This is a genomic window from Sphingomonas sp. OTU376, assembly GCF_038440415.1.
GTDB classification, from domain to species: domain Bacteria; phylum Pseudomonadota; class Alphaproteobacteria; order Sphingomonadales; family Sphingomonadaceae; genus Sphingomonas; species Sphingomonas kyeonggiensis_A.
This window is the reverse complement of the sequence record NZ_JASATQ010000014.1, coordinates 1-57671: the sequence shown is the minus strand read 5'-3', so window position 1 is coordinate 57671 and position 57671 is coordinate 1. Positions and strand designations below refer to the sequence as shown.

General features: G+C 64.0%; 53 protein-coding genes, 1 tRNA gene and 1 pseudogene (1 of these 55 running past the window's edge). 24 read left to right on the top strand and 31 right to left on the bottom strand.

From position 1 onward, the window contains the following. Nucleotides 1-799 carry the 3' portion of a tyrosine-type recombinase/integrase gene (locus AAHM44_RS08370; RefSeq protein ID WP_342249693.1) on the top strand. 362 nt of this gene lie to the left of the window's left edge, so 799 of the gene's 1161 nt are visible here — the last part of the coding sequence; its start codon lies beyond the left edge, outside the window; its stop codon occupies nt 797-799. Nucleotides 800-852: 53 nt separating this feature from the next. Here AAHM44_RS08370 and AAHM44_RS08365 read toward each other — a convergent pair whose 3' ends face one another. Continuing rightward, nucleotides 853-1068: a helix-turn-helix transcriptional regulator gene (locus AAHM44_RS08365; RefSeq protein WP_342249677.1), complete on the bottom strand. Its 216-nt coding sequence runs from the start codon at nt 1066-1068 to the stop codon at nt 853-855. After that, nucleotides 1055-1828 (bottom strand): hypothetical protein, encoded by a 774-nt coding sequence (locus AAHM44_RS08360; protein WP_342249676.1) that lies wholly within the window; start codon nt 1826-1828, stop codon nt 1055-1057. The genes AAHM44_RS08365 and AAHM44_RS08360 overlap by 14 nt, the downstream gene beginning before the upstream one ends. A 593-nt stretch (nt 1829-2421) precedes the next feature. On the opposite strand from AAHM44_RS08360, the gene AAHM44_RS08355 reads away from it, so the two are divergent. Continuing rightward, on the top strand, nt 2422-2976 hold the full coding sequence (locus AAHM44_RS08355) for an SDR family NAD(P)-dependent oxidoreductase (protein ID WP_342249675.1): 555 nt from the start codon (nt 2422-2424) through the stop codon (nt 2974-2976). Between the two features lie 58 nt (nt 2977-3034). Continuing rightward, nucleotides 3035-3886, top strand: a complete 852-nt coding sequence (locus tag AAHM44_RS08350) for an SDR family oxidoreductase (RefSeq protein ID WP_342249674.1) — start codon at nt 3035-3037, stop codon at nt 3884-3886. A gap of 419 nt (nt 3887-4305) precedes the next feature. On the opposite strand, the pseudogene AAHM44_RS08345 reads toward AAHM44_RS08350, so the two are convergent. Next, nucleotides 4306-4937, bottom strand: a pseudogene (locus tag AAHM44_RS08345) (tyrosine-type recombinase/integrase). Between the two features lie 599 nt (nt 4938-5536). Further along, nucleotides 5537-5776 (bottom strand): hypothetical protein, encoded by a 240-nt coding sequence (locus AAHM44_RS08340; RefSeq protein WP_342249673.1) that lies wholly within the window; start codon nt 5774-5776, stop codon nt 5537-5539. Between AAHM44_RS08340 and AAHM44_RS08335 the strand changes: the two genes are divergently transcribed. From AAHM44_RS08335 to AAHM44_RS08320, 4 genes are all read left to right on the top strand, one after another. Continuing rightward, a complete protein-coding gene (locus AAHM44_RS08335; protein ID WP_342249672.1) occupies nt 5763-6146 on the top strand; it encodes a hypothetical protein in 384 nt (127 codons plus the stop codon). The genes AAHM44_RS08340 and AAHM44_RS08335 overlap by 14 nt on opposite strands. Before the next feature lie 203 nt (nt 6147-6349). Next, nucleotides 6350-6910, top strand: coding sequence for a hypothetical protein (locus AAHM44_RS08330; protein WP_342249671.1), 561 nt, complete (start codon nt 6350-6352; stop codon nt 6908-6910). A 3-nt stretch (nt 6911-6913) separates the two neighbouring features. Further along, complete coding sequence (gene mauJ, locus AAHM44_RS08325) at nt 6914-8365, top strand: methylamine utilization protein MauJ (RefSeq protein WP_342249670.1); 1452 nt, start codon at nt 6914-6916, stop codon at nt 8363-8365. Then, nucleotides 8349-9059: an HNH endonuclease gene (locus tag AAHM44_RS08320; protein WP_342249669.1), complete on the top strand. Its 711-nt coding sequence runs from the start codon at nt 8349-8351 to the stop codon at nt 9057-9059. Before mauJ ends, AAHM44_RS08320 begins: the two co-directional genes overlap by 17 nt. A 22-nt stretch (nt 9060-9081) precedes the next feature. Here the strand turns inward: AAHM44_RS08320 and AAHM44_RS08315 are convergent, their stop codons facing one another. From AAHM44_RS08315 to AAHM44_RS08255, 13 genes are all read right to left on the bottom strand, one after another. Next, nucleotides 9082-9711: a hypothetical protein gene (locus tag AAHM44_RS08315; protein WP_342249668.1), complete on the bottom strand. Its 630-nt coding sequence runs from the start codon at nt 9709-9711 to the stop codon at nt 9082-9084. 41 nt (nt 9712-9752) lie between these two features. Then, entirely contained in the window at nt 9753-11654 is a 1902-nt protein-coding gene (locus tag AAHM44_RS08310; RefSeq protein WP_342249667.1) for a UvrD-helicase domain-containing protein, read from the bottom strand. Continuing rightward, on the bottom strand, nt 11651-13990 hold the full coding sequence (locus AAHM44_RS08305; RefSeq protein ID WP_342249666.1) for an AAA family ATPase: 2340 nt from the start codon (nt 13988-13990) through the stop codon (nt 11651-11653). Before AAHM44_RS08305 ends, AAHM44_RS08310 begins: the two co-directional genes overlap by 4 nt. A gap of 597 nt (nt 13991-14587) precedes the next feature. Continuing rightward, entirely contained in the window at nt 14588-15694 is a 1107-nt protein-coding gene (locus AAHM44_RS08300) for a PQQ-dependent sugar dehydrogenase (protein ID WP_342249665.1), read from the bottom strand. 476 nt (nt 15695-16170) lie between these two features. Next, nucleotides 16171-16536, bottom strand: a complete 366-nt coding sequence (locus AAHM44_RS08295) for a TrbC/VirB2 family protein (protein ID WP_342249664.1) — start codon at nt 16534-16536, stop codon at nt 16171-16173. Next, a complete protein-coding gene (gene virB11, locus AAHM44_RS08290) occupies nt 16533-17528 on the bottom strand; it encodes a P-type DNA transfer ATPase VirB11 (RefSeq protein WP_342249663.1) in 996 nt (331 codons plus the stop codon). The genes AAHM44_RS08295 and virB11 overlap by 4 nt, the downstream gene beginning before the upstream one ends. After that, on the bottom strand, nt 17525-18538 hold the full coding sequence (locus AAHM44_RS08285) for a TrbI/VirB10 family protein (protein ID WP_342249662.1): 1014 nt from the start codon (nt 18536-18538) through the stop codon (nt 17525-17527). Before AAHM44_RS08285 ends, virB11 begins: the two co-directional genes overlap by 4 nt. A 92-nt stretch (nt 18539-18630) precedes the next feature. Further along, complete coding sequence (locus AAHM44_RS08280) at nt 18631-19245, bottom strand: TrbG/VirB9 family P-type conjugative transfer protein (protein WP_342249661.1); 615 nt, start codon at nt 19243-19245, stop codon at nt 18631-18633. 71 nt (nt 19246-19316) lie between these two features. Next, complete coding sequence (locus tag AAHM44_RS08275; protein ID WP_342249660.1) at nt 19317-20105, bottom strand: virB8 family protein; 789 nt, start codon at nt 20103-20105, stop codon at nt 19317-19319. Then, nucleotides 20102-21331: a type IV secretion system protein gene (locus AAHM44_RS08270; RefSeq protein WP_342249659.1), complete on the bottom strand. Its 1230-nt coding sequence runs from the start codon at nt 21329-21331 to the stop codon at nt 20102-20104. The genes AAHM44_RS08275 and AAHM44_RS08270 overlap by 4 nt, the downstream gene beginning before the upstream one ends. Then, nucleotides 21328-23682: a VirB4 family type IV secretion/conjugal transfer ATPase gene (locus AAHM44_RS08265; RefSeq protein ID WP_342249658.1), complete on the bottom strand. Its 2355-nt coding sequence runs from the start codon at nt 23680-23682 to the stop codon at nt 21328-21330. Before AAHM44_RS08265 ends, AAHM44_RS08270 begins: the two co-directional genes overlap by 4 nt. Further along, the gene (locus AAHM44_RS08260; RefSeq protein ID WP_446745972.1) at nt 23661-23894 is read right to left on the bottom strand and encodes a type IV secretion system protein VirB3; all 234 of its coding nucleotides are present in this window, start codon (nt 23892-23894) and stop codon (nt 23661-23663) included. The genes AAHM44_RS08265 and AAHM44_RS08260 overlap by 22 nt, the downstream gene beginning before the upstream one ends. A gap of 52 nt (nt 23895-23946) precedes the next feature. Continuing rightward, entirely contained in the window at nt 23947-24273 is a 327-nt protein-coding gene (locus AAHM44_RS08255; protein WP_342249656.1) for a TrbC/VirB2 family protein, read from the bottom strand. Between the two features lie 767 nt (nt 24274-25040). Here AAHM44_RS08255 and AAHM44_RS08250 point away from each other — a divergent pair. The 6 genes from AAHM44_RS08250 (at nt 25041) to AAHM44_RS08225 (ending at nt 31570) form a co-directional block, all read left to right on the top strand. Beyond that, entirely contained in the window at nt 25041-26852 is a 1812-nt protein-coding gene (locus AAHM44_RS08250) for a hypothetical protein (protein ID WP_342249655.1), read from the top strand. A gap of 23 nt (nt 26853-26875) precedes the next feature. Beyond that, a complete protein-coding gene (locus tag AAHM44_RS08245) occupies nt 26876-29545 on the top strand; it encodes an RHS repeat domain-containing protein (RefSeq protein ID WP_342249654.1) in 2670 nt (889 codons plus the stop codon). 1 nt (nt 29546) lies between these two features. Beyond that, nucleotides 29547-29969 carry a hypothetical protein gene (locus AAHM44_RS08240; protein WP_342249653.1) on the top strand — a complete coding sequence of 141 codons (423 nt, stop codon included), beginning with the start codon at nt 29547-29549 and terminating at the stop codon, nt 29967-29969. Nucleotides 29970-30105: 136 nt separating this feature from the next. Then, on the top strand, nt 30106-30405 hold the full coding sequence (locus tag AAHM44_RS08235; RefSeq protein ID WP_342249652.1) for a hypothetical protein: 300 nt from the start codon (nt 30106-30108) through the stop codon (nt 30403-30405). Next, nucleotides 30405-31022 carry a baseplate assembly protein gene (locus tag AAHM44_RS08230; RefSeq protein ID WP_342249651.1) on the top strand — a complete coding sequence of 206 codons (618 nt, stop codon included), beginning with the start codon at nt 30405-30407 and terminating at the stop codon, nt 31020-31022. The genes AAHM44_RS08235 and AAHM44_RS08230 overlap by 1 nt, the downstream gene beginning before the upstream one ends. Continuing rightward, entirely contained in the window at nt 31022-31570 is a 549-nt protein-coding gene (locus tag AAHM44_RS08225) for a phage tail protein I (protein WP_342249650.1), read from the top strand. Before AAHM44_RS08230 ends, AAHM44_RS08225 begins: the two co-directional genes overlap by 1 nt. A gap of 411 nt (nt 31571-31981) precedes the next feature. Here the strand turns inward: AAHM44_RS08225 and AAHM44_RS08220 are convergent, their stop codons facing one another. The 5 genes from AAHM44_RS08220 to AAHM44_RS08200 all read right to left on the bottom strand — a co-directional run bounded on the left by AAHM44_RS08220 (nt 31982) and on the right by AAHM44_RS08200 (nt 35015). After that, the gene (locus AAHM44_RS08220; protein ID WP_342249649.1) at nt 31982-32260 is read right to left on the bottom strand and encodes a hypothetical protein; all 279 of its coding nucleotides are present in this window, start codon (nt 32258-32260) and stop codon (nt 31982-31984) included. A gap of 848 nt (nt 32261-33108) precedes the next feature. After that, nucleotides 33109-33185: transfer RNA gene (locus AAHM44_RS08215), tRNA-Arg, on the bottom strand. A gap of 45 nt (nt 33186-33230) precedes the next feature. Further along, the gene (nth, locus tag AAHM44_RS08210; RefSeq protein WP_269573486.1) at nt 33231-33896 is read right to left on the bottom strand and encodes an endonuclease III; all 666 of its coding nucleotides are present in this window, start codon (nt 33894-33896) and stop codon (nt 33231-33233) included. Further along, nucleotides 33893-34621, bottom strand: coding sequence for a 4-hydroxy-tetrahydrodipicolinate reductase (gene dapB / locus AAHM44_RS08205; RefSeq protein WP_269573487.1), 729 nt, complete (start codon nt 34619-34621; stop codon nt 33893-33895). Before dapB ends, nth begins: the two co-directional genes overlap by 4 nt. A gap of 40 nt (nt 34622-34661) precedes the next feature. Continuing rightward, a complete protein-coding gene (locus tag AAHM44_RS08200) occupies nt 34662-35015 on the bottom strand; it encodes a hypothetical protein (protein ID WP_342249648.1) in 354 nt (117 codons plus the stop codon). 113 nt (nt 35016-35128) lie between these two features. Here AAHM44_RS08200 and AAHM44_RS08195 point away from each other — a divergent pair, with 113 nt between their 5' ends. Further along, nucleotides 35129-35605, top strand: a complete 477-nt coding sequence (locus AAHM44_RS08195) for a hypothetical protein (RefSeq protein ID WP_342249647.1) — start codon at nt 35129-35131, stop codon at nt 35603-35605. Nucleotides 35606-35645: 40 nt separating this feature from the next. After that, on the top strand, nt 35646-36344 hold the full coding sequence (locus AAHM44_RS08190) for an NAD-dependent deacylase (RefSeq protein ID WP_269573490.1): 699 nt from the start codon (nt 35646-35648) through the stop codon (nt 36342-36344). Here the strand turns inward: AAHM44_RS08190 and AAHM44_RS08185 are convergent, their stop codons facing one another. From AAHM44_RS08185 to lepB, 4 genes are read right to left on the bottom strand one after another with little or no spacing between them, the layout of a single operon-like run. Continuing rightward, on the bottom strand, nt 36345-37316 hold the full coding sequence (locus AAHM44_RS08185; protein WP_342249646.1) for a nitrilase-related carbon-nitrogen hydrolase: 972 nt from the start codon (nt 37314-37316) through the stop codon (nt 36345-36347). Beyond that, the gene (era, locus tag AAHM44_RS08180; RefSeq protein WP_269573492.1) at nt 37313-38221 is read right to left on the bottom strand and encodes a GTPase Era; all 909 of its coding nucleotides are present in this window, start codon (nt 38219-38221) and stop codon (nt 37313-37315) included. The genes AAHM44_RS08185 and era overlap by 4 nt, the downstream gene beginning before the upstream one ends. A 36-nt stretch (nt 38222-38257) precedes the next feature. Beyond that, entirely contained in the window at nt 38258-38929 is a 672-nt protein-coding gene (gene rnc / locus AAHM44_RS08175) for a ribonuclease III (protein WP_269573493.1), read from the bottom strand. Then, entirely contained in the window at nt 38926-39783 is an 858-nt protein-coding gene (gene lepB, locus AAHM44_RS08170) for a signal peptidase I (RefSeq protein WP_342249645.1), read from the bottom strand. The genes rnc and lepB overlap by 4 nt, the downstream gene beginning before the upstream one ends. Nucleotides 39784-39888: 105 nt before the next feature. On the opposite strand from lepB, the gene pgi reads away from it, so the two are divergent. Continuing rightward, nucleotides 39889-41382: a glucose-6-phosphate isomerase gene (gene pgi / locus AAHM44_RS08165; protein ID WP_446745970.1), complete on the top strand. Its 1494-nt coding sequence runs from the start codon at nt 39889-39891 to the stop codon at nt 41380-41382. After that, entirely contained in the window at nt 41379-41681 is a 303-nt protein-coding gene (locus AAHM44_RS08160) for an alkylphosphonate utilization protein (RefSeq protein WP_269573496.1), read from the top strand. The genes pgi and AAHM44_RS08160 overlap by 4 nt, the downstream gene beginning before the upstream one ends. Nucleotides 41682-41684: 3 nt before the next feature. Here the strand turns inward: AAHM44_RS08160 and AAHM44_RS08155 are convergent, their stop codons facing one another. From AAHM44_RS08155 to pdxH, 3 genes are read right to left on the bottom strand one after another with little or no spacing between them, the layout of a single operon-like run. After that, on the bottom strand, nt 41685-42488 hold the full coding sequence (locus AAHM44_RS08155) for a PhzF family phenazine biosynthesis protein (protein WP_342249643.1): 804 nt from the start codon (nt 42486-42488) through the stop codon (nt 41685-41687). Further along, nucleotides 42485-43396 carry a cation diffusion facilitator family transporter gene (locus AAHM44_RS08150; protein ID WP_269573498.1) on the bottom strand — a complete coding sequence of 304 codons (912 nt, stop codon included), beginning with the start codon at nt 43394-43396 and terminating at the stop codon, nt 42485-42487. The genes AAHM44_RS08155 and AAHM44_RS08150 overlap by 4 nt, the downstream gene beginning before the upstream one ends. A gap of 10 nt (nt 43397-43406) precedes the next feature. Next, nucleotides 43407-44051 carry a pyridoxamine 5'-phosphate oxidase gene (gene pdxH / locus AAHM44_RS08145; RefSeq protein WP_446745971.1) on the bottom strand — a complete coding sequence of 215 codons (645 nt, stop codon included), beginning with the start codon at nt 44049-44051 and terminating at the stop codon, nt 43407-43409. A gap of 24 nt (nt 44052-44075) precedes the next feature. Here pdxH and ku point away from each other — a divergent pair, with 24 nt between their 5' ends. The 3 genes from ku (at nt 44076) to AAHM44_RS08130 (ending at nt 48957) form a co-directional block, all read left to right on the top strand. Continuing rightward, nucleotides 44076-44933: a non-homologous end joining protein Ku gene (gene ku, locus AAHM44_RS08140; RefSeq protein WP_342249641.1), complete on the top strand. Its 858-nt coding sequence runs from the start codon at nt 44076-44078 to the stop codon at nt 44931-44933. 97 nt (nt 44934-45030) lie between these two features. Continuing rightward, nucleotides 45031-47571: a DNA ligase D gene (ligD, locus tag AAHM44_RS08135; RefSeq protein WP_342249640.1), complete on the top strand. Its 2541-nt coding sequence runs from the start codon at nt 45031-45033 to the stop codon at nt 47569-47571. 108 nt (nt 47572-47679) lie between these two features. Beyond that, nucleotides 47680-48957: a hypothetical protein gene (locus AAHM44_RS08130; protein WP_342249639.1), complete on the top strand. Its 1278-nt coding sequence runs from the start codon at nt 47680-47682 to the stop codon at nt 48955-48957. A 31-nt stretch (nt 48958-48988) separates the two neighbouring features. On the opposite strand, the gene AAHM44_RS08125 is transcribed toward AAHM44_RS08130, so the two are convergent. Both AAHM44_RS08125 and AAHM44_RS08120 read right to left on the bottom strand, forming a co-directional pair. Then, nucleotides 48989-50146 carry an acyltransferase family protein gene (locus tag AAHM44_RS08125; RefSeq protein WP_342249638.1) on the bottom strand — a complete coding sequence of 386 codons (1158 nt, stop codon included), beginning with the start codon at nt 50144-50146 and terminating at the stop codon, nt 48989-48991. A gap of 70 nt (nt 50147-50216) precedes the next feature. Then, complete coding sequence (locus AAHM44_RS08120; protein WP_342249637.1) at nt 50217-50996, bottom strand: alpha/beta fold hydrolase; 780 nt, start codon at nt 50994-50996, stop codon at nt 50217-50219. Nucleotides 50997-51215: 219 nt separating this feature from the next. Here AAHM44_RS08120 and AAHM44_RS08115 point away from each other — a divergent pair, with 219 nt between their 5' ends. The 4 genes from AAHM44_RS08115 to AAHM44_RS08100 all read left to right on the top strand — a co-directional run bounded on the left by AAHM44_RS08115 (nt 51216) and on the right by AAHM44_RS08100 (nt 57550). After that, a complete protein-coding gene (locus tag AAHM44_RS08115; protein ID WP_342249636.1) occupies nt 51216-53387 on the top strand; it encodes a TonB-dependent siderophore receptor in 2172 nt (723 codons plus the stop codon). A 58-nt stretch (nt 53388-53445) separates the two neighbouring features. Continuing rightward, nucleotides 53446-54072 (top strand): DUF4198 domain-containing protein, encoded by a 627-nt coding sequence (locus AAHM44_RS08110; RefSeq protein WP_342249635.1) that lies wholly within the window; start codon nt 53446-53448, stop codon nt 54070-54072. Nucleotides 54073-54176: 104 nt separating this feature from the next. Continuing rightward, on the top strand, nt 54177-56660 hold the full coding sequence (locus tag AAHM44_RS08105; RefSeq protein WP_342249634.1) for a circularly permuted type 2 ATP-grasp protein: 2484 nt from the start codon (nt 54177-54179) through the stop codon (nt 56658-56660). Then, a complete protein-coding gene (locus AAHM44_RS08100; RefSeq protein ID WP_342249633.1) occupies nt 56660-57550 on the top strand; it encodes a transglutaminase family protein in 891 nt (296 codons plus the stop codon). The genes AAHM44_RS08105 and AAHM44_RS08100 overlap by 1 nt, the downstream gene beginning before the upstream one ends. Nucleotides 57551-57671 lie beyond the last annotated feature (121 nt).

Here is a 57671-nt window from a genome sequence, read left to right as displayed (position 1 = left end):
TTACTCACAGTCTCTGCGTGGCATGCGGGTCGACAAGGTCAGCGTGGACGACGTCCTCGGTGTATTGCGTCCTATCTGGCACAGCAAGGCGACTACTGCGCGTAATGTCCGCGTCTATATCGAGGCGGTGCTGGATGCTGCCAAGGCGCGCAAGCTGCGGGCGGGCGAAAATCCCGCAGCCTGGACAGGAAATCTGGAGCCGTTGCTGGGTGCGGTGCGTCGATCGTCAAGGGGCCATGCCGCAGTGCCATGGCGCGTGATGCCCGAATTCATGGCCAAGCTTAGAGAGAAGTCTTCGCTGGCAGGGATTGCCCTGGACTTCATCATCCTAACCGCTGCACGCACCTCGGAAGTTCTCAATGCGACCTGGTCAGAGATCGATCTAGAGTTGCGTACTTGGACGGTTCCCGCTGCGCGTATGAAGATGGGGGTCGAACATACGGTAGCGCTCAACGATTCCGCCTTGGCGCTATTGCGGCGGGTGCGACCGGAAGAGCCGAACGACGGCGCCTTTATTTTTGGCGGCGAAAAGCCGCTGTCCAATATGGCTGCGGCGATGCTCATGCGACGCCTTGGCCGGAGCGAGACCGTGCATGGCTTCAGATCGAGCTTCCGAGATTGGGCAGGCTCCAGCACCAGCTACCCGCGCGAGCTCGCCGAGGAGGCGCTGGCTCATGCGGTCGGGGATGCGACAGAGCGAGCCTATCGTCGGGAAGCAGCCATCGAGCGCCGACGGCCGCTCATGGCAGATTGGGATCGCTTCCTCGCCGGGGGGCTGGCGCCGATCTCGCATCTTTAGTTCCAACGTCAAGAAGAGCGGCTGTGCCTGCCGTCGCAGGCACGGATACTCCGTCAAATCGCCAGGCGTTCTGAAATCCAGCTGTCGATTTCCGATTCCAGCCAGCCCACGCATTGAGTGCTCAGCTGTCGCGCACGCGGAAAATCGCCCGCGCTCATCTTGCGATAGATGGTCGCGCGGCTCAGGCCTGTGCGATGGCGTACCGCCGGCAACCGCAGGATCGCGTTCGGGGCGGTCGAGCGCGCGGGGCCGCGATCATTTGCCGCCACGGGCTGCGATGCGGCGGGGATCGATGCATTCGTATCTTGAGTCATGGTCTTCCTCTTCCGTCTGCGGTTGTAAGGATCGGTCGTGCGTTGCCGCACCCGGCCGGTCCGGTGAAAGTTCCTCAAGCCGCGCCCAAGCGAGCTGGACGATGTTCGAGACATTGAGCGAAATGTAGCTCGGCAGGCCCATGAGCTGCGGAAGCTCGATGAGCATGCCCTCCGGCAGGATCATCAGGGCGTCGGCTTCGATCGCGACGATCCAGCGCGTGGTGCGGTCCGTGAAGCTGCGCTCGGAGAACATATCGAAGTAGAGCTCGAAACCGAGCTTCGCGGTATCGTCGAACCAGCTTTCCATTTCGAAAGCGCGGGCTCCGATCGCGGCTTTGCCTTGTTGGCGAAGCGCCAGCCAGTCTTCAAAGTCACCGGCCTGCCGCGCCAACTTCAGATCGGCGCAGTCGAGGGTATCCCGCTCGGTGATGTCAGGACGCCGGCGAGCGAAATCGATAATGCCCCACAAGGTGGCAGCTGCTCTGCGTAGTGAGGCGCCGTTCATTCCGTAACGACCGAGCTCGGCCAGCACGGCGGCGATATGGACCGCTTGAAAACCGAACTGGCGATGCTTGCCCTTGCCGTCGCCGCCTCCCATTGGCCGCAGCAGCCCGAGCTTGATCCAATAGGCGAGTAAATCTCCAGGCACACCCGTGGCGGCGCTCAATTGCTTGCGGGAAAAGGGGCGCGTCATTGAAATCTGCGGAGACGTCATGCGCCTATAATCGCAGCACGAACTCAACAAATAAAGAGAAAAATTCTCTTTACAAATCCGGATGCTGGTGGGGCATCGGTATAGCGCGCGGGAAAACTATAACATGGCTAACATCGGCGGATTTCTGCGGTTTTTGCTCTAACATTCTAGCTAACCTCGCCCCGACCAGATTAGCCTATCGAACTATAATATCTGGAAATAGAAAAATATAATAATTACAGCCTGTTACAGATTTTCGGTGATGGTGGTTAGAGTTTGAGTAGCTCCAGAAGCTAACATCTTATTCCTGCCCTTTCAGCATGTTAGCAGTGATCCGTAGCCGATATTGCGAAGGTTAGGGTTTCCCCGATGGCTCCCGGCCAGGCTCGCTCCAGCGCATACTGCGTCCTGCTACCGCCGAAAACACCGCCTCAGGTGCATCGGATCGCATCAACGTTTGGGCGTCACCTCAAGAGAGAGGCATGAATGGCGGCCCATTGCATCAAAAGCGACACGAAAAGTGGGCGGGCGAGGCGGGGGGAAAAGCGCTCTTCTTGGGGTAGTTGAGGCGTAGCGCTCTTGCGCCTAATATCGGAAGCTCGGCAGATGAAGCGGTGATCCTGCAAGCGCCATGCGTTCGGCCACGATCGGGTATCGTCAACGTGATTTCGAGCGTAACGCTAGCCGCGTTTCCCTTGGCTGTGGCCTATGCCACGAGCAAGCAGGCGATCGAAAGCTTCACCGGCTCCCTTGCCCACGAGCTCGCCTATTTTGATATCGCGGTGAAGCTGGTCGAACCCGGCTACGCACTGACCGCCAACTTCGGCGCGAACGCCACTGGCGAATGTGCGCGGATCGACCATATCGAGCGCAAGCTCAACGCCGAAGGCTATACCAACGTCGCCTCGCATCTCGATGGTCCGACCATTTGTCGGCAACTCCGCCAGGCAGTGAGCAAGGCGCGTGGAGAGTCCGCCAGGCAACACGGGCGACCGCCGGCTTCGGAGCTCATGACCTCGGACGTGCCGGCCTCGGATAGGCAGCCTCGACCCGACGGAGCGCCCGCTGATATGACGGGCGGGCGGCAAGCCGACCTCGCCCTCACACATTCGGGCGCGCGAGCCGACGGACTGGCGTGGGGGCTGGACCCGCGAAAGCGCGGCATCTGACTTGCAGGAAAGAACTCTTCGCACGCCGACGGGTTGTCCAAAGCGAGGAGAAGCCGCAATGTCCGATACCGCCGAGATGATCCACGAAGATGCGCTGCCCGGCCACGAGAGCGCGCTCGAACCCAAGCCCGAATGGGAGCCGCGTTACCCTGGCTCCGGACGTCTCGCAGGCAGGGTCGCTCTGATCACCGGCGCGGACAGCGGTATCGGTCGCGCCGTCGCCGCCCTCTATGCGCGCGAGGGAGCCGATGTGGCGATCGTCTATCTCTGCGAGCATGACGATGCCGAGAAGACCGCCGAGATCGTCCGTAGCGAGGGCCGCGAGGCGCTCACCATCGCCGGCGATGTCGGCGACAAGGATTTCTGCGATGCCGCCGTCGCCCAGGTAATCGAGAAGTTTGGCCGGATCGACGTGCTGGTGAACAATGCCGGTGAGCAGCATCCCGACAAGGACATCACCGATATCACCGAGGACCAGCTGCGCCGCACCTTCCAGACCAACATCTTCGGGATGTTCTTCCTGACCCAGGCAGCGCGCCCCCACCTCAAAAAGGGCGCCGCCATCGTCAACTGCACGTCGGTGACGATGTACCAAGGCTCGAAGGAACTGCTCGACTATTCGAGCACCAAGGGCGCGATCACGGCCTTCACCCGAAGCCTCTCAGAGAACCTCGTCGGCGAAGGCATCCGCGTGAATGCGGTGGCACCGGGGCCGATCTGGACGCCGCTCAACCCGATGGGCGGGGCTTCACCCGAGAAGCTCGAGACTTTCGGCGAGAATACACCGATGAAGCGGCCGGGCCAGCCCAATGAAGTGGCGCCCGCCTTCCTGTTCCTCGCGTGCGAGGACGCCAGCTACATGTCGGGCCAAGTACTGCACCCGAATGGCGGGACGGTGGTGAATGGGTAGACTGGGCCTTGTCTTTTTCGCATTCCCCGCACCACGCTCACAATTGAGCTTCCCTCTCAGGCGCCTATAGTCGGTAGCCGCTGCTCCATTGCGCGCCGGATCTCAATCGGATGCCGACGCCCGCAAGGGCCAGGCTGTCGAACCGGGCTCGCTCCGCCCTCGCCGCTGCTATTTTCGGGCCGGTCTAGGCCGTGAACCCATAAAGGCGGTCAGATGTACGAGGGGTGCCTGGCATTCTGACGGCACGCCGTTCCCCAGCGATCAGCCGGTCAAGCAGCACATCGAATTCGTTCGCGCGATGAAGCTGTTCTCGAACGGCCAGAAGATAAGCCTGCAACGCCGCCGACTGACTGATATTAGGGCGCATAGTCGTCCGGCGTCGGAGCGGCTCATCTTGAGTGAGGATGGACCGCCCAGCCTCAGATTTCCGTTCGTTCAGCAAGGGTCAAAGCATCTTCAATGTCGACGCCGAGATATCTGACCGTGTTCTCGATCTTCGTATGACCCAGCAGGATCTGGACCGCGCGAAGGTTGCCGGTGGCCTTGTAGATCATCGATGCCTTGGTGCGCCGTAGTGAGTGTGTGCCATACTCGGCACGGCGAAGTCCCACTGCCTCAACCCACTCATCGACAAGTCGTGCGTATTGGCGTGTGCTGAGGTGGCCGGCATGGTCGACTCGGCTCGGAAAAGCGTAGTCGTGGATCGTACCGCCACGATGTTCGAACCAGGCGAGCAAACTTCCTCTAACATCAGCTGTCAGCTCGAACTGCACGGGTTTTTCGGTCTTCTGCTGGATGACGATCGCTCTGGTCCTGATGTCGGTTCCAGATACGAGATCGCCAATCTTGATTTTTACCAAGTCGCAGCCGCGCAGCTTGCTGTCGAGCGCCAGGTCAAACAGCGCCCTGTCACGAACGCGGCCTTCTCGATCCAGGAAGAAGCGAACGGCCCAGATTTGCTTCTGTGTCAGCGGTCGCTTGCCCCGACAGTCTTGCCCGCGTTCCACGCAGGCCGGCACTGCACGACAGGATCATGATGTGAATGTCCCATGGTTCGTCTCCACGGCCGTAATTGGCCGTTGAGGGAACGCGCCGACTAATTGGTCGCAGCCGCGATCGGTAGCAACCGCCCCAATTGCGGACGTTCGCCAACGATGACAACTTAGCTCAATGACATATCGCTTGCTGATCGGAGCCCTTGCCGTTCTTGCGCCTCTGCCGTGCGCGGCCAAGGTAGCAACGCCGCAACCAATTCGGTCGGTTATCTCGGACGCTGCAAGAGAGTGTCGGGCGATCACCTGGAATGGAAAGGCTGGTAAGCTGACTCTTTCTCACTCGACTTGGCTCTACAAAAAAGTCGATCTGAACCGCGACGGAGTGGCAGACTATGTCGTAAACCGCGAGGCGTTCCAGTGTGATACTGCGCTAAGTTTGTATTGTGGAAGCGGCGGTTGCGGCGTTGACATTCTGCTGTCGCGTGGCTTCGTGTTCCGAAGACCAATTTTGATCTCGGCGCGCAGCACGAAAATCCGCCGCACGGCCGTTGCCACTGATCTTGTCCTCGAACAGCATGGCTCGTTTTGTAATCGCCCGGGCTATCTTCCGTGTAGATCAGTTTTCCGGTGGGACGGGCGAAGACTGGCGCTCATTTCACGAAAGCCACATGTTTAGCTGATGACCGCTTCCCACCCAATAGCGGCCATCGAGCGAACCGTGCATAGTCGCGAACATGACCTGCGTAAGAGCGCTTTCTATAGGGACCATCATTTTCGCGGCGGCGATCCTCGCGGCGGGCGGATGGGTGGCATTTGATCGATCCAGCGCTTTGTCGACCGCCTGCAAGGTAGGGTTACCTAATTTTTCGCGCCCTGTGGAGGTGCCCGACTTCATGGTTGGCTGTGCGTTTGTTCGGAAACCTGAGCAACTTGCTGGAACGGTACGCCTCGACCATCACGGCGGCTCACTCATCATCAAAGGTGCAGACAAGGCCATAGCATTCGTTTGGAACGATGCCTTCCGACGCGAGCCACTTTATGGACGCTTTATAGCCGAGAAGGAACGCGCATTTTTGCGGGACTGCGTGACCGCCGTGTCGGTAGAGGCAGTGGGTCGCCTTGTGGACACTCCGGGTGATATGTTGGGCGACCGCAAATTCTTCGTCGAGCATCTGCTTGCAGTCGGGCCTCCCGAAAGGGACGTTATCGCCAGAGTGCCGAAGAATCTGCCACCGGAGCGATGTCCGCATGCGAACGGCAGCTAAGCGCCTCAATTTCGGACATTCGAAGGCTTAACCAGCGTTCCCAAAAGCGGCCGCTAATTCAGCTCGCGTAACTTTTGGGTGGTTGATTACGTGATTATCGACCTCGATCGGATCGGCAGATCATTGCCAAAAGGTAAGTCTGCGCTGAATTCTGTTCCTGCTCTGGACTGTCCTGAACTTTGTGGCGGTGGTAGACCGAAGGCATGATAGACACGGACTCCACCATCGAATTGACTGCTCCCGAAAGAGAGATGCTCGCAAGCCTGAGTTTTGACCCGCTCTCGTTCAAAGGCAATCACGAGGGCTTTCTGCGCAACGCAGATTTGGCTCATCAACTCACGACCTCATTGGTTGAGCGCAAAGGTATCCCGGAGCATCGTGTCCGCTACTTCACGGACCCCGAATATTATCCGGGCGGTCGCGGCAAGTCGCGCCAGGACAGCTTCGTGAAGCACGGCAACGATCACGATGAAACGCTGCGCCATCCGCACTTCCTGAAACATCTTCGCTACTTCATCCACGGCGCCAACCTGCCTGCGGCGATCATTCAGCAATATACCGACGCCGTAGAGAACTGCGGCATGGTCAGTTCCAGCGATATCCCCGAACTGGGCTCAAAGGCACGCAATCTGGCGCGGACGCATCGGCTGGAAGGCGGCGCTGCCGCCGATGAATTCTTCAAGCTAAGCCTTGATCTCGGGCTGAGCGCTGGTCAGTCGGCACGTATTCGCGAGTCCGTGAAACAGCTGCGCCCAAGTCGTTAGCCGATGCTCGCGCAGCAACTCGCACGGGTACTTCTTGAGCTATCGCGCGCGAGTGACGTCACCACCGATGACGTGTCCGCCATGGAGCAACGCTTCGAGTCCTTGCGCGGCTACAGTCGTCTGCCGCGCGGCCGTGAAAATCGAGGGCGTGCGCTCACGGACGAGCAGATCATTGCGGCCGTGCTGGGACTCGTCGCCATCCAGCCCAGTTGGGCCGGGCATGTCGCCGCAGTCATCGCCCGGCTCAAACCGGTGGGCGGGCCAACCGATTCGTTTGGTGCGGCCCCTGATCTGACGGCTGCAATGTGTTATCTTTTGAGGGACGAAGCCTCGCGCCAAAAACTGGTCGCGGTGCGCCTGTCGGTTGCGGAGGCCGGAACCAACAGCAACGGCATCGCCGTGATCACGTTCGACGAAGCGGGCGAACGCAAGCGCGTGTCGTTTGTGCGCGACGAAGCAGTGTCACTGCTTCAGCCCGGTGCCGCCGCCGACGCATTCGATCCCGATCAGCGCAATGCGCCAGCCAGCCGAGAACTCGTACTCAATCGCCGCTTCTTCGATCGCTTGGCGCAGCGCGTCGATCAGGCGCGCAAGCATCCGTTGCCGCCGACCGGCGATGGTGCCGAATACGACAAGGAGGACGCGGAAAACGCGCGCCGGGAACGTCTTGGCGCTAGGCCGTCTTCGCACTTCCTGAACATCGGCGTCGATAATCAGGTCACGTGGCCGCGCACCGAAATGCGCGTTAAATTCGATCGCTATCATCTCGTCATGATGCCCAAGACGAAGGAAAACGTGCAGTCGGTCCACATCGACCTGACGGCGAACAAGCTCACGATGGAAGAAGCGATGACGGTCATCAACCGCTTCCTGAGCGTGATGACTTGGTGCGACGATCAGTACGCGATCGCCGAAGGCGGCTGGGGTGGTGGCCCTGTTCCGGTTGCTGTGGCCAAGCGGAATCTGGCGTTCACGACCGCGTACCAATGGCTCTTCGATCGCGACATTCCGTCATCGGAAGATGCCCGGCGTGCGCTTGCACTGTACCGTGAAGCGCGCAACGCCGAGCAGAATTACATGATCAGCTATGCCGTGCTGGGCTACTACAAGATCATCGAAATTCACCATCCGAGCTGGAAGGTGGCGACCAAATGGATCGCGGATAATCTGCCGCCGATCCTGACTGATCCTCACGATCAGCATAGCATCGACAAATTTCTTGAAGCGTGCGGCGAAGAGAAGCCGGAAATCTACATCTACGCGGCGTGCCGTTCGGCGGTGGCCCATGCCAGCCCCAATCGCAAATCTGATCCCGACGACACGGTGGAACTGCGACGGCTGCACAACGCAGCCGACGTGATGCGCCGTCTGGCGCGGCGTTTCATTTCGATCGAGCTCGGCGTGTCGGATAGTCCCTTCCCGCTCGCAGGCGAGGCCGATGAGCAAGCGCTTTAAGGGCAAGACCTGCGTCTATTGTGGTTTGGAAAGCGGATCGACCACGGGCGATCATGTCTTCGCGCGGGAGTTCCTCCCGATCGAGCATCGCGCCAACCTTCCGCAAGTGCCCGCGTGCGAGCGCTGCAATGCCGACAAGGCCAAGCTCGAGCATTATCTGCTGACCCTGCTGCCGTTTGGCGGCAACCATCCGGCGTCCACCGATCTGCTGACAGCAAATGTACCCAGGCGGCTAGCCAAGAATGTGAAACTGCACCGGCAGCTTGCCGAGGGTCGCGGGCCAGTGCTGGTGAAGGAACGCGGCATCCTACAGCATTCGATGGCCTTGCCGTTTGAAGGCCGGAAATTGTCCGAACTGTTCGTGCTGATCACGCGCGGCATGGTCGCCCATGCCTTCGGCGCGCAAATACCGCAGGACTATTCCGTCAATGCGGGAATTCTGACGGAGCGCGGCGAAGAGATCACTCGCCCGCTATTGGCGATGAACGCGAAGGAGCGCGCGGTGGCTACGCTCGCTGACGGGCTGATCGAGTATGAGGGCGCACAGGCATTTGATAATCCCGCACTGACCATCTGGCGATATCGGCTCTATGGCGGCGTGTTGTTCGCGGACCCGAACAGCAAAGGGCACGCGACCAAGAACATATGGGCGATCAGCGCGCCGGACCCGCTGCCCGGCCTATTCGCGGACTGAGGGTCGCAGGCTGCCAGCGGCGTCAGAACGGAAGCGTCGATGGATCGACCCACCCGTCAAATTTTTCTGCGCCGATCGCCCAGAGATTTCCGCGTTTTGCCGCGATGGCCACTGACGGCCGACCCGTCACGATCCACGTCGGAAACTTCATCAATTCCGTTTGATTGGCCAGCCGTGCCAGGCATCGATCGACAAAGATTTTGCCGCGCTGGGAAACGATCGACTGGCCATCCATTTCCTGACCTTCCGGAATGACGGCCAGCTCTTTGTATCGCAGGTAACGGGGCAGCTCGCTCGACTTATCCCACGCAACGGCGGGCATCGGCGTGGTGGGTAACGTCGCGTCTTCCGGCAGAAAGTACGTGCTCACGTCGATCAGCCGATCCGCGGTTTCGACCCAGAAATGCGAGAAGCGTTGGCCATCGCTGGCAAAGCCTTTCATGCTGGGCGTCTTGGCGTCTTTCGAGAGAATGAAAGCCACCGACTCCCCGCCGACCGCCCATGCGCGCTCGCCAGCTTCGCGCAGCAACGCGAGTGTGCCGAATGTCGCGTAGGAACAGCGTTTGTAAAAGTCGTCTGGAAACTCCTCGCGCAACGTCTCGGCGACGATCGCAAGGCGGTGTTCCAATTGCCGCAGGTGCATCTGAGTCATGCCACCACCCACGTCATTGAATCACGTTCAATCTTGCCGCTCTATATCGGCAGACCAAGATACACCTCATCCTCGTTGAAAAGGCCGGACTGGATCACATGCGCTTTCATCGCGGCGGGATCGGTTGAATACGCGACGAGCGCCAAGCCGGATTTGGCTCGGCTGCAGGTAACGTAAAACAGCCGTCGCGTGCGATCGAGCGAGGAGTCCTTGCCCTCTTCCACATTCTTCAAATCGCTGGCGCTCGGCGCTTTGGCTCCCAGCAGCTTGTCGTATCCGAAGAGAAAGCCGCGCGCGTCGCCGTCGTCCATGAGAACCATGACGCGATCGAATTCGAGCCCTTTGACCCCCTGATGGGTGTCAAAGGAGGCCTCGTGCGCAACATAGGAGGCATAGGGCGCGATCATCGAGAACGGGCAATCCAGAAGGGTCAGCAGCGCGGCGATATTCTCGCCGACCGGATCAGCTTCTTCGTCGTCTTCGGAAACGACCGGCTCCGCGCTCGATGCGGCCAAGGCGGCCTTAAGGCTGTCGGGAACAACGAAGAGATTGGTGCTCGCGACGTTTTCCAGGACGGCGCCGCAAGTCGGCTCGCCGTTCGCCCAGAGCGACATCAGGCTATCGATCGCCGCCTGTGCTGTGCGCAGTTGATCCAACGGCTTTTCCGAGCCTTTGAGCATGTCCTTGCTCAACAGCGGCGACGCGTCACGGATGATTTTGGTCGCTAGGAACTTGTCGCCCCGTTGGGTGGCCGTAACCAGCGGAAGAACGCTGTGCGTAAAAAATCGGGTCGGCGCGAAACTGCCGTCGAGAAACGCTGTGCGGAACGCCTCGATCGGCGCAATCGCCTCGAATAGTTGCTCAAAGCCCATCCGCTTCGCGGCCATGTGGTGCTCAAGCGTGAGAATCTTACACTGGTCGCGGTCACTCCAACCCCCATCATCGGTGAGAGCGGCCATATAGGCGCGAACCCCATCCTCCATCGCGGGCTTGTCCAGCGTATCGACGGGGAATACGAACAGCCGCGCCCATCCTTCAATCGCGTCGTCGCGAGGCTCCTGAACCTGCTCGTCTGCGCCCGATCGAATGGCGTTGATAAGGCGCACGATACGCTTCGGGCAGCGATGATTCAGCACCTTCTCGGGCGTTTCCCAGCCCGGCGGCAACGCGCTTTCGATGTTCTCTTTGCCGTCCAGATAAATGCGCTGCATCGTGTCGCCGATGAGCCCTAAGCAGAAACGGCTCGCGTGCGCCTGTTGAACCGTCAGGAGGGCGTCGATCAGCGTCTTGTTCGTGTCCTGACTCTCGTCGATCAGCAGGAACGGATATTTCTCGACGAACATGCGCTGCATCAGCGACTTCTCAAGCAGGAACGTCGCGAAAATCTTGATCACTTCACTGTGATTGAGGGCGTTGCGTTCGCGGTTATCGCTGTTGGGATTGTAGGTGAAAGCCTTAATCTCATCGAGCCGAGCAAGACGGCGCTGCTTTGATTCAATCGACGCCAGCCGCGCAGCGGACGCTTTCGTACCAGCGCGGCCCTTGGCCTCTTCGGCCGTCAAATCGGCGATTTCCGTTTGAAGATTGGTGCGCAGCCATTCCCGTATGTCGGAGTTGAACCCCTGAATTTGCGACCATGCAAAACTATGGATGGTTTTGACGACGAAGAGCGGATCGTATTCCAGCCGACGCGTGATCTCGTCGCAGGCTGCATTGGTGTAGGTGATCACCGCGACATGCCTTGCTCGCAGGCGAAGCGTGTCCCGGTATTTTGTCGCGATGTGCCGAAGCGCGTTGACGAGTGACCGGGTTTTCCCGGAGCCAGCCCCGGCGAACAGGAAGAAACTCGTGGGATTTTCCAGATCGAGATACGCCGCGATTTCGTCCTCGACCCCATCGTCGCGCGTGACATTCGATTCGACTGGAGCGCTCTCAACGTTCACGCGGCGACCCCATCGCCAGCGTCGGCATCGGCGACAGCCTCGGCTTCTACCGGCGCTATCGCGACCAGCCCCAGCTCGGTCTGCTTTTGCTCAAGCTGTGCGGCCAGCCATAGCAAGCCTTCGCGAATGTATTTGGGCGGTTTCAGATCGCTGGGATTGTCGATCTCAAGAAGATCGAGTGCGAATTCCGCTTTGCTGCCGCCTTTCAAGGCATCCTTCATGGCTGCGCTGAGTGCCGCGAAATCCGCGCTATCAGCGATTGCGGTTCGGAATTTTGCGATGAGGCCTGTGCCGGGAAGTGTAGCGAACAACTCGATGTTGCCGACCACGATCGCGTCTTCCAGCGTGTAGGCCAATGCCTCGGTCACGGCACCCTTGAACTCAATCTCGATCGGAGACTGATATGCGACGCGGAGCGTGAATTGTTCTGCGGCATAGTCCTTGGATTTCTCTGCCTCGGGCTTGTCCAGCAGCGCGTCCAATTCCTCGATCTCGGGCCACCACGTTTTGAGGGTGTGGTTACGCGTCGTGTAGTCTGCGCCACGCACGGGCGCCGCACTGGAACCCGCTGCGTCCTGCGAATCGATGTCGGTGACGACCAGCGTTGTTAGTCCGATCTTCTCGATGAGGCTGCGCAGCTTGTGGGCATGGCTGCCTCCGATTTCAAGCCAGGTGATGTAGCTCTCGGCGAGCTTATCAAACTCTGCATGCGAGTTCACGAAGTGCGGAACAAGAATTCGCTCGGCCGGTCCTTCGATTAGCACGGCAGCGTCGGCGAAGAACAGATCGCAGTGGGTGACTTTCAGGTAGCGGGTCACGAAGCGCTTGGTTTCTTGCTCGCCGCCAAAAGCCTCGCCGACATTCACCACGCACGAAGTGGGGATGGCGTGTTCGCTAGCCGGGAGCCGCCGGAAGTAGCGCAGAGAATCGAAGTGACATTCGTGGGCAATGTGGCTGGAATGGGTGCTCACCACCATCTGCGTCACGAAGTTAGAACCAGCTCCTAACTGATCGTGATTACGAAGGATTTTGTGGGCTTGCCGGATAAAAACCTGTTGCACCTGCGTGTGCAAATGCACCTCGGGCTCTTCAATCAGGACAAGATGTAGCGGCGGGATGATCGCGTCATCGGACGCTTTGCTTTGCGCCTTTCCAACCCTCATCCAGCTGTCGCGAAACGCCATCAGGCGGAACACCATGGAAATGAGGTTCTGGTAGCCGAGACCGTTAGAATCTTCGGGCAGATACAAATTGATCGAAGCGCCGCCCGCCTGCATCGGCACGACAAATTGCACGGCGGCGTCGTGGTTGAGGCCTTCGACGGGCCTCAGGCGTGTTGAGATATTGAGTTTGGGATCTGTTACGCCGGGATAGCCCAGCGTGTGCATTTCCTTGAGCGGGCTTTCAAAGCCATCGCTGAGACGAACGTTGAATGCCTCTTGAGCCTCCTCGATCGCCTTGAGCGCGAGAAGGTCTCTCGCATCTGGACTCTCATACGGATCAAGGTGGCTTTTGTAGTATTGCCGAAGCTGGGACGACAGTTTGCGAGACGTCGATCCTGATCCTGACGCTTCGCCTTCGTCGATGCTGCTTTCGCCGGCATGGCCAAAGCCGCGCTGCGCGCTGATCTCGTCAATCCGAATAAGGCCCTTGAATGGGTCGCCATCAATGGGCTCGCTGCCGTTCAGGGGCTGAGGCTGAGCCCGACCGTGCAGCGGATCGACGCACGCGGTGGGGTCCAGCACGTAAGTATGGATCGTGAAGTAGCGCGTGACGCGGCGTTGCAGAAATTCGACCAGCGTCTGCGGCCAGATCGCAACCTGAAACTTTGCCGCATCCTGACCTTTTTCTTCCGCAAGCGCGGCACCCGCCGTTTGCAGATCGCGGGCGTCCGCGCGCGCCGTCAGGTAGTCTTTCTGAAGTTGCTCTCGGTCCTTTGGTTCGTACCTGACGCGAACCCCAAGGCGGCCACCCGCCCAATCCAACGTCGGCAGGATGCCCTGAACGTAATGGACCTCATTCTCTTCGACCTGCATCCAGACGTCGAGAAACGGTAGGAACGCATCCCATTCCGGTTCCGGCAAGGCTTGCTGAGCGACGTGGGCCGCCTCCCAGGCAGCGCCCATCGCGTCGATGCCCGGCCAATGGGAGAGCGTAAAATCGTTGAAGCAAAAGCTGGTGCGTTCGCGATCGACGAGAAAGTACCGCAGGGCGGTGATCGCCGATGTCTTTCCGCTGTTGTTTGCGCCAACGAAAACGGTCTTGTCAGCCGACAAGCCAATTCTCGTTGAAATCAGCTTTCTAAAATTCGCGATTTCAACAAATTCGATCCGCATGACCCCTCCGGACCCGTAGTATATCCCAATCAATGCAACCTGCAATTGAAGGCAATTGGTTCAAAATGGAGGATTATTGCCCTTCCTGCGAACGACGTGCGTTCACCATTTGGACGCGTTCAATGAGCGTCGACGCGCTCTCGATTTGTACATCTATATGGGCGAGTCATCGACGCGAGTCTGGTTTTAGAGATCTCGAGCAACTAGCGGCCGGTTCGAAATCGGCCTAATTCGAGTTGTACGCGCACCACCCGCTACGATGTCTGCTTATGCCGCTCCGGCAGCCACAAGCCGCCAGTCCGGTTGCGGCCCACGAACAGTCATTTCTGATCGCGCCCATCTTTCCTCTAAGCTGCCGATGTCCAACACCGACGGCCTACTCCAAATCGCTTATCCGTAAGCGCCCGACGCGGCTTTACCGCGCATTATGGGCCGATGGCAGGCGATGCCTCGGAAGGCGTCGAGATGATGATGGAGATCGAGGGGCGGATCGAACAAGACTTCAATAAGGGCGGTGCTCATTTGATATGTGCCCTGCGCCTTCAGGAAGGCGCAAGGCGTTCTTCAGCCGATCAGATCAATGGATCAGCAGCCAAGTTAGAAAATCGGGGTCAGCTTGCGCAGCGCGCCACTAGGCTGGTCTTCGACAACCCAGATGCTTCCATCGCTTGATTGCGCGAGCCCACGGATGCGGCTGCCGAGGTCTATTCGCTGCATCTCGGTCGCCTTGGAGCCATTGATGCGAACGCGGACGAGCCCGTGATACTGTAGCCCGGAGATAAGGGCGTCGTTCTTCCAATCGCCGAAAAGGCCTCCGGTGTAGAAGATCATCCCTGAAGGAGCGATGACAGGAACCCACCAGAGGGCGGAGGCCGCGAATCCATCGCCGGCACTCGGCTTCGGGATTGGAGTTCCGCTATAGTCATCACCATAGGACACAAGCGGCCAGCCATAGTTGCTGCCCGAGGCGATGGCGTTGAATTCATCGCCCCCCATCGGCCCCATCTCATGTTCCCAGAGCTGACCTGACGGACTGAATGCGAGCCCGTAAGGATTGCGGTGTCCCCAGCTCCAGATTTCCGGCTTGGCGTCAGGGCGTCCTACATAAGGATTGTCGGCTGGAATGCTGCCGTCGGGATAGATCCGAATGATCTTGCCAATGGTGTTGGAGAGCGTCTGGATCAGGGGCGCCTCCATTTCCTGTCGATCGCCTGCCGCCACGAAGAGATAGGTGCCGTCCGGAGAAAAGGTCATACGCCCACCAGGCTCTCCCGAGCCGGCTGGCGTCGCGATCTTTGGAATCTGGCGCCAGATGACCTGGGCGTCCTGAAGCTTTGCGATACCATCGCTTCCGAAGACCAGCGTCCCGCGCATCACAGCGAGACCCGCGGGATCAATGGATAGGTCGGCTGCGGCGCGCCCTACGCGAGGCGCTGTCGGATCCCGCTCCATGAACGAGATGTAGACGAGCTTGTTGCTGGTGTAGCGCGGATCCAGAACCACATCGAGCAGGCCGACATTGGTCGGGAGCCCGCTGATCGAGTCAGAGACAACACCTGCTTGGGTAACAATCCGCAGCGTACCTGGCGTGATCGGATTGTTCACTTTCCCCGTTGGTGGCCGCGAAGTGACAAGCATCCGGCCGTCCGGCAGGAATGCCAGGGACCAGGGGTTCTCCAGCACCGCTATGGTTTCCGACTTCATCCCGACGACCGGTGGCGTCGGAGTTGGGGTAGGGGTCGGCGTCGGAGTTGGTGCCACGACTACAGGAGACGTCACTGAACCCGAGGAGGATCCACCACACGCTGTGAGGACAGACAGCGAAACGCCTGAGCAACACACCAGAAGTGAACGGAAACGAACAAATTTTGTCATGGTAACCCCGCCCCGGAAAGGTCGCACCTATTTGTGCACGCTTTTCGATTGTCAATTGCCCAGCAATAAATGGCCTGGCTCATGTAGCCGGTTGCGCACCGCAGCTGACTGCTGCCGATACCCTTGAAAAAGAACACACCCCATCAAGATGGGACTATCGCCCCGGAGTATGGATCATAACCAGCGGTGCCTGAGATTCACCCGTGTACTCCTTGCTCAGTTTCGCGCCGGATACCCGACAAGTTCTCAACAGGGTCGCAAACACGCCCGCCGGTGTTTGAAGCGCTGGCTTTAGGGCGCGCTTGCTATCGCTGCGGCACAGCCGCTCCGGCATAGGGATCATAGGGTGGTGCGGTTTTGGGTGTCGGGATCGATCGAGGCAGCGAAGGGGTTGCCTGCGCTCGGTAAGATGCCGTTGGAGCATCCGGCTGCACCACTCCCAGGATGCCGGCAGCGATTGTCTGCGCACCGAACAGGATGAAGCATCCGGCGATCACGGTTACCCCGCGCCGGATGGGCAGGCGGCCATTCAGCATCAGGAAGCCGACGCTCGCTACCGCAATGAGCGCGATGCTGGTCGCGATGGTCCCCAGCGCTACACCCTCGATCCACTGAACCGCGGCAACGAGCGGGCCCGATCCCCCCGGATCGGCAAGCGAAGGCGTAATCATGCGAGCAACACCTTGGCCACGCGTCGCTGCCCGCCGGTGCGGGCAAGCTGGACATAGACATCCACGGTACTGCGCACATAGTGGCGGACGTCGTCGCGGCTGAGCTGGGTGCCGGCCTGGAGCACCAGCAGCACGATCTGCTCGATCGCGCGCTCGGCGCTGTCGGCATGCACCGACGTCATCGAGCCAGGATGGCCGGTGTTGATCGCGCGCAGGAAAGTATAGGCTTCCTCTCCGCGCAGCTCGCCCAGGATGATGCGGTCGGGACGCATGCGCAGCGATGCCGCCAGCAGGTCGGTTGCCGAGATGCGCGCCTCGCCCAGCGCACCGCGCACGGCGAGCAGGCCGACCAGATTATCGTGATGCTGGTGCAGCTCGGGCGTGTCCTCGATCAGGATCAATCGCTCCTCTGCCGGTATCTCACGGATCAAGGCATTGAGGAACGTGGTCTTGCCGGTCGAGGTGCCGCCGGAGACGAGGATGTTTTTGCGGGCCTTCACCGCGGCCGCGAGCATGCCGGCGATGTCACCAGCTTCGAGCAGTTCTGCGAGACGCAGATCGGTTTCGGACTTGCCGGCGACCGTCCGCCTGCTGGTGTCAGCAAAGGCACCAGCGGCAACATAGTCGCTCAAGGCCAGGTCGGACGAGACGTGTTTGCGGATGGCAATCGCCATCGATCCGCGGGTGGCCGGCGGCGCCGCGATCTGGACGCGCGAGCCGTCGGGAAGGCTGGCGGAAAGCAGGGGATGTTCGCGGCTGATGCCCTGATGCGAGATCGCGGCGATCTGGCGGGCGAGCCGTTCCAGTGTCGCGGTATCGAGATCTGGCGCTTCGTGGCGCTCGACGGCGCCGCCCAGGGTCTCGGCCCAGACCTCGCCCGGGCGGTTCACATAGATGTCGGTCACGTCCGGCCGGGCCAGCACGGGCGCAAGCGGTGCGAGATAGGCTCGCAGATAGACCGGGGTGTCGTTTGCGGGCGCGGCCTTGCTCACCGGTTTTCGACGCCCGTGAAATCAAGGTCGCGTGCAACGAAGATCGAGATGCTCTTCGCTGCCTTGACCTTGAGCGTGGGCTTGATGGTGGCAGGCGAGGTGGCGCGCGCGGCACCACTGACATTGCCGGGAAGTGCCACGATCACCTGGCTGTCAGCCGCGCGCGAGGCGAGGTTGACGCCGACATCGAGCGCCGATTGCAGGATCGCGCCGGCAAAGCGTTCGAAGAAATGCGAATTGACGCTGGCGCGGATACCGCCTTGTCCCAGCGGATCGGTGGCGGGCGAGCCGATCGCGATGGTGGCGCCGTCCGGGCGGATCAGCCGGATCCAGTTGACCAGCATGCGCTTCTGACCATTCTCGGTGTCCGAGCCATATTCGCCGATCAGGCGGCTGCCGCGGGGGATGAGGATGCGGCTGCCGTCAAAGCCCCGGATATCGCGAGAGACGATCGCGCGCGCCAAGCCAGGACTGGTGGAATCGAGGGCGGTCTCCAGCACAGCAGGGATCAGGGTGCCCTGCGGGACAGTCGTCGCCTTGTTGGACAGGACGCCGGCCCCGGTGCGCGTTCCGGCAATCGCCGACTTCGCACCCGATTGGCCGGGTGCCCCGGCGACCTGGCCGGAGGCTTCACCCGAGGCCTTGCTGGTACCCGCGGTGTTGTCGATCACCAGCATCGGCTCGGTGGCAATGCGTGCTGGGGCGGCCGGCGACTGGACCTGCGACGGTATCTGATAGCTGGGCGGGGGGGCAGTATAGGCCGGGGCGACCGGTCCTTGCGGGCGCGGCTGGATCGGTGGTGCGATCGGGGCCGGTGTCGGCAGGGCCGGCGGGAATGCGGCTGGCTGCGGCTCTGCAACTGGCGGGATGTAAAGCGGGGCTACTCCGGAAGGCGCCGACACTGCGTCAGCGATCCGTGGGCGGATGGCAGGCGCGCTGAGCGCCCTGCGACGCGCATCGAGAACCGAGAACAGCAGAACGCCGATTCCGATCGCAACAAGCGCCAGCACCCAGGCCGGCGGGCCGGAGCGTGGCCGCGCAATCACGGGAAGCACATTGCTGTCCGCTGGCGTTGTGGGCGCCGAGGGAGGAGTGGTCTCGCTCACTTCTCGCTCACCACTCGCACGGCTTCGGCGCGGCGGTCGTCAATGCGAAACACCAGCCGGTCCTGGATGCTGTCGATTACCATGCGGCCGTCGCGCATCATGCCGTTGATGAGCGTCTCTTGGTTGCGGCCATGCAAGGCATAGATGGCGGGAAGCGCGCGGTCTTCGGGCCATTCGATATAGGTATGGACGCCGTCGTCATGGATCGCGCTTGGTCGGAGCGCCGCGTTGCCGCGCACCCGGTAACGCCCGATTACCTTCTCCTCGCTTGCGGAGACAGAGCTTTCGGAGAGCGAGGCGGGGTAGCGGAACTTGATCGACCAGGCAGTGTCCGGGCGCGGATCCGAAAGCGGCGAGAGCTGGAAGTTATAGGTCCGGGTGTCCGTGATCACGAGCATGTTGGTGGAGACGCCCTCGCGCACCGGCTTGACGAACAACCGGTCGCCGCGGCGATTGGCGGTCACCTGCCAGGCGCCGCTGTCGCCCAGCGCGACATTCTCGACCTGTTCGTCCGGCGCCAGCTCGATCGTCACCTGGTAGCCGGGCGCGGCTTCCAGCCACACCACCTGGTCGGGCCGATACTCCACCGTCTGGATATGCGCGTTGCCCATGCCGGGCTGCGGCCGGACCTGCGCTTGCGCTGCAAGCGGGATCAGCAACAGAACTGAGGCCAGAAGCGCTCTCATCGCGCAGGCGCTTGCGGGGTTGGCGTGGCCGAGGGAGGCGTCTGAGCAGACGGCGCAGTGGTCGCCACAACCGGTACGGTCGCCGCAGGCGCAGGCTCGGCCGACGGCAGCGCTTCCGCGTCGCGGCGATAACGCGTCACTTCGAACCCAAGCGGGTTGATAAACCGATCCTCCAAGCTCATCGGTGCCCCCGAATAGCGATAGCGAACCACAGAGACCCAGGCGCGTGCCGGCTGGACCGAGCCATTGGCATCGCGCTGGATCGTCTCGAAGCGTACCAGTGCTCCGCTGTTGCCAAGCGGCGACACGCTCTTCACGTGCGTTTCCACGACGGTGCTGCGCGGCAGGCGGACGAGCGGGCTGTCCGGATTGTTCGCCTGCATGAAGCCCGCATAAGCCTTGCGCGCCTCACCTTCGGACCAGAGTGACACCTTGCGGTAATTCGCCTGAAGCGTGGCGTCGTCGAAGCTTTCGCGTGCGATCACATACTGGACGAGGAAGGACTGGGTCAGCGCAGCATTGGCGCTGACCTGCTGCGCGTCCAGCGGCTTGAGCGCCTGAACGTAGCCGGTCTGCTTGTCGACGAGCAGCGTATAGGGCTCGACCGTCTTGAGCGGCGTCAGTGCGATCAGTGCGGCCGCTTCCATCAGCGCGATCGCGCTTGCGACACCGGCTACAATCCAGGCGGTGCGGCGCGAGCGGCCAAGCGTGGCCCGATTGTCCTCGGCCCAGCTGCCTGCTTCGCGGTAATAGGCGTCGAGCGCTTCACGCGCCTGCTTCTTCATTGCTTGCGGTCCCGTCGTGTGGCGCTGGCCGATACCCGGCTGCGGGTTCGGCGATGGCTTTGCCCGAGTGGCGTCGGCGCGCTGGAAGGCATGTCACGCAGGCCGCCGGCCTGCGGCGTGCGCGGCGCCGAACCGCCAACCCCGGCAAGTGCGGTTTCCTGACGCTGGATACGCGCCACGGCTTCGGCGACGGCCGCCGCGCGCGAATGTTGCTCTGCAGGAGGTTGGCGTCGCTCAGGTATGGGCGCCGACTGGGTGCGATTGAGCAGGCTTGAGGCCGCGCCGACGCGCTCGGCAAGGCTGCGCCATACCGCGCCGATCCGGAACGCCATGGCGACGCGCGCGGCCATGCCGAGCCCGCCCAGCAGCGCTAGGCCAAAGGCAAGCATGGTGACGAACAGCTCATTGGTCGCACCGCCGATGGGCAGCCCCGCCTGACGCCGTTCGAGCAGGGTGGTGAGCCACGGCTCCAGCAAGGCGAGCTCGACGCCCAGCAGAACCGTAACCGCCACCGCACCCAGAATTGCCGCGACCATCCCGCGCACCCAGCCTTCGAACAGGCTGCGCGTACCCTCGAACAGCAGCATCGCGATGAAGAACGGGCCAATTGCGAGGAGCAGTCCGGTCACCAGTCGGACCGAGCCATAGGCAGCGATGGTCGCGGTCAGGAAGGTGGTCCGCGCGGTACCTAGCGCGAAGGGCCCGATGATGCTGGAAGGTTCTGGTTTGCCTTGCTGGACCAGCGCGGGCTGGCCATTCGCATCCAGGGCGGGGCGCATGGTGATGCCTGCCGGACCGGTACCAACTGCGTTCAGCGCGACCAGCGCGTTATCGACTTGCTGCAGCCGCTCGGCCAGCCCGCCGGTGGTGCCAGGCAGCCCCGCCGGCCCGCCGGCACCTGCGGCCAGTTCCGCGGGGCCGTGCATCGCGACATCATAGGCCAGGGTGCGATAGGCGCCCCAGCTGGTGGCCAGTGCCAGCACCACACCGATCTTGACCAGTGCCAGTATGCCTTCGCGCACGTTCGGCGTGTCGCCGAAGAGCAGCCGATAGCCGTAAAAGGCGATGAACAGCGTGACGAGCCCGGTCAGTAGCAGCGACAGCGGCGATCCCGGCGCAGCCGCCGCCTGATAGCCTGCCGCGCCGATCATCTGTGCCTGGCAATCGACAAAGCTCAGGACGCTCTGGAGGTAGGCGCCGTCGGTGATGCCGGGGCAACGGTTCATGCGACTTCCAACAGGCGCGGCAGCCACGCTTCCGGATCCTCGCCATGTTCGGCGCGGATCTGGTCGAGCAGGCGGACGGTACGTTCTCGGCCCGACAGGATGGTGAGCAATTCGCGCTCGCCGGTCAGGTTCAGCCGGGCGACGACGCTTTCATTGCCGTGCTTGATCAGGAAGCAATGCGCATTGTCGGGCAGGGTGCGGACGAGATCATATTCATGCTCGGTCAGCCCGAACCCCTCGACATAGTCGGCATGGCGGGCCTTGGGATTGGCCATGAAGATCTGGGTCGCCGCCTGCTCGATGATCGCGCTGGCGATGCGGCTCTCGATCGCATCCTGCGCGCTCTGCGTCGCGAAGCCGACGATGCCGTTGCGCTTGCGGATGGTCTTTTCCCAATCCTTGATCCGGCGGACGAACACATCGTCGTCGAGCGCCTTCCAGCCCTCATCGACCACGATGATCGCCGGCGTCCCGTCCAGCCGTTCCTCGACCCGGTGGAACAGGTACATCATCGCCGGGGTGCGCACCGCGGGATCGTCGAGGATCTGGGTCATGTCGAAGCCGACCGTGTCGGCGGACAGGTCAGTCAGGTCTTCTGCATTGTCGAACAACCAGGCGCGCTCGCCGTCGCCCCACCAGGGGCGCAGTCGAGCCCACAGGTCGGCGCCGTGCGGCCGGTGCGCGCCGCGGAACAGTTCCACCAGATGGCGCAACCGTCGCTGCGCTAAGGGTTGACCGAAATTGGCGTCGATCGCGTCTTTGATCCGGGCGAGATCCTCGATATCGGCGCCGCCGGCGAGCAGCGCCACCCAGTCGATCAGGAACTGGCGGTTGGCAGGGCTGTCCTCGATCTGCAGCGGGTTGAGCCCGGAGGGTGTGCCCGGTCGCAGTACGTCGTAGCGGCCGCCGATCGCGCGCAGGAACGGTTCGGCACCGCGGTCCTTGTCGAAGAAGATGATCCTGGGCGCGAACTTGCGGGCCTGGGCGAGCAGGAAGTTAAGCACCACCGTCTTGCCCGAGCCCGAAGGGCCTATAACGGTGAAATTGCCAAGGTCGCCGTGGTGGAAATTGAAGTGATAGGGGCCAGCCGCTGTGGTCTCGAGCAAGGTTACGGCGTCACCCCAATGATTGCCGGCCGCCTTGCCCCGGGGCAGGTTATGGCCATTGGCGAAACCAGCGAAGTTGGCAGTCGAGATCAGGCCGCGACGCGCGATATATTTGAAGTTGCCGGGGAATTGTGCCCAGAAGGCGGGCTCCAGCGCAATCTCCTCGCGCACCGCGATGATGCCCAGATCGGCGAGGGTTGCTTGTACCTCTGCCACGCCCTGATCGAGCTCGGCCAGCGTCTCGCCCCGGACCGCGATTGTCATGTGATGCTCACCGAAACCTGCACGGCCTGCCGCGACTTCGTCCTTGGCAGTGGAGAGATCTGCGCGCAGGCTAACCGCCTCGTCTTCCGCCGAGCGCATCCGCCGCAGCGCCAGGTTCATCTTCGACAGTGCGGCCTGACGCTCGATGAAACCGAAGCTCTGCGAGATGGTGAGCTCGAAGGGCAGGCGCAGCAGTTCGTCGAGCATCCCCGGTGCCGACTGTCCGGGATAGTCCTTGATCGACACCATCGCTACGAAGCTGCGCGGGGAGGGGCCGGCGGCACCCAGCTCGATTGCCTCCTGGCCAAAGCTGATCCGGCGCCAGGGCAGATAGGCGCCCAGATCCTGTGTCGGCAGCAGCAACGGCCGGACCTCGCCATTGTAGAGCGAGGCAAGAAATTCGAGTGGTTCAGAGCAATGGCCTTGCGGCGTCTCATAGACGGAGAGCAGCCGCGGCTCATAGCTACCCAGCGCGGCGATCAACGCCTCGCGCGCCGTGTCGAGCGCGCGCAGGTCTTGTGCGGTATTAGCAGTGGTCGAGCTGCCGCGCAGTCGGTCGAGCAGGCCCATCCGGCCCTGGAGCGGGCGTCGGACCAGCGTCAGGAACAGGTCGTTGGTGTAGAGCCTGCGCTCTGCGAGCCGCGTCCGCCAGGCGGCGTCAAGCCGGGTCGAGAAGGCGTCTGGAAAAGTGCCGTCAAGCTCGGGTTCGATCGCACGGCGGACGACATGATAATAGACCGCGAAGCGGGATGAACCGATCGACTGCAGCACGGCATCGCGCAGGCGCTTGCGATAGTTGAGTTCTTCGGTGTCGGCGGTCTCAAACAGCAGGCCGCGCAGATGGATGATCTGCAGCAGCATGCCGTCGCGCGTCTCGATCGTATGATCGTCGATCTGCGCGGCATAGGGCAGGTGCTTTCCTGCCGGCGCTTCCTTGGCAATCACCTTGGGATCGCGGGTCAGGGCCGGTAGGAATTGCATCGCCAGATCTTGTAGTTGCGCACCCGCGGACAGCGGCTCACGCGCGCCAGCCACAGGTCGAAGAAGCGCGGTTCGCGCAGGCAGGCGAGCACGCCGATCAGATGGATGACGAGTGCCGCGACAAGTGCCCAGACCGACTTGAAGATCAGGAACAATTCGGTGGCGACGATCGCGTTGGCGACGAAATAGCTGTAGGCGACGCCCGCGAACATCTGCGGGCGCGTGAGCGCCACGAATAGCGGATCGCGCTCCAGTCCGTTCACTTCAGAGACCTGCTTGTGCGGTCGACTGGATACCCGCGACGATGCTCGCGGCGCCGAACAGGATGAAGCAGCCCAGGATCACGGTTGCGCCGTAGCGCCAGTTGATCCGGCCGGTGAGCATCAGGAAACCCACCGACGCGACCGCGATCACCGCGACGACCGTTGCCACGGTGCCGAGCAAAGTGCCTTGCAGCCAGTGGACTGCGGAGACGATGACGCCGGAGCCGGCTGGGTCTCCACTCAGTTCTTGAGCCGCGGCCGTTAGCGGCAGAGCCGCAAAGGCGCTCGGCAATCCCCGCGAGATCAGCCTTAACGCACTTGACCACATCATCAGCCGTCCCCCCGATTCGAGTTATGCTTCAAGCGAATCGGTGCGGTGCTTGCAATAGGACCTCCAAACAAATTTCAACTCTATCGACGGTCTCTCACTAGGCTCTTCAAAATAGCCCATTGTCGGTTCTGGACATATTTTAGAAATATTTCTCGCATCTGTTAGGCACGTCGAAGGGGGCTTCATCACTGACGAACTCGTGCGGCTGCACTTCGGGCGGGCGTTTTCGTGCTGATTGTTTCCGCCAGGGTTGATTCAGAGGAGGAGCTATGCGCGTTCTGGCGTGCGGGAGCGTTTTGGCTATGGGTTTCGCGTCATGTGCGGCTCATGCGCAAGAGACGACTACCTACCAATATGATCAGCTCGGGCGCCTTGTAAGCTCCACGATCAGCGGTGGGCCGAACACAGCGACCAAAACGGCGACGTGTTTCGATGCCGCAGGCAACCGTTTGCAATATTCCATTGGCGCAGGAGCCCCGCCTGCCTGCGCGATAGGAGTGCAAACGCCGACGCAAACCTCCGCGCAAACTTCTACTCAGAGAGCGGCGCTGACAAAGGCTCCATCTGATTCGGCGCCGGCCGTAATAGCGGGCAGTGCGGTGCTCAGGGCTTCGCGTCCGGACAACTGACCCAACTTAAGCGCGATGACGACCGCCAGTGCTGGTGCCGCTCGTCATCGGTCCGAATAGTCCGCTGCGAGGAGCCGATCGTGCCGGCCGGAGCGGGATCATCTGGTATCCATTTCCAAGTTCGAGGTGTGGGGCATGAATTTCTGCCGAGCCAAGCTCCTGTCATCGTGTGTGTTTCTCTCCGGATTATCGTGGAGCGCCCAGGCGCAGGAAATCCTGCCGCCCAAGGTCTACAGCACCACGCCTGGCGGAATTAACGTTGCCGATGCGAGCTTCGCGTATTCGGTCCCCGATCTGGTGATCGGTCCACTCAAGCTTGAGCGCTATCATCTGCAAGGGCTCAAGAAGCCGAACAATCCGCTCATCGGCACGAACATGTCCCACAGCTTCGACATTTATGTCGCCGCGAACATGCGGTCGCCAACCGGTGCGCCGTGGAACTATCCTGCTCGCTATCGCCCGGTCGTGCATATCGGCGCCAGCGCGAGCGGGGTGTATGCGCAGCCGACAAACAACCTCGCGAACATATTTGCCGCCAATCTCGACGCACAGCGATCGGGCATCCTGTCGTGGAGCGGCGGGACGAGCTGGTCGACGGGGCACTATGTCTATACCGACCGCAATGGCGCGATCTATACCTTCTCGGAAGCGATTCCCGCTGCCGGAGTGACGATTGGACAGCGTGTCACGCAAATCGTCTTTCCAGACGGTCGCACGCAGACCTTCAGCTACAATGCCAGCAAACAGCTGAAGCTGGTCAGCGACTCCTCCGGCTATGCGATCGTATTCGACTATAACGGCGCCAGCGACGTCACCGCAGCGTGCGGTTTCAACCTGTCGCGGTCCTACGTCGATGCCAACAGCACCTGCAGCGGCGCTACCCTCAAGGTCAGCTACGGCTATGATGGAAGTGGCAACCTGACCAGTGTGACTGGCGTAGATGGACAGGTCACCAGCTACCCTGGGAACGTGGCATACGGCATCCCCTGCGTGCAGCCAGCCGGCTATTCCGGCTGCAAGATGGCGATGTCGTATAGCTATGATTCGAGTACGACACACACCGTTCAGACGATGGCGGACGGTTCGGTATGGACGGTCCAGGGATCGCGGCCGGACCTCATCAATAATCCGGAATCACCTGACGAGCCGACCGATGGCGGCAATTCCGGTTATGTGACGGATCCCGCTAGCAAGACGACTAACTTCACCTTCACGAAGTCGACCCCCTACACCATCACAGATCCCAATGGGCGAACGACGTCTTACCGTTTCGAGGGGGGCATCGAATTCGACTATACGGGCACGCCGTATTCGGAAGGCAGCCTGCTCCTTGAGGCGGCGATGCCCGAGGGGAACAAATATCAGGCTATGTATGACGGCCCATTCTTCAGTGTGTCGAAGGAGACAGTGGTACCCAAGACAGGATCCAGCTCGCCGAACCTGATCAAGGAATATGGCTATGGAAGCTGTTTCACTGGGGGCGGCACCTACCAGAATTGCGCCAAGCCGGTTTGGATCAAGGACCCCAAGGGCAATCAAACCGATTTCACCTACGCCGGTTGGGGTGGCTCGCTCAGCGAGATGCAGCCCGCTCCTGGTAGCGGCCAGGCACGCCCCCTCAAGCTGCATACCTATGTCCAAAAATACGCCTATGTGAAGAATTCAGGCGGTTCACTGGTCGCAGCGGGTTCGCCGATCTGGTTGCCATCCACGGACACGCTTTGCCAGACCTATGCCGGAAGCAGCACCGCGACGTGCGACCCGGCTCAACCAGTTACCGTCACTACTTATGAATACGGTCCTGACGGCACTGCGGACAATCTGCTGGTGCGTGGTGTCGTGGTCAGCTCGGGCGGGATCAGCCTGCGCACCTGCTACGGCTACGATGAGTATGGCAACAAGATCTTCGAGACCAAGCCGCGTGCCGGCTTGTCGAGCTGCTCGTGACCCGCATGCAGGGGGCTGCAACCATGGAAAAGATCGTCGCTCGGCTAATTTGCTTGGCTGCTATTTTCACGCCCATAGCTGCTAGCGCACAGCTGGCGGCATCCGATTTCACCGTCGGAATGCGTTATGACCTGCGGCATCGGATCATGGGCACCATTGAGCCGGACCCAGATGGTGCCGGACCACTCCATCACCTCGCAGTGCGCAACACGTATGACGGCGAAGGCCGCCTCGTGAAGGTGGAGAAAGGCGAGCTCTCAGCCTGGCAGTCCGAAACAATAGCTCCGGCGAATTGGTCGGGCTTCTCCATTCATCAGACAGTCGACACCCTCTATGACCTGCTCGATCGCAAGGTGAAGGAGAGCCTGTCCTCAGGAGGCACGGTCTATCAGGTAACGCAGTATGGCTACGACGTGGTTGGCCGCCTGCAGTGCACAGCAGTGCGGATGAATCCGGGATCGTTCGGCAGCCTCCCGGCCAGCGCTTGCGATCAGACCAACCCTTCCAATCCGATCGACCGGATCACAAAGAACATCTACGATGATGCCGGCCAATTGGTGCAAGTGCGCAAGGCGACCGCGACGGGCGTCGAGCAAGCCTATGTCACCTACAGCTATACGCCCAACGGCAAGCAGGAATATGTCGTCGATGCCAACGGCAACAAGGCGCGGCTGACCTGGGACGAGTTCGATCGCCAAGCCCAGTGGCAATTTCCATCTGCAAGCGCGCCAAGCGGCTTTAACCCGGCAACGCCTGCGACATCGATGTCGACTGCGGGGGCGGTCAATGCCAACGACTATGAAGCCTATGGCTATGACGCAAACGGCAATCGGACCACGGCGCGCAAGCGCGACGGTCGGGTATTCGGCTTCACCTATGACGCACTGAACCGGATGACGGTGAAGACAGTGCCGGATGCCTGCGTATCAGGCTATGCCTGCACCAACGTACCGTCTTCGATGACCCGCGACGTCTATTACAGCTATGATGCCCGCGGGTTGCAAACCGCGGCGCGCTTCGACAGCCCTTCGGGCAGCGATGCGGTGCTAAATGCCTATGATGGATTCGGGCGGCTGACTGGCAGCACGACCGCGATGGGGGGCGTGAGCCGGACGCTCACATACGGCTACGACGCCGATGGAAACCGCACGCAGATAACACATCCGGACAGCGTCTATTTTGCTTACACCTACGACGGCTTGGATCGAATGCTGCACGCTGACTGGTGGGCTCCCGGCAGCGGCACCGTGCCGTTCATGCAGATCACCTACGACGCACAAGGGCGGCGTAGCGACATCAATCGCGCGTCCAGCTATACGGGCTATAGCTATGATGGGATTTCGCGCCTTTCGGGCCAGAGCCAGCGGTTCGCCGGCAATGTCGGCAATCTGAATACGACGTTCGGCTATAATGCGGCCAGCCAGATCGCCAGCTTCAGCCGCGACAATACCGATTTCTCATTCAACGCATATTCGGCCACCAGTCGCACCTATGTGCCGAATGGCCTCAATCAGTATGCCGCTGTGGGAGGAAACACCTACGGCCATGATTCCAACGGCAATCTGACCTCGGACGGCGGCACCGCCTATACCTATGATGCCGAGAATCGACTGGTGGTGGCCTCTACCGGTGCCAATCTGCTCTATGATCCGCTGGGGCGGCTCTATCAGACCTGGGGCGGCGCGGCAGGGGTGACGCAATTCCTCTATGACGGCGACGATCTGGTTGCCGAGTTCAGCAACAGCGGGACATTGTTGCGACGCTATATGTTTGGGCCGGGCGAGGACGAGCCGATCCTGTGGGATGAGGGCAGTGCAATGAACTGCTCAGGAACCAAAGTATTTCATGCCGACCAGCAAGGTTCAATCGTCGCGACAGCCGATTGCTGGGGCAACCGCTCAAATATCAACCGCTATGATGAATATGGCGTGCCGGGAAGCGGTAACGCCGGACGCTTCCAATACACTGGCCAGGCGTGGATTCCTGAGCTGGGGATGTATTACTATAAGGCACGAATATACTCCCCAATGCTTGGCAGATTCATGCAAACTGATCCTATTGGCTATGAAGATCAGATCAATCTGTACAATTATGTCGGCGGCGATCCACTGAACAGCAAAGACCCATCGGGCACTCGGTGCGAGACCCCGACAGGAAGCATTATTTGCCAAGAGACAGAACAAGTCTCTTTGGGTGCAGATTCCAACGGAACTCACGTCGCAATAGCGACCAGATATGTAAAATCTCAAGAAATTATAAGCATACAAATTCTAGCAACTGGAAAAGTAGACGACGAAAGTTGGCTTCTAGATTTAGCGGCCGGAAGTGTATTTGTTAAAGGTGGTCTTGGCATACTTAGAGGGACCATCATTAAGGGTCTTACCAACAAATTTCTCGCAGGAATGACCGAGTCAGAAATTGCTATCGCTGCGGAAGCAGGGAAGGCCTATTTGAGGCAGAACCAAGGTGTCGCTAATGCCGTCTTCGGAAAACTATGGGGCTCCAACTTAGATGGAGCCCAGACCGCTTTAGGAAAATGGTTCCTCTCTCGCCCCAAGGGCTATACACCTGAACTAGCCGCAGCATACCGCGCCACGATGCGCAACCAGCTTATTAAGGCTCGTCGAACTAACAATCACCTCATGCGGGACGTCGCCCTCGCTCGACTGAGAATTCTTGATAGGATTGAATAAAATGACCCCAGATAACGTCAGAACACTACTTCATAATCGCGGAACGAGACTCAACCCTGGAGCCTCAAACGACGATATTTCTTCTCTAAAATTGAGAGCAAAAACCGTTATAGATGAGCGTATTGTAAACTATTATAGATCATTTAATGGATTTAAAGAGGACTTTGATAACGATTCTTTCATCTCTCTTTGGCCGATAGAAGGCATTATTTCTGAAAAGCCGCTATTAGTAGAGGGAAAGTTGTTATTGCCCTTCGCCGACTTCTCATTCTCAAGCGACGTATATTATGGATATTTCGGGGATGGAGAATGTAAGATTTGGAGCAGCCTAGGAAAGATATTTACTCAAACCAGCTTGTTACAATTCTTTTCGGATTTCGCATCGGGGAAGTTTGATGATGGCTTAGGGATTGCACTTGCCTAGATGATTTTGAAGGTTCGCAAACAGTAAGCGATCTAAATTTCACCACTTTGGAACCCATTAGATTCTTCCTTAGTAGAACCGCACTCTACTAGCCCACACGCTAGCCGCGCAGCCCGCGCCAAGCCGAAATAGTGGCATGGTCGACACCTCCGCCACCTTCACCGCCGTCGATCTCTTGCGCCTGCCGGTTCCGAGCGTGATCGAAGAGCTCAGCTACGAGCAGATCCTCGCCGGATGGCTGGTGGATTTCGAGGGCCTGTTCGGGCCGGAAGATCCTGAGGTGTTCGACGCCCTGGTCGAATCCGATCCGGCAATGCGCGTCCTTCAGGTCGCCGCCTACCGCGAATTCCTGATGCGCGGGCGGGTCAACGACGCCGCCAAGGCCGTGATGCCGGCTACGCAGTCGGCGCAGATCTCGATAATCTTGCCGCGCTGATGAGCGTCACCCGCCTGGTGATCGACCCAGGCAACCCCGCTGGCGGCATCCCGCCCACCTACGAAAGCGACATCGATCTGCGCCGCCGCCTGGTCCTCGCGCCCGAGGGCTATTCGGTCGCTGGGCCGGAAGGCGCTTACATTTATCACGCGCTTTCCACCTCGGGCGAGGTGCTGGACGCTTCGGCAATCAGCCCGGCCCCAGGTGAAGTGCTCGTCACCGTGCTCGCCCGCGCCGGCAACGGCACGCCCTCGGCCGAGCTGCTTGACTTGGTGAACCTGCACGTCTCGGACGAGACGCGGCGTCCCCTTACCGACGCGGTCACCGTCCAGGCGGCCACGATCGTGCCCTATGCGATCACCGCGTCGATCACGACCTATGCCGGGCCCGATGGATCGATCGTGCTCGCGGAGTCGATCCGAGGCGCCGAGGCCTACCGCGAAAAGCAGCATCGGCTCGGCCTGGACGTAACAAGGTCCGGCATCTTCCGCGCCCTCCACTGTGAGGGCGTGCAGAACGTTGTCCTCACTTCGCCGGCGGCCGATATCGTCATCGATCGCGAAAGCGCGAGCTGGTGCACCGCGATCAACATCACGCACGCGGGCGTCGGCGAGTAATGGCCAGCCTGCTCCCGCCGAATTCCACGCCGCTCGAGCGCGCGCTGGAGCGGGTGATGGCCCGCATGATGGCCATGCCTGTGCTGCTTCGTGACCTGGTCTCGCCGGACAATTGCTCCCTGCCCCTGCTGCCCTATCTCGCCTGGGCGCTTTCCATCGACAGCTGGTCGAGCGACTGGCCCGAGGCCGTCAAGCGCTCGCGCGTCCGCCGCGCGATGGAGATCCAGCGTCGCAAGGGCACTTCTGAATCGGTTCGCGCCGTCGTGGAGAGCTTCGGCGGTGCCGTCGCTTTGCGTGAATGGTGGCCGACCGAGCCTCGCGGCGCGCCGCACACTTTCGACCTTGCTATCACCCTCTCGGGAGATGGGGGCACCGAAACCAGCCCGGCCTTTGCCGACGCGGTTATCGCCGAGGTTCGCCGTACCAAGCCGGTGCGCTCCCACTTCACCTACACCCAGGGCGTGAACCTCGCGCGGCCGCTCGCCATCGCCGGCGCCGTTCGCCCCGCCATCTTCGCCCGCCTTCGGCTCGAAGCCCCTGCGGCCTGACCGGAGACCTGCATGCCGTCGATCCAGTTCATCGTCACCGACGCGGGTCGCGCCGCCCTGGTCAATGCCCAGCATAATGGCACCAACGCGGTAACCATTGCCCAGGTCGGCGTGTCCGGCACGCCGATCGTCGCCACCACCGCGCCCGCCAACCTTCCCGGCGAGGTGAAGCGCATCGCCACGATCAGCGGCGGCGCCGTGGCGGCCGACACAATGCACGTCACCGTGCGCGACGCTGCCGTCCGCCATCACATAGGTGCAGACGCTGCCGCTCAGCGACAGGCTGGTCCCGTTCCCTTCGGTGCCCGTGCAGATGCCTCCCGAGACGGTGAAGCGATCCGTCTTCCCGCCCGCATAGATATACACCGTGCTGCCGGAGACGGTCAGCTCGGCCATCAGATTGTCGCCCCATCACGAGCTGCCGCGAACGAGTTTCCGATAGGAGAGCCCCTGCGCGCTGGACTGGCTGGCAGACAGCGCTGGCGCATCGGCGTTCATCGTTCCGAGGAACAGATCCACGCCGTTCGCATCGATCGTCTCGCGGACGGGCACGACTGCGGCGGTTCGTGCCTTCACAACCGGGGCCTGCACACTCCCGCCAACTGCCGTGGCAGCAAGAATGGAGTAGGCAAGCAGTTTCGACACGGCACGGCGGCCGCCCGGGCGCGCGGCCCCGACATGGTTCAGCATAAGTTTCCTCTTTTGCGATGGGAGAGGCGAGGCGCGGACCGCGCCCCGCCCGATCAGGGCGCCAGGTTGGGAGAGCCGGTGACCTTCAGAGACTTGCGGTTGTTTGCCTTGTCATGGGTATCTTCGGCTTTGACGCCATTGTTGACGCCGCCCGAACGCTCGACCTTCACAGCCGCCCTTCTGCGTCACAGGTGTAGTGATCGTCTCGCCAGCCTGTGCTGCGGTCGAGACAAGTGCACATATGGCCAACCCGCTAAAGGATCTCATGAGTCCCCCAAAGTCGCAAGGCGCCTTGGAACGGACCCCAACTTGCCGAGTATTTTTGCGATGCAGCGTTCAACCAAAGGAAGAACCCACCATAATGGATTGATCTATTGTGGTTGTGTGTTGTGTCGCAGAAGGCGGCGAATCCCGCTACGCAAGGTCCTCGACCGCCGACCCTTCGCCACCACCAATCTTGTCCCCGGTGTTCTGCGCGAGGGGGCTGATCACTGTCTTGGTCGATCGCGAGGGGGCTCAGCACCAAGATTTACGCCGTCGTTGATGCGCAAGGCCGCGCCGATTAAGGGTCGGCCTGACCGCCGGGCGCGTCGTCCACGACGGCAAGGATGTGCGCATTAAGCGGCATACCGGGCGCGAATTGCGCTGCCCCCGAACTGAACGCGCGTTGCTGCAGAATGCCGGCCGACGCGCGCTGATGACTGATTTTGGGGCGCAAAACCTGCACGGATGCTTCAATGGGGTAATAGGCGAGGGCTTGGCCGCTTAAGCGCTCCTTATGAGAAACCTTATGAAAGGGCCCACCCTGCTAGAATAAGCAAGTCATTTAAATGGGTTATGGTCATATTTGGCGCACCCGACAGGATTCGAACCTGTGGCCTCTGCCTTCGGAGGGCAGCGCTCTATCCAGCTGAGCTACGGGTGCCTGGAACAGGGCGCCTAGCAAAGCCTTTGCGGCGGCGCCAGCCCCTCAATGCGCGGGTGCCGTCTTCGGCTTCCTTGGCGCGGTGGTCTTGGGCTTGTAGGGACAAAGGTCCTCGACGACGCAGCGCCAGCATTCGGGGGTGCGTGCCTTGCAGGTGTAGCGGCCGTGCAGGATAAGCCAGTGATGCGCGTGCAGGCGAAAAGGCTGGGGAACCACCTTCTCCAGCTTCTTCTCCACCGCGAGCACCGTTTTGCCCGGCGCAAGCCTGGTCCGGTTGCCGACGCGGAAGATATGCGTGTCGACGGCGAAGGTCTCCGCGCCGAACGCCGTGTTCATCACCACATTCGCGGTCTTGCGGCCGACGCCCGGAAGCGCCTCCAGCGCATCGCGGTCCGCCGGCACCGTGCCGCCGTGATCGCGGATCAGCGCTTCGGACAGGGCGATGACGTTCTTCGCCTTGGTGTTGAACAGCCCGATCGTCTTGATGTGCTGCTTGAGGCCATCCTCGCCGAGCGCGACCATCTTGTCCGGCGTATCGACTTCGCGGAACAGCGCGCGCGTCGCCTTGTTCACCCCGGCATCGGTCGCCTGGGCCGAGAGCACCACCGCGACCAGCAGCGTGAAGTCGTTGACATATTCGAGCTCGGTCTCGGGATGCGGATTGTCCGCGGCGAGGCGCGAGAAGAACTCGAAGACGTCTTCGCGCTTCACCCGCCCAGCACCTGGTCCATCGAATAGCGGCCGGCGGGCTTGCCGGCGAGCCACAGCGCCGCCTTCACCGCGCCACGTGCGAAGATCGCGCGGTCGTCCGCACGGTGCGTGAGCTCGATCCGCTCGCCCTGGGTGGCGAACACCACGCTGTGATCGCCCACCACCGAACCACCACGCAGGCTCGCCAGCCCGATCGTGCCCGAGGCGCGGGCGCCCACCGTGCCGGCGCGATCGGTGACTTCGGCTTCGGCCAGCGTCGTACCCATGCCCGCCGCCGCAGCTTTGCCGAGCATCAGCGCGGTGCCCGAGGGCGCATCGACCTTGTGGCGATGATGCATCTCGACGATCTCGATGTCCCAGTCGGGCCCGAGTTGCGCCGCCGCCTCGCGCACCAGCCGCTGGAGCAGGCCGATGCCGAGCGAGGTGTTGCCGGTCTGGAGCACCGCGATGTCCCTGGCGGCTTCATCGATCAGCGCGTGATGCTGGGGCGAGAGGCCGGTAGTCCCCACCACGATCGGCTTGCCCGCCGCGCGCGCGGCGGCGAGATGTGCTTCGAGCGCCTGGGGGGCGGAGAAGTCGATCAGCACGTCCGCTCGCGCCGCGATCGCCGCGGGATCGTCCTGCGCATCGGCACCGCCGGCGACCTTCGCGTTCAGTTCCGGCGCCACCGCCGCGATCGCCTGCCCCATCCGGCCGAGGCTGCCGTAAATGCCGATGCTGGTCATGCCCGTCCCTCTGGCACAGGCTGGCCCTGAGCGCGATGGATTATTGCGCGCCTTCGTCCGGCTTTTTCGGCTTCCTGCCGAGCGGGATGGTGGCGGTGACCATCACCGATGGCACGATGACGCCCGGCCCGACCGGGCGGGATACTGCTTCGACCGTACCCTTGCCGCCGCCCGGCAGGCGGAAGTCCGGGCGTAGCGGCTTCTCCGCCCAGCGCGCCTCATCGAGTGTGGGGAGGCGGCTGCCGTTGGCGTTGCCGCACACGATGATCGTATCGCCGCCCGGTCGGCAGGGGCGTTTCGGTACCATCGCGGCGGCGCCCGCATCATCGGGGCTGGGGAAGATCGGCGCGCGATCCTGCGCAGCGAAGGCGACGAGAAGGAGAGCTGCGAGCATGGGCGGAAGGTAAACCCCGATTTGCGGCGAGCTTGGGGCAAATGCACGGGATCGGAACAATCGGGCCGCGCGGCGGCGTTGCCGAATCGGGTTGGGGATGGGAGGATTTCCACATGATGGGACTTCCCGCAGCTTTGCTCCTCCTGGCGCCGTCGCCGGCTCCCGCTCCCGCAGACTATACCGCTGGTATCCCCGCGATCTTCGCTACTATCGGCCATTCCGAATGGTGTCCCGCCGGCAATGTCCAGGTCGATCTGCGCACGGGAGATTACACGCTCACCCCGCGGGCGGCGCGCGCAGTGTGCCGCGATCCGAAGCTGGTGCGTCCGATCGAGCATGGCCAGGTCGATGCGGCGCGCCTTTCGGCCATCCGCGAAGCCTATGGCCGCGCGCAGGAAGAGGGCCTTGATGCCTGCCGCGCCGGCAAGCGTGGCGATATCATCGTCAGCAATGGCGGCACGCCGATCATGGTGCTGACCAGTGGCGCCGGCACATGGGCGGTGCCGCAGGACTATGGCTGCTGGAGCTCCGCTGCCATTGCGTTGCACCGCGCGCTCGACGAGACGTTCAAGGCATCGCACCAGCGCTGAGCCGGTAGCGGCCAGGGCACTTCGCTCCTATCCTGCCGTCATGCGTGACATCCAGAACATCGTCATTCTCACCGGCGCCGGGCTTTCGGCGGAGAGCGGGATCGCCACTTTCCGAGGCCCTGGCGGGCTATGGGAAGGGCATCGGGTGGAGGATGTCTGCACACCGGAGGCGCTCGCGCACGATCCCGAGCTGGTCCATCGCTTCTACGATGCGCGGCGGGCCAAGCTTGCCGAGGTCGCGCCCAATCCGGCGCATGTCGCGCTGGCCCGGCTCGATGCGGAGTGGCCCGGGCAGCTGCTGATCGTCACCCAGAATGTCGACGATCTGCACGAGCGCGCCGGCGCCAACCGGATGCTCCACATGCATGGCGAGCTGAAGTCGGCGCTGTGCGCGGCGTGCGGGGACAATGTGGAGTGGGAAGACAGCCTGCCGCCCGGCACCGAATGCCCCAATTGCGGCACGCCGGCGCTTCGGCCCGACATCGTCTTCTTCGGAGAGATGCCCTATCACATGGACGTGATCGAGGCGGCGCTGGCGGATGCGGACCTGTTCGTCTCGATCGGCACGTCGGGCGCGGTCTATCCGGCGGCAGGGTTTGTCCAGACGGCGCGCTATCACGGGGCGCAGACACTGGAACTCAACCTCGACCCGAGCGCCGGCAGTCACTGGTTCGGCGAAACGCGGCTGGGGCCGGCGGGTACGCTGGTGCCGGAATGGGTGGATGCGATGCTGGCCTGATCAGGCCGCCTCGCTGTCGCCCTTCTCGATGATGCCGGCACGGGTGCGGCGATCGACCGACAACTCGAACACGTCATGCCGCGCCTGGGCGCCATCGACGTCCATCGTCGCCAGGCCGCGGCCGACTTCGTCCAGGTCGATCTCGGCCATCAGGATCTCGGGTGCGGTGCCTGCCTGGGCGATCACCACGCCGTCGGGTGCGATGATCGCGCTGTGGCCGTGCTGGATCTGGCCATCGGGCAGCCGGTCGAGCAGCTTGCGCGCCGATCCGTCCCCACCTGCCTTCTCATAGCCGGCGACCAGTTCCTGCTTGTACTGGATGGTGCCCGCCGCCAGCACGAAGGCGCGGCCTTCAAAGGCATAATGGGCCGAGGCGAGCATCGCGATGTCGCCCACTTCGGGCCAGGCGGCGACGTGCACCGTCTCGCCTTCGTGATGCATTGCCGCGCGGGCGAGCGGCATCCAGTGCTCGGTGGAGGCGAGCTGGCCGATCCTGCCCCATTTCGCCTCGTGCAGACCCATGGTCGAGCCGTCGCCCTGGCCGAGCATCAGCTTCTCGGCCGGCGAGAGGATCAGCTTGCGATGGCGCAGCACCGGCGCCTTGGGGCGGAAGAGGAACTGGGTAGCGTAGAGGCTCTGGCGGACGCGCTCATAGCCGCCGATCGAGACGGCCACATCGGCGATGTCCACGGTCCATTGCAGCGGCTGGAAGCGCGGGTCCTCGCCGCGGACCGCCTGGTCGAGCAGCAGGCCGTGCAACTCGCGCGTGCCGGGATGGTCCCAGAGCCGCGCCGGGGCGACCTGATCGAGCCAGGCCGGATAGCCGCCGAGAAAGCCTTCGCCGAACGCGACGACGCGCGCACCCTTCTCGATCGCCTCGCGTGCTTTCGCGATAGCCCTGTCCAGCCCCGCGCCGATGGCGAAGGGAACCGGCGAATCCTGTACGATGGCGACCTTGAGCTTCTTCGTCACTCGACCCAGTCCAACCCGATCTCACGGTAAAGCGAACGGTCTTCCTGCCATTCCGGCCTTACTTTCACGTGAAGATAGAGATGAACCTTTACGCCCATGAGACGGGAGAGCTCCGCGCGGGCCCGGGCGCCGATTTCCTTGATCCGGGTGCCGCCCTTGCCGAGCACGATCGCGCGCTGGGTCTCGCGCTCGACCAGGATCTGCTGGTGGATCTCGACCGACCCGTCCTCGCGCTCCTTGTACTGCTCGGTTTCGATCGCGGAGGAATAGGGCAGCTCCTGGTGGAGCTGGAGATAGAGCTGCTCGCGGGTCACTTCGGCGGCGAGCATGCGGTCGGTGGCGTCGCTCACCTGGTCCTCGGGGAAGTGCCAGGGGCATTCGGGCATCGCGGCGGCGAGCGCTGCCTTCAGCTCGGGCACGCCGTCGCCGGTCTGGGCCGAGACGAAATAGGTCTCGTCGAACGGCAGCAGCTCGTTGAGCTTCGCCGCATGGCCGAGCAGGCGCGGCTTGTCGGCGACATCGACCTTGTTGAGGATCAGGATCTTGCGCTCGCGCCGGCCCTTCAGGCTCTCGATCACGGTCTGGACCTTGGGGCCGATGCCGCCCTTGCCATCGACGATCAGCGCGATCAGGTCCGCACCCTCGGCGCCTTCCCAGGCGGCGGCGACCATCGCCCGGTCGAGCCGGCGCTCGGGGGTGAAGATGCCCGGCGTGTCGACCAGGATCAGTTGCGTCGCCTCCTCGATCGCGATGCCCATCACCCGGGTGCGCGTGGTCTGCGCCTTGGGGCTGACGATCGCGACCTTCTGGCCGACCAGCGCATTGACCAGCGTCGACTTGCCGGCGTTCGGCGCGCCGACGATTGCGATCAGGCCGCAGTGCTGGGTTTCCGGAGTATCAGTCATATCGTTTTCCAATGCGCCTGCCTTGTGCAGGGGAGATCAAGCCTTGAGCTTCGCCAGCAAAGCCGCCGCGGCCGCGGTTTCCGCGTCCTGCTTGCTCGTGCCCTGCGCCTCGGCATCGGCGAAGCTGCCGATCGACACTTTCACGGTGAAGCGCGGCGCGTGGTTGGGGCCCGAGCGGTCGGTCACCACATATTCGGGCGGGCGGCGATTGTTCGCGGCCGCCCATTCCTGCAACGCAGACTTGGGATGCCGCGGCGCGCTGGCATGCGCGTCGATATGCCTGGCCCAGGCCTTGCGGACGAAGTCGCGCGCCGGCGCGAAGCCGAATTCGAGATAGAGCGCGCCGATCAGCGCCTCCATCGCGTCGCCCAGCACATTGTCGCTGTCCGCGGCACCGTCGCCGCGCGCCTGCTTGCCGAGACGGAGCAGCGGCGGCACGCCGACCTCGCGCGCGACGTCGGCGCACATCGCACCCGTCACCAGCGCGTTCAGCCGCCGCGACAACGCGCCCTCGGGTTCGCTGGCGAAGCGCTCGTACAGCCATTCGGCGATGGCGAGGCCGAGCACCCGGTCGCCCAGGAACTCGAGCCGCTCGTAATTCTCCGCCGCCTGGCTGCCATGCGTCAGCGCACGCTGATAAGGGGCCAGGTCAGAAGGGCGCTGGCCGAAAGTCTTCGCGATCCACTCCCCGAGGTCGGGAGCGCTCAAAAGCCTTCCCCGATGCGGCTCCAGCGCGCGGCGGTGAACCAGGTCCAGGGCAGGAACCAGTTGGCGCTGCCGTCGGTCGACCAGAAGCTCAGTACCGCCTTGCCCTCGATATTCTCGAGCGGGACATAGGAGATGCCCTGGCCCTCGGGCGGCTGCGAGAAGCGGCTGTCGGTCGAATTGTCGCGATTGTCGCCCATCAGGAACACATGGCCGGCGGGCACATGATAGACCTCGGTATTGTCCTGCGGGGTGAGCCCCTGGTCGAGCACATCATAGCTCTTGCCGCCCGGCAGCGTCTCGCGGAAGCGCGGCAGCTTGCAGACCGCGTCGCCCTTGGCGCTCACGCTCTGGAACAGGGTGGGGCAGTTGGTGAAGTTCGGCGTGATCGGCAGCTCGAGATCGGCGACCTTCTGCTTGGGCACCGCCTTGCCGTTCAGGATCACCTGGCCGTTGACCACCTGGACGCTGTCGCCCGGCAGGCCGACGACGCGCTTGATCCAGTCCTCGCCATTATGGCCCGGCGCCTTGAACACCACCACGTCGCCGCGTGCCGGCGTGCCCGGGAAGATGCGGCCCGGGATCAGCGGCAGGCTCCACGGCAGCGAGTGCTTGGAATAGCCGTAGTTCCACTTGGTGATGAACAGATAGTCGCCGATCAGCAGCCGCGGCATCATCGATTCCGACGGGATCGAGAAGGGCGAGAAGATGAAGCTGCGCACCACGAACACGATCAGCGCCAGCTTGACGAGGAAGACGCCAAGCTCCTTCCACTCGTTCTTGGGCTTGTCCTCCACGGCCGCCTTGGCGGGGGTGGCGGGCTTGTCGTCGAGGGAATCGGCAGGCGTGTTTTCCATGGGGTGCTGCTCTGCTTGGGCCGGGCGGTGAGGTCAAGCCGATGAATGGAGTGGCGGTGGAGAGAATGGGACGATAGGGGCAACTTGTCGCAATTGGAGATGAACATGAGCTTGCCCGACTGGTCCGCCGTTAAATCGCTCGAAGCCTCGACGCTGACCGAGCTGTTCGCGCGCGACGCCGATCGTGTCGCCAAGCTTTCCGCCGACGTCGCCGGCATCCACTTCGACTGGTCGAAGACGCACCTGACGCCCGAGCTGATCGCCGCCTTCTCGAAGATTGCCGCCGACATGGGCCTGGTCGCCAAGCGCGACGCGCTGTTCGCCGGCGAGAAGATCAACGTCACCGAAGGCCGCGCGGCCGAGCACACCGCCGAGCGCGGCGAAGGCTCGCCCGATAGCGTCGCCCGTGCCCAGGCCTATCACGCCCGCATGCGTGCGTTGATCGACGCGATCGAGGCCGAGGCGTTCGGCCCGGTGCGCAGCATCATCCATATCGGCATCGGCGGCTCGGCTTTGGGCCCGGACCTGCTGGTCGACGCGCTCGGCCGCGACGCCGATCGCTATGAAGTCGCGGTGGTCTCGAACGTCGATGGCGTCGCGCTGGAGACCGCGCTCGATCGCTTCGATCCCGCCACCACGCTGATCGCGATCGCCTCGAAGACCTTCACCACCACCGAGACGATGCTCAACGCCGAGAGCGCGATCTCCTGGCTGATGCAGGGCGGCGTCGCCGATCCGTACGGCAAGCTCGTCGCGCTCACCGCGGCGCCGGAAAAGGCGATTGCCTTTGGCATCGACGAGACGCGTGTGCTGCCCTTCAACGAATCCGTTGGCGGGCGCTATTCGCTTTGGTCGTCGATCGGCTTCCCGGCAGCGCTGGCGCTGGGCTGGGACGCGTTCGAGGAACTGCTCGAAGGCGCGGCCGAGATGGACCGCCACTTCCGCCTCGCCCCGTTCGAGGCGAATGCCCCGGTCCTCGCCGCCTTTGCCGATCTCTATTACACGCAGGTCCGCGGCTGCGAGACGCGCGCCACCTTCGCTTATGATGAGCGCCTTGCGCTGCTGCCGAGCTATCTCCAGCAGCTCGAGATGGAATCGAACGGCAAGCGCGTGACCGCCAAGGGCGAGCCGGTGACCTATCCGACCGCGCCGATCACCTGGGGTGGCGTCGGCACCGATGCCCAGCATGCGGTGTTCCAGCTGCTCCACCAGGGCACCCGCCTGGTGCCGCTCGAGTTCATCGGCTCGATCGAGCCGGGCGATGGCCTGGCCGAGGAGCATCACCGCCAGCTGCTGCTCAACATGTTCGCGCAGGGCGCGGCGCTGATGGCCGGCCGCAAGAATGACGATCTGGCGCGCGACTATCCGGGCGACCGCCCGTCGGCCACGCTGCTGCTCGACACCGTCGATCCGCGTACGCTCGGCGCGATCCTCGCATTCTACGAACAGCGCACCTTCGTGAACGCGGTGCTGCTCGGCATCAACGCGTTTGATCAGTTCGGCGTCGAGCTTGGCAAGGAAATGGCCAAGGCGGCGGGTGCGGGTGGGGAGGGATTCGATCCCTCGACCGAGAACCTGATCGCGCGGGCCTTCAAGTGAGCGACGACGCGTATATCTACGACGAGGCGAGCGGGGAGTGGATCCCCGCCGCCGAGGCCGCTGCCAAGGCCAATGCGGCCGAGACGGTCGAGGTCCGCGATTCGGTCGGCAACCTGCTGCAAGATGGCGATCAGGTCACGCTGATCAAGGACCTGACCGTCAAGGGCGCCGGGCAGACGCTCAAGCGCGGCACGCTGATCAAGTCGATCCGCCTGACCGGCGACGCGCAGGAGATCGACTGCAAGTATGAAGGCATCAAGGGCCTGGTCCTGCGCGCCGAGTTCGTGCGCAAGCGCTAGGCCCTAGCCGGCGCCCTCGAGCGCGAATTCGCCGACGATCACGGTCACGCACTTGCCGCCCAGGATCACCCGGTCGCCGGCGAGCCCGCAGGCGATATGGCCGCCGCGCGCCGAGGCCTGATAGGCGCTGAACGTGTCGCGGCCGAGGCGCTTCGCCCAATAGGGCGTCAGCACCGAATGCGCCGAGCCGGTGACCGGATCCTCGTCGATCCCCGCCGCCGGCGCGAAGACGCGGCTGACCACGTCGGTATCGGTGCCCGGCGCGGTCACGATGTTGAGCGTGTCGCCGATCGCGGCAAGCTTGCGGAAATCGGGCTTGAGCGCGAGCACCGCCTCGGCGCTTTCCAGCACGGTCAGGTCATAGCCATTGGGATGGCGCAGCGTCTCGCCGATGCCGACGCCCAGCGCCTCGAGCAGGCCGGGCACCTCGGCGGGCTCGGGCGGATAGGCGGGCAGCGCCATCGCATAGGAATCGCCGTCACGGCGCACTTCGAGGATGCCGGCCTTGCGGGTGCGGAAGGTCACGCGCTCGCGCGCCGGATCGGCCGACAGCACGAAATGGCCGCTCGCCAGCGTGGCATGGCCGCACAGCGCGACTTCGACGGCGGGGGTGAACCAGCGCAGCTCGAAATCGGCCTCGCCGCTCGCATCGGGAATGATGAACGCCGTCTCGGCGAGGTTGTTCTCCGCCGCGATCGCCAGGAGCGTCTCGTCGGGCAGCCAGGCCTCCAGCGGCATAACCGCGGCCTGGTTGCCGGTGAAGGGACGGTCGGCAAAGGCATCGATCTGGGCGAAAGGCAGGGTCACTCGGCGTCCTTCAACAAATTGGCTTCGGTCATCGGGTTTTCGGGCTCGTCGACATGGCCGTCCGGATCGACATGGATCAGGATCTCGGTGCCTGGAAAGGCCGCGCCCAACTCGGTCTCCAGCGCCTCGACCACGTCATGCGCCTGGAGGATCGTCATCGCCGGGTTCATCGAGATGTGGAACTGGACGAAGTCGCGATTGCCGCTGGAGCGGGTGCGCAGGTCGTGCAGGCTCCGGAGCGCCGGATTGCGCGCCGCGACCTCGACAAAGGCGCGGCGGCGCTCCTCGGGCCATTCCTTGTCCATCAGCTGGTCGATCGCGGCTTCGCTGGCGCGCCAGGCGCCAAACAGCAGCCAGAAGGCGATGGCGATGCCGAACACCGGGTCCGCGCCGCGCAGGCCCCAGGCATCGAGCGCGAGCGCGGCGATCACCGCGGCGTTGAGCATCAGGTCCGAGGTATAGTGGATCCGGTCCGCGCCGATCGCGACCGAGCCGGTCTGGTCGATCACATGCTGCTGATAGCGGGTGAGCGCGAGCGTGACGACGATCGCGATCATGCTGACGATGATGCCCGATTCGGGCGAAGCCGAGACATCGCCGGTCTGCAGCCGCTCGATCGCGCGGATCAGGATGGCGAGCGCCGAGATGGCGACGACCACGACCTGGAAGAGCGCGGCCAGTGCCTCGGCCTTGCCATGCCCGAAGCGGTGATTCTCGTCGGCCGGCTGCGAGGCCCAGTGGACGCCGCCCAGCGTGACCAGCGAGGCAAACAGGTCGAGCACCGAATCCGCCAGGCTGGCGAGCACGGCGACCGACCCGGTCGTCCAGGCGGCCCATGCCTTGAGCGCGCCCAGCAGGATCGCGGAGCAGACGCTGGCGAGCGCGGCGCGGCGGGCGAGGTTGTTCATCGCCAGGAGCTCATGGATATAGCAGGCCCTCGGACCAGCCGGCGCCGGCGCGGGTGAACAGCCGGCGCTCGTGCAGCCGGTGGGCACGGTCCTGCCAGAACTCGATTCGCGTCGGAGTGACGCGGTAGCCGCCCCAATGCGGCGGGCGGGGCACGTCCTGGCCCGCGAACCGCGCCTTCACGTCCTCGAAACGGGCTTCGAACGTCTCGCGGCTGTCGAGCGGGTGGGACTGGTCCGATGCCCAGGCGCCGAGCTGGGAATCGCGCGCGCGGCTGGCGAAATAGGCGTCGCTCTCGGCATCGGTGGCGAAGCTGACGCCGCCCTCGATGCGGATCTGGCGGCGCAGCGACTTCCAGTGGAAGAGCAGGGCGACCTTCGCGCCTTCGTGCAGTTCCTGCGCCTTGCGGCTTTCGCGGTTGGTGTAGAAGACGAAGCCGTCCGGTCCGTGGCCCTTCAACAGGACGATGCGGGCGGAAGGCTGGCCGTCCGCGCTCACGGTCGCCAGCGTCATCGCGTTGGAGTCGTTGGGCTCGCTTTCCCGCGCTTCCCGGTACCAGCTGTCGAACAGTTCGAACGGATCGGTGCTCATGGCCCGGGGCTCTACGCCTCCCCCGAACGGGTGTCGAGGAACGACTCCTTTGCTGGCACATTGAATCGGCTTCGCAACGAGGAGAGCGAGATGGCGGCGCGCGCCTATTGGCAGGGACAGATACGGCTGGCGCTCGTGTCGATCCCGGTGGAGATCTACACCGCGACCAAATCGGGCGCGCAGATCAGCTTCCACCAGATCCACGAGCCGAGCGGCAAGCGCATCAAATATGAGAAGGTCGCCCCTGGCGTCGGCGCGGTCGAGCCCGAGGAGATCGTGAAGGGGTTCGAGGTCGAGAAGGGCGAATATGTCCTGCTCGAGCAGGACGAGATCGATGCGGTGAAGCTCGAATCGAAGAAGACGCTCGAGCTCACCCAGTTCGTCGATGCCGACGAGATCGACGTGCTCTATTACGAACGCCCCTATTTCGTCGTGCCCGCCGACGACCTGGCCGAGGAAGCGTTCATCGTGCTGCGCGAGGCGTTGCGGCGCACCCGCAAGGTGGGGCTGGGCCAGCTGGCGATGCGCGGGCGGGAATATGTCGTCAGCCTCAAGCCGTGCGGGCGCGGCATGGTGCTGGAGACGCTGCGCTATGCCGATGAGGTCAACAAGGCGCAGGGCTATTTCCGCGACATTCCCGACGACGCGCCCGATCCCGAGCTGCTCGGGCTGGCCGAAAGCCTGATCGAGAAGAAGGTCGCGGCCTTCGATCCGAAGAAATTCCACGATCGCTATGTCGATGCGCTCAAGGACCTGATCGTGCGCAAGCAAAAGGCGAAGGGCAGGAAAATCATCGAGGATGCGGGCGACGGCAAGGAGAGCCGCGGCTCGAACGTGGTCGATCTGATGGCGGCGCTCAAGAAATCGCTGGAGAAGCCCGAGGCGAAGGCGAGCCGGGCGGCGAAGGCCAAGCCGGCGGCCAAGGCCCCGGCGAAGAAGCGGGCGTGAGGATGTTCCTCGTCATCCCGGCGAAAGCCGGAATCTCGTGCGGCAGGCGTTCGCTCCATAACAGGGAGATCCCGGCTTTCGCCGGGATGACGGATTGATGGCCAAGTCCCCCGATCTCCTCGCCAAATACAACGCCAAGCGCGATTTCGCGAAGACGGCGGAGCCGGCGGGCAAGCTGGCCAAGGGCGGCGGGCACCGTTTCATGGTGCAGAAGCACGACGCGACCCGCCTGCATTGGGATTTCCGGCTGGAGATCGACGGCGTGCTCAAGAGCTGGGCGGTGACGCGCGGGCCGAGCCTCGATCCGGACGAGAAGCGGCTGGCGGTGCGCACCGAGGACCATCCGCTTTCCTATGCCGATTTCGAAGGCGTGATCCCCAAGGGCGAATATGGCGGCGGCACGGTGATGCTGTGGGATGAGGGGACCTGGGCACCGATCAAGGGCAAGAGCGAAAAGGACCTGGAGAAGGGCCATCTCCACTTCACCCTCGACGGCGACCGGATGCAGGGCGAATGGCTGCTGATCCGGCTCAAGCCGCGCGGCAAGGAGAAGTCCGAGAACTGGCTGCTGCGCAAGATCGACGACGAATATGCCGGCGCCACCGACGCGCTGGTCGAGACCGCGCTGACCAGCGTGAAGACCGGGCGGACGATGCAGGAGATCGCGGAGGGGAAGCCCTCTAAAATCCTCCCCGAGCTTGCTTCGGGGAGGGGGACCGCCGGCCGAAGGCCGGGGGTGGAGGGGCGCGACGGTGTAACCGGCGCGAAGCGCGCCGGCCCCTCCACCGCCGCTTCGCGTCGGTCCCCCTCCCCGAGCAAAGCTCGGGGAGGAATGAAGTCGCCCGCTTTCCAGAAGCCCCAGCTCGCGACGCTGGTCGACACCGTGCCCGCCGGCAACCAGTGGCTGCACGAGGTGAAATATGACGGCTATCGTGCGCTGCTCAGCATCGGCGCGGGCGGCCCGAAGATCTACACCCGCACCGGGCTCGACTGGACCGATCGCTTCCCCGGCATCGCCGAAGCCGCGGCCAGCCTGCCCGGCCCGGCGCTGATCGACGGCGAGATCGTCGCGCTGAAGGACGGAAAGCCCGATTTCTCCTCGCTCCAGGAAGCTTTGTCCCATGGCGGCGAGGGGCTGGTGATGTTCGCCTTCGACCTGCTGGAAGCGGGCGGCGAGGACCTGGGCAAGCTCCCCCAGCTCGCCCGCAAGGAACGGCTGCGCGCGCTGCTGGAGGGGGCGGATGCCCGCATCCACTTCTCCGAGCATGTGCTGGGCAGCGGCGAGAAGCTGTTCGAGACGATGTGCCGCGAAGGCTATGAGGGCGTCGTCTCCAAGCGCGCCGACGCGCCCTATCGCGGCACCCGGACCAGGGCCTGGCTCAAGACTAAGTGCATCCGCCGCCAGGAGTTCGTGATCCTCGGCTGGCTGCCGTCGAGCGCGAAGGGACGCGGCTTCCGCTCGCTGCTGCTCGGGCTGAACGGGCCGGACGGGCTCGTCTATGCCGGCAAGGTCGGCACCGGGTTCAGCACCGACACGCTGCATGCCCTGCGCGAGCGGCTCGACGGGATCGCCGCCGACAAGCCGGCCGCCAAGGTGCCGAAAGCCGAAGCGCGCGGCGCGCATTGGGTGCAGCCAAAGCTGGTCGCCGAGATCGCCTTTGCCGAATTCACCGCCGAGAATGTCGTGCGCCATGCCAGCTTCATCGGCCTGCGCGAGGACAAGAAGGTGAAGGACGTGGTGGCGGAGAGGCCCGCCAAGCTACCGGAAACGCCCGCTTCCGCCGTGAAGATCAGCAGCCGCGAGCGGGTGATCTTCCCCGGCGACGATCTCACCAAGGGCGACCTTGCCGACTATTATCTCGCCACCGCGCCGATCACTTTGCCCTGGCTCGCCAACCGGCCGATCAGCCTGGTGCGCTGCCCGCAGGGCCGGGCGCGGCAATGCTTCTTCCAGAAGCACGACGCCGGCAGCTTCGGCGACCATGTCCACCATGTCGATATCCGCGAGAAGGACGGCTCGGTCGAACCCTATCTCTATCTCGACGACGCCGACGGGATCATGGCCTGCGTCCAGATGGGGACGATCGAGTTCCACGGCTGGGGCAGCCTGGTCGCCGATGTCGAGAAGCCCGACCGGCTGGTGTTCGACCTCGATCCCGACGAGGGGCTGGGCTTCGAGGACGTGAAGAAGGCGGCGGCCGACATCAAGGAGCATCTCGCCGAGCTCGGGCTGACCAGCTGGCCGCTGCTCTCGGGCGGCAAGGGCGTGCATGTGGTGGTGCCGCTGACCCCTAAAGCCGAATGGCCCGCGGCGAAGAGCTTCTGTGAGCGTTTCTCCCGCGCGCTGGCGGAGGCGGAGCCCGAGCGCTTCACCGCCAACCTCAAGAAAGCGAGCCGCAAGGGCAAGATCTTCATCGACTACCTGCGCAACCAGCGTGGCAGCACGGCGGTGCTGCCCTATGTCGCCCGCGCCCGCGAAGGCGCGCCGGTGGCGGCGCCGGTGACGTGGAGCGAGCTGCGCGACATCGACAGCCCGAGGCATTTCTCGATCCGGGACAGTGCCGAGCTGCTGGCGCGCGCCACCGGCCGCGCGCTGCAGGGCTGGGGGCTTGCCGAGCAGGTGCTGCCGGACGTTTGAGATAGCCCGCAACTGGTTGAAACTCCGTCTGGACGAGGTCCCAAAGCTGGTTAATCCTCCCTATTCCAAAATGCGCAAATAGGGGGATGTATGCGCTCCAGGCTTCTTATGACCGCGGCCGTCGCCGCGGCGTTCACCGTGCAATCGGCCCATGGCCAGGCAGTGACCTATGCCCATATCGACGAGGTCAAGCCCGCGCCGGTGGCGCAAAAGCCGGCCGCCACCGACGACACGCCCGAGGAAATCGCCGAGGATGCGGCGCGCGACCTCAAGGATACCCGCTTCTACAACAAGCCCGGCGCCACGCGCGCGCAATATGACGCCGACTGGCAGGATTGCCGGCTGATCGCGCGGGGATCGCGCACGCCGGGCGGCATGATCCCGGTCTATTACAATCCGCAGATCATCTCGCCGGTCGCGGCGGGTGCGGGCGGGCTGATCGGCGGGCTGATCGGCAGCGCGATCTCGCAGGGCAAGCAGCGCCGCGCCAATCGCCGCGCCTGCCTGCTGATCAAGGGCTGGCGGCTGATCGACGTGCCCTCGGACACCGCCGCGAAGGTCGGCGCGATGACCGATGCCCAGCGCAACGACTATTTCAACTCGATCGTCGGCGCCCAGCAGGTGATGGGCGGGATCACCGAGCGCACCAGCTTCACGGTGGGCCCCGATCGCAAGCTCAAGCTCGACGCGCCGCTGACCGGGCCGGGCACGCTCTATCTGGGCAAGAAGGCGGATCCCAAGGTGCCCGTGGTGGTCGCGCCGGGCGAGGCGGTGCTGGTCTTCGGCTTCCGCCGCCCCGACGAGGGCAGTGCCGGCAAGTCGGGCAATTTCTCGATCACCCGCTACGACGTGAACGTCCGCGACCTGCTCTACCGGCCCAGGGACTGGAAGAAGACCGGCGACACGACGACCTATACGCTGAACGCCAGGAGCAAGGATCGCAAGGCGCTGTACGAGGTGCATGCGATGCGGATCACGCCGGGCGATTATGTGATCTCGTCGAGCGCGGCGGGCAATCTGCCGAGCTCGAACACCTATTGCTTCGGCGCGCCGACCTTCCATGTCGAGGCGGGCGACACCGTCTATCTGGGCGATTTCGTGCCCTATATGGGCGTGGGGCTGGCGAATGGCGAATGGCTCAACGCCATGGCCTGGACCTCGCATATCGAGGATGCGCGCGGCGTGCTGAGCGCCGGCCAGCCCGCGCTTGCCGCATCGCTGAAGCCCGCGCCGCTACGCGACCGCGCCACCTATAGCTGCTCGGCGATGACCATGGATCGCTGGGACCTGCCCGGGGTCGAGGACCTGCCCGAGCTGCCGCCCCAGCCGGTCGCGGCACCGGCGCCCGCTCCCACCGCTGCGGTGGCGACGCCGGCCACGCGCTGAACCGGTGCGCGGGGCCGGGGGTCGCCGATCCTCAGCCCCGCGCGCGCAGCCAGACCCCCAGCCGGGTGCGGATCGGCACGTCCCAGAAGCGATAGGCCAGCCAGGCCACCAGCAGCAGCGATGGCACCAGCGCGGTGCCGATCGCGAGCAGCTGGCCCGTCGATGCATGCCCCGTCGCGACGAAGTTCATCCAGAGATAGAGGAATGGGAAATGGGTGATGTAGATCGGGTAGGAGATGCGCCCGCTCGCCTTGCATAGCCAGAGCATGCCGCGCCCCGCCTCGGAATGGCGGCCCGCGACGAGGATCGCGGGAAAGATCAGGATGACCACCAGCGCCTCGTAGAGCCCGTTGATCTTGATCCCGCCCACCGGCGGCAGCGTCGGCGCGGCGATGGCGGCGAGCATCGCGATCGACAGCGGCAGCCAGCCGATCCTTATATCGGGCAGCCGGTCGCGCACCCGGTAGAGCCACAGTCCGGTGAGGAACGGGAAGAACAGCCGCACCGGCGCCATCCAGAAGGTCTCCCAATAGGAGCCCTGGTCGAGCGTGCCGTGCAGCGTCGCCCCGACCGCCAGCACCACGCCGCTCGCCACCGCCAGCAGCGCGAGCCAGCGCGCGCGCAGCCGGCGCAGCACCAGCGCATAGGCGAGGTTGCCGATATATTCCTGGAACAGCGTCCAGATCGGCCCATTGAGCGGGTGGGTGTCGGTCCAGCGATTGGCCAGCGGCCAGCTCGGCAGCGCGAACAGGCACAGCGCAAAGGCGCCCAGCACCGAGGCCAGCGGCACCGCCTGCAATTTGCCGGCAAAGGGATCGAACAGATAGCTCGCCAGCCCGAGCAAGGCGCCGAGGATCACCAGCGGGTGCAGCCGGATCAGCCGTAGCGCCAGGAAGCGGCCGGTGGTCATCCGCTCCCAGCGATCGTCATAGGCATAGCCGATCACGAAGCCCGACAGCGCGAAGAAGAAATCCACCGCGAGCGGGGCGTGGTGCAGCACCACCTTGGCGCCGTCCCACATCACGGTGATGCCCTGGATGTGGAAGATCACCACGATCAGCGCGGCGGTCCCGCGCAGGCCGTCCAGGACTTCGAAATGTTCCTTGCCGGTGGCGGTCCGGTCGGGCGCCTCGACTTCCGTTGCCGCCGCAGCGCCGTTCGCTGCCGGCGTTTCCGCGATTTCGCTCACTGATCCCCTCCGCGATGCCTTGCGCGGATTGGTGTCGGGCTCGCGCGAAAACCGCAAGCCCGATCGCGGATCAGGCCTGCCCCGCCGCCTCCAGGATCAGCCGCGCGATCGCCTGGGGATGCGAGATCAGCGAGACATGGCTCGACTTGAGCTCGATCGTCGTCGCACTCATCCGCTTCGCCATGAAGCGCTCGAGATCGGGGTTGATCGTGCGGTCCTCGGTCGAGACGGCATACCAGCTCGGCTTGCTGCGCCACGCCGCCTGGGTGGTTCGGCCGGTCAGCAGCAGCTTGTGGAAGGGCTGCTGCACCGCGAAGAGCGCCTTCGCCTTGCGGGGCGGCAGGTCGCCGGCGAAATCGCGCAGGAACGCCGTTTCGCCCAGCCGGCCCTCGTCGCCGTCATAGACGATGCCGGCGCTCGCCGGCGGCGTCGGGTATTTCGCGGCGAGCGCCGCATAATCCTCGCCGGCATCGGGCGCGCGTGCGGCGACATAGACCAGCGACGACACGTTCGGATGCATGCCCGCCTCGGTGACGATCATGCCCGAGAAGCTGTGCCCGGCCAGCACGGTCGGCCCGTCCTGGCGATCGAGCACCCGCGTCGCCTCGGCCACCGCGTCGGGCAGGCTGGTCAGCGGGTTCTGCACCGAGGTGACGTTGAGCCCGCGATCCTGGAGCAGCGGGATCACTTCGGACCAGGACGAGCCATCGGCGAACAGGCCGTGGACGAGCACCACGTTGCGCGCCTTCACGGGCGCGGGGCGAGCGAGCGCAGGGCCGGCCAGCGTTACGGCAAGCGAAGCAAGCGCGGCACGGGAAAAGCCGCGGCGGTCGAGCGGGATCGGGGGCATGGGGCGCAACTCCAATGGAGGGCGGGATGCTCGCGGATATGCGCCCGGACACCGGTCTTCCCAATCATCCAAAGGTTTGCCGCCGCGCAACCGCGCTTGCGCAACGCGCATTCACGAGGAAGTGAAGATGTATTGCAAACGATTCTCAATAGTATTAGGGCCCTGCGCGACGTCGCCGGAAGCGCGACGCACCATCCGCAGGAAAAGGGATCCGCAATCTTGACGTTCAAGCTTACCCTCTCGCTCGGTGCCGCGCTGTGCGCGCTCGCTACGCCCGCCTTCGCCCAGACGGCGGACGCGCAGAAGCCGGCGGAGGGTGAGGAGATCGTCGTCAGCGGCCGCTACACGATCCCCGACAAGATCGACACCGCCACCGGGCTGGGCCTGACCGTGCGCGAGACGCCGCAATCGGTGAGCATCGTCACCGCCCAGCGCATCCTCGACCAGAATCTGATCAGCGTCGCCGATGTCATCAACAACGCGGTCGGCGTCGCGGTCAACGAAGTCGATGACGTCCGCAACACCTTCTACGCGCGCGGCTTCGAGATCCGGAATACCCAGGTGGACGGCGTTCCCGCCGCCTGGACGCTCGCCGGCGGCAATGGCGAGACCAGCATCGACATGTCGATCTATGAGCGCGTCGAGATCGTGCGCGGCGCAACTGGTCTGCTCTCGGGTGCCGGCGATCCCTCGGCCTCGGTCAACCTTGTCCGCAAGCATGCCGATGCGAAGGAATGGACCGGCTATGTCGATGCCAGCGCCGGCAGCTGGAACACCTATCGCGTCTCGGCCGATGTCGGCGGCGCGCTCGACGCGGATGGTCGCATCCGCGTTCGCGCGGTGGGCCGCTACGAGAATGGCAAGAACTTCACCGATCTGCTGCACACCAAGAAGTACGTGCTCTACGGCGTGGTCGATGCCGATGTGACCGACACCACGCTGGTCCGCGCGGGCATCAGCTATCAGGACACCAAGCCCAAGGGCGCGACCTGGGGTGCGCTGCCGACCTTCTACAATGACGGATCGGTCACCACCGACCTCGACCGCTCGCAGACCACCGCGGCCGACTGGACCTATTGGAACTCGACCAACCGCAACATCTTCGCCACGATCCGCCAGGAGATCGGCGATCGCTGGAGCATCACCGCCAACTACAACCAGCTGCGCAACACCGGCGATACCCAGCTGCTCTACATGTACGGCACTGCCGATCGCGCGACCGGCACGATCGCCAGCAGCAACCCCTACAAGTCGAAGGGCGTGAGCACGCAGGAAAGCTTCGACGGGCAGATCAAGGGCAGCGTCAAGCTGTTCGGCCGCGATCACGAAGTCGTGCTCGGCGCGCTGCACAGCGTGCTCAACCGCTACACCGACAATTTCGTGGCGCCCTATACCGAGAATAACCCGGCCTGGGGCACCGGGCTGAACTCCTGGGCCACCAACGTGCCCGTCCTGGGCCGCGAAGGCGCGCTCTTCCCCGAGCCGGTGTTCGGCACCACGGCGGTGCGCAACGAGCAGGAGCGGATCGAGCAGACCGGCTATTATGGCGCGGTCCGCCTCAACATCGCCGATCCGCTCAAGATCATCGCCGGCGGCCGCCTCGCCAGCTGGCACCAGCGCGGCTTCGCGTGGAGCGGCTCGAGCAACTACGGCAAGAGCGACGAGTTCATCCCCTATGTCGGCGCGCTGCTCGACATCACCTCGAACCACCGGCTCTATGCGAGCTACACCCGGATCTTCCAGCCCCAGAACCTGCGCACCCGCACGCTCGAGCTGATCGCGCCGCTCGAGGGCAAGGCCTATGAGGTCGGCCTCAAGAGCGCCTTCTTCAACGATGCGCTGCAGACCTCGGTCGCGCTGTTCCGCATCGAGCAGGACAATGTCGGCCAGCCCGACATCATGGTCACCCCGCCGGGCGGGGGTCTGCCGCAGCAGACCTATGTCGCCGCGCAGGGCGTGACCAGCCAGGGCTTCGAGATCGAGGCGACCGGCAAGCTGCTGCCCGGCTGGAACATCAATTTCGGCTATAGCCAGTTCAAGGCCGAGGACCGCGACGGCGTCGCCGCCAATACCGAGCAGCCGCGCCGCCTGCTCAAGCTGTTCACCACCTACACGCTCGATCGCCTGACCTTCGGCGGCGGCGTCAACTATCGCAGCGAAGCCTATACCGTCGCGGCCAACCCGGTCACCGCCGCGCCGTTCCGCTTCGAGCAGGGCGGGTTCGCGCTGGTCAACCTGATGGCGCGCTATGCGGTGAGCGACAATCTGTCGGTCCAGGCCAATGTCGAGAACCTGCTCGACAAGACCTATTACAGCCAGATGGGCACGTTCAGCCAGTATCGCTACGGCGCGCCGCGCAACTTCACGGTCGGCGCCAGCTACCGCTTTTGATAAGGGGGGCAGGGAGGCGTGTCCGGCGCCTCCCTCGTCCCAAGCGAGGAGAGTGACGATGAAGAAGCTTCTGCTTGCCGCCGCCGCGATGCTGATCGCCGCCCCGGCCGCCGCGCACGAGATCTGGGTCGAGCATGACGGCAAGGGCCCGGCGCGCATCTATCTGGGCGAGCCCAACGAAGCGGTGCCCGCCCAGGGCGACCCCGAATTCCCCAAGCTGCAAAAGCCGCAGCTGGTCGGCAGCACGGGGGCGCTCACCCGCCGCGCCAACCATATCGAGGCCGCGATCCCGGGCACCGGCGATGTCCGCGTGCGCGACGATGCGGTGTTCGAGCCCTGGCAGGCGGGCGAGGCGAAGCAGGGCGCGATCTTCTACGCCCGCGCCGGCCGCAGCGAGACCAGCCACAAGCTCGATCTCGAGCTGGTGCCGGTGGCGGCGAACAGCGACCAGTTCACCCTGTTCTTCCGCGGCAAGCCGCTTGCCGACGCCAAGCTGTCGATCATCACTCCCGATCGCTGGCAGAAGAGCTTCGTCACCGATGCCGCGGGCCGCATCACCGTGCCGCAGCTCGGCGCCGGCCGCTACCTGGTCAGCGCCTCGCACACCGAGACCGCCCCGGCGAAGCTCGGCGGCCAGGACGTGGCCAGCGTGATGCACATCTCGACGCTCACCTTCGTCCGCTGAACCGCAACGGGATGCGTGCACGGCATGGCCGTACGTACGCATCCCATGTTGCCACGCAGCAGCGATTGCCCCACTAGTCGCCCCGTATAGCTGGGGACGATAGCTTGGCGAGCAGCGCCGCACCTCTGTTCGACGCGGGAACGATCGCCGATCGGTGGATCGCGGACTATTGCGCGTCCGCCCCGCGCGACGACGTGCTCTGCGCGCGCGCCGCCGCCGGAGATGCCTGGTCCGCCGTGTTCGAGGAACTGGCCGGGCTCGCCGGCGACAATCTCGAGACCGCCCGCGAACGCGCGCATCGCCATGCCGAGGATATCGGCACCGGCTTCCGCATCGCCGGCGAGGGCGAGGAGCGCCCCTGGCCGCTCTCGCCGATCCCGCTGCTGATCCCCCAGGCCGAATGGGACGGCATCGCTACCGGCATCGCCCAGCGCGCCGAGGTGATGGAGCAGGTGCTCGCCGATCTCTACGGCCCGGGCAGGCTGGTCGCCGACGGGCATGTCCCCGCCGCGCTCGTCACCGGCAGCCCCTTCTTCCTGCGCCCGCTCACCAATTCGGTGCCGCCGGGCGGCTATCATCTCCAGGCGCTGGCGATCGACCTGTGCCGCGGGCCCAACGGCGAATGGCGCGTGCTCGCCGATCACCTGCGCGCGCCCGCCGGCGCCGGCTATGCGCTCGAGAACCGGCTGGCGATGGCGCAGACGCTCGACGGGCTCCAGACCCGGCTCAACATCGCCCGCCACGCGCCTTTCTTCGCGGCCTTCCGCGAGGGGCTGGCCGCACGCTGCCGCCGTGCCGAGCCGCGCATCGCCTTGCTCACCCCCGGCCGGCTCAACCCGAGCTATGCCGAGCAGGCGCATCTCGCCCGCTATCTCGGCTGGCTGCTGGTCGAGGGCGCCGATCTCGCGGTGCTCGACGACAAGCTCTATGTCCGCACCATCGCCGGATTGAAGCGCGTCGACGCGCTGTGGCGCCGGCTCGATCCGCGCCTGCTCGATCCGCTCGCGCTCGACAGCCATTCGACGATCGGCGTGCCGGGGCTGGTCGATGCGATGGTCGCGGGCAATGTCGTCATCGCCAATGCGCCGGGCGCCGGGCTGCTCGAGGCGCCCGCCTTCGCCGCCTTCCTTCCGCGGCTCGCCGAGCTGCTGACCGGCGAAGGGCTCAGGCTGCCCAATATCGCGACCTGGTGGTGCGGGCAGGACGATGCCCGGGCGCATGTCGAGGCGGAGCTCGACCGGCTGCTGGTCAAGTCCGCCTTCGGCGTCCCGCCGCTCGGCCTGCCCGGGGCCAAGGCGGTGCTGGGCTCGGCGCTGCAGGGCGAGGCGCGCGCCGCGCTGCTCGCCGACATGGCGCGCCGGCCGCAGGATTATGTCGGGCAGGAAGTCGTCCATCTCTCGACCATGCCGGTGGTCGCCGAGGACCGGCTCGCCGCGCGGCCCTTCACCCTGCGCGTGTTCGCCGCGCGTGGACCCGATGGCGCCTGGACGGTGCTGCCCGGCGGCTTCGCCCGGATCGGCGAGCATGCCGATGCCCGTGCCGCGGTGATGGGCGAGGGCATGTGGTCCGCCGATGTCTGCGTCCATGGGCCCGATCCGGTCGAGCCGGTGTCGCTGCTGCCCTCGGGCGATTCGACCCAGCTGCGCCGCAACCCCGGCACCCTGCCCAGCCAGGTGGCGGACAACATGTTCTGGCTCGGCCGCTATCTCGAGCGCGGCGAGGCGCAGCTCGGGGTGATCCGGGTGCTGCTCGGCAATTCGATCAGCGCGGATACCGGCGCCGCGCTCGCCGCCGATACCGTGCGCAAGCTGATCGACATCCTGGTCCGCAGCAACGCCGCGCCGGTGCCGGGCGGCCTCAAGCGCTCCGATCTCACCCAGCTTGCCCGGACGGCGCTGGAGGATGGCGAGGGCTGGTACAGCGTCGCGTCGATCAACGCCCAGGCGCGGCTGATCGGCCAGGTCTCGCGGGACCGGCTGGCCGCCGACATGGTCCGGCTGCTCGACGCGCCCTTCCCGACGCGCGGCACGCTGCTCGAAAAGGCCGGCTCGCTGCAGCGGCGCTATTCGGCGCTGGCCGGGCTCGCCGCCGAGCATATGGGCCGTACCGATGCCTGGCGATTCCACGATATGGGCCGGCGCGTCGAGCGGGCGATGGCGACGCTCGGTTTCCTGCGCGCCTTTGGCCGGGCGGATGCGACAAGCGACGATCTCGGCACGCTGCTCGACCTGGCGGACAGCCAGATCAGCTATCGCCAGCGCTATCTGACCGGGATCGCCCGGGTGCCGGTGCTCGATCTCGTCACGCTCGATCCGGGCAATCCGCGCGGCATCGCCTATCAGGTCGCGGCGATCTCGGGCCATCTCAACAAGCTGCCGGTGCTGTCCGATGATGGCTTGGCCGAGCCGCAGCAGGAGCAGGCGCGCGAACTGGCCGCCATCCTGGTGACGTCGAACGCGATGCGCACCGACGACGCGCTGCTCGCCGTGCTCGAGCAGCGCCTCGCCAGTCTGTCGGACGCGATCGCGCGCCGCTATTTCCTGCAAGGGTCGGAGCCGCTGCGCGCCGCCGGGCTCGTCCTCGCCTGATGCTCTACCGCATCCGCCACGTCACCCGGTTCGACTATGCGCAGCCGGTCGGCTTCGCGCGCTGCAATCTGCGGCTCAAGCCGATCCTGTGGTCGGGCCAGGAAGTGCTCGACTATGCGCTGTCGGTCGAGCCGGGCGGGCGCACCTTTCCGGCGCGCGCCGAAGCCGGGCTCGCCAATGTCGTGCGGCTGGTGATGGAGAACGCCACCAGCACGCTGACGATCGAGAGCAGCGCGCGCATCCGGGTCGAGCGCCCGATCCCGGTGCCGTCGCCGTCCGATCCGACGCTGGCCGGGATCGCGCGGCTGGCGCGGGAGAGCCGCGATGCCTCGCCGGCCAGCCCGGCATCCTATCTCTTCCCCTCGCCGCAGATCCCGCTCGACGGCGCGATCGCCGAATGGTGCGCGCCCGACCTGTCGCCGGATCGCGGCGTGCTCGAAGCCGCCTATGCGCTCGCCACCCGCATCCAGCGCGAATTCGATTTCGATCCCAGCGCGACCCTGGTCGATACGCCGCCGCGCGCCGCCTTCGACAAGCGCCGGGGGGTCTGCCAGGACTTCGCCCAGATCATGATCTCGGGCCTGCGTGCCGCCGGGCTGCCGGCTGCCTATGTCTCGGGCTATCTGCGCACCCTGCCGCCGCCGGGCCAGCCCCGGCTGGTCGGCGCCGACGCCACCCATGCCTGGGTGCTGGTCTGGGCCGGGCCCGATCTCGGCTGGGTCGGGGTCGATCCGACCAACGGCATCTGGATGGCCGAGGACCATGTCGTGATGGCGATCGGCCGCGACTATGCCGAGATCGCCCCGATCGACGGCATCGTCCTGGGCTCGGGCGCGCAGGACATGCATGTGTCGGTGGATGTCGAGCCGCTGGAGGAAGCGGGCACCTAATTCCCCTCCCTTTCTCTGCTCCCCGGCGAAGGCCGGGGTCCAGGGTAACAGAGCCATGTCCCTTGCGGCCCTGGGCCCCCGGGGGGGGGGGGGGGGGGGGGGGGGGCGGGGGGGGGGTGGG

Coding starts and splice junctions, on each gene's coding strand:
- AAHM44_RS08360 (WP_342249676.1), bottom strand. CDS start 1,828: ATGACGTCTCCGCAGATTTCAATGACGCGCCCCTTTTCCCGCAAGCAA.
- AAHM44_RS08350 (WP_342249674.1), top strand. CDS start 3,035: ATGTCCGATACCGCCGAGATGATCCACGAAGATGCGCTGCCCGGCCAC.
- AAHM44_RS08340 (WP_342249673.1), bottom strand. CDS start 5,776: ATGAAGTCGGGCACCTCCACAGGGCGCGAAAAATTAGGTAACCCTACC.
- AAHM44_RS08330 (WP_342249671.1), top strand. CDS start 6,350: ATGATAGACACGGACTCCACCATCGAATTGACTGCTCCCGAAAGAGAG.
- mauJ (WP_342249670.1), top strand. CDS start 6,914: ATGCTCGCGCAGCAACTCGCACGGGTACTTCTTGAGCTATCGCGCGCG.
- AAHM44_RS08320 (WP_342249669.1), top strand. CDS start 8,349: ATGAGCAAGCGCTTTAAGGGCAAGACCTGCGTCTATTGTGGTTTGGAA.
- AAHM44_RS08315 (WP_342249668.1), bottom strand. CDS start 9,711: ATGACTCAGATGCACCTGCGGCAATTGGAACACCGCCTTGCGATCGTC.
- AAHM44_RS08305 (WP_342249666.1), bottom strand. CDS start 13,990: ATGCGGATCGAATTTGTTGAAATCGCGAATTTTAGAAAGCTGATTTCA.
- AAHM44_RS08300 (WP_342249665.1), bottom strand. CDS start 15,694: ATGAAGTCGGAAACCATAGCGGTGCTGGAGAACCCCTGGTCCCTGGCA.
- AAHM44_RS08295 (WP_342249664.1), bottom strand. CDS start 16,536: ATGATTACGCCTTCGCTTGCCGATCCGGGGGGATCGGGCCCGCTCGTT.
- AAHM44_RS08280 (WP_342249661.1), bottom strand. CDS start 19,245: ATGGGCAACGCGCATATCCAGACGGTGGAGTATCGGCCCGACCAGGTG.
- AAHM44_RS08275 (WP_342249660.1), bottom strand. CDS start 20,105: ATGAAGAAGCAGGCGCGTGAAGCGCTCGACGCCTATTACCGCGAAGCA.
- AAHM44_RS08270 (WP_342249659.1), bottom strand. CDS start 21,331: ATGAACCGTTGCCCCGGCATCACCGACGGCGCCTACCTCCAGAGCGTC.
- AAHM44_RS08265 (WP_342249658.1), bottom strand. CDS start 23,682: ATGCAATTCCTACCGGCCCTGACCCGCGATCCCAAGGTGATTGCCAAG.
- AAHM44_RS08260 (WP_446745972.1), bottom strand. CDS start 23,894: ATGTTCGCGGGCGTCGCCTACAGCTATTTCGTCGCCAACGCGATCGTC.
- AAHM44_RS08255 (WP_342249656.1), bottom strand. CDS start 24,273: ATGTGGTCAAGTGCGTTAAGGCTGATCTCGCGGGGATTGCCGAGCGCC.
- AAHM44_RS08250 (WP_342249655.1), top strand. CDS start 25,041: ATGAATTTCTGCCGAGCCAAGCTCCTGTCATCGTGTGTGTTTCTCTCC.
- AAHM44_RS08245 (WP_342249654.1), top strand. CDS start 26,876: ATGGAAAAGATCGTCGCTCGGCTAATTTGCTTGGCTGCTATTTTCACG.
- AAHM44_RS08240 (WP_342249653.1), top strand. CDS start 29,547: ATGACCCCAGATAACGTCAGAACACTACTTCATAATCGCGGAACGAGA.
- AAHM44_RS08235 (WP_342249652.1), top strand. CDS start 30,106: ATGGTCGACACCTCCGCCACCTTCACCGCCGTCGATCTCTTGCGCCTG.
- AAHM44_RS08230 (WP_342249651.1), top strand. CDS start 30,405: ATGAGCGTCACCCGCCTGGTGATCGACCCAGGCAACCCCGCTGGCGGC.
- AAHM44_RS08225 (WP_342249650.1), top strand. CDS start 31,022: ATGGCCAGCCTGCTCCCGCCGAATTCCACGCCGCTCGAGCGCGCGCTG.
- AAHM44_RS08220 (WP_342249649.1), bottom strand. CDS start 32,260: ATGCTGAACCATGTCGGGGCCGCGCGCCCGGGCGGCCGCCGTGCCGTG.
- dapB (WP_269573487.1), bottom strand. CDS start 34,621: ATGACCAGCATCGGCATTTACGGCAGCCTCGGCCGGATGGGGCAGGCG.
- AAHM44_RS08200 (WP_342249648.1), bottom strand. CDS start 35,015: ATGCTCGCAGCTCTCCTTCTCGTCGCCTTCGCTGCGCAGGATCGCGCG.
- AAHM44_RS08195 (WP_342249647.1), top strand. CDS start 35,129: ATGATGGGACTTCCCGCAGCTTTGCTCCTCCTGGCGCCGTCGCCGGCT.
- AAHM44_RS08190 (WP_269573490.1), top strand. CDS start 35,646: ATGCGTGACATCCAGAACATCGTCATTCTCACCGGCGCCGGGCTTTCG.
- era (WP_269573492.1), bottom strand. CDS start 38,221: ATGACTGATACTCCGGAAACCCAGCACTGCGGCCTGATCGCAATCGTC.
- lepB (WP_342249645.1), bottom strand. CDS start 39,783: ATGGAAAACACGCCTGCCGATTCCCTCGACGACAAGCCCGCCACCCCC.
- pgi (WP_446745970.1), top strand. CDS start 39,889: ATGAGCTTGCCCGACTGGTCCGCCGTTAAATCGCTCGAAGCCTCGACG.
- AAHM44_RS08150 (WP_269573498.1), bottom strand. CDS start 43,396: ATGAACAACCTCGCCCGCCGCGCCGCGCTCGCCAGCGTCTGCTCCGCG.
- ku (WP_342249641.1), top strand. CDS start 44,076: ATGGCGGCGCGCGCCTATTGGCAGGGACAGATACGGCTGGCGCTCGTG.
- ligD (WP_342249640.1), top strand. CDS start 45,031: ATGGCCAAGTCCCCCGATCTCCTCGCCAAATACAACGCCAAGCGCGAT.
- AAHM44_RS08130 (WP_342249639.1), top strand. CDS start 47,680: ATGACCGCGGCCGTCGCCGCGGCGTTCACCGTGCAATCGGCCCATGGC.
- AAHM44_RS08120 (WP_342249637.1), bottom strand. CDS start 50,996: ATGCCCCCGATCCCGCTCGACCGCCGCGGCTTTTCCCGTGCCGCGCTT.
- AAHM44_RS08110 (WP_342249635.1), top strand. CDS start 53,446: ATGAAGAAGCTTCTGCTTGCCGCCGCCGCGATGCTGATCGCCGCCCCG.
- AAHM44_RS08100 (WP_342249633.1), top strand. CDS start 56,660: ATGCTCTACCGCATCCGCCACGTCACCCGGTTCGACTATGCGCAGCCG.